General features: G+C 32.2%; 59 protein-coding genes, 1 pseudogene, 1 riboswitch and 1 other annotated feature (2 of these 62 only partly in view). Of the genes and pseudogenes, 49 read left to right on the forward strand and 11 right to left on the reverse strand.

Going from position 1 to position 57,671, the window contains the following annotated elements; translation table 11 throughout:
* Positions 1–122 carry the 5' portion of a hypothetical protein gene (locus tag ABH959_RS11635; protein WP_002142003.1) on the reverse strand. Its footprint begins 82 nt before the window's first position, so the window shows 122 of its 204 coding nt (coding positions 1–122); it begins with the start codon at positions 120–122; its stop codon lies beyond the left edge, outside the window.
* 298 nt (positions 123–420) lie between these two features.
* On the opposite strand from ABH959_RS11635, the gene ABH959_RS11640 reads away from it, so the two are divergent.
* The 6 genes from ABH959_RS11640 to ABH959_RS11665 all read left to right on the forward strand — a co-directional run bounded on the left by ABH959_RS11640 (position 421) and on the right by ABH959_RS11665 (position 5,771).
* Positions 421–1,425, forward strand: a complete 1,005-nt coding sequence (locus tag ABH959_RS11640) for a DUF1835 domain-containing protein (RefSeq protein ID WP_404492617.1) — start codon at positions 421–423, stop codon at positions 1,423–1,425.
* A 146-nt stretch (positions 1,426–1,571) separates the two neighbouring features.
* Positions 1,572–1,976 carry a hypothetical protein gene (locus ABH959_RS11645; protein WP_002032464.1) on the forward strand — a complete coding sequence of 135 codons (405 nt, stop codon included), beginning with the start codon at positions 1,572–1,574 and terminating at the stop codon, positions 1,974–1,976.
* Between the two features lie 160 nt (positions 1,977–2,136).
* Entirely contained in the window at positions 2,137–3,372 is a 1,236-nt protein-coding gene (locus ABH959_RS11650; RefSeq protein WP_113936356.1) for a cytochrome P450 family protein, read from the forward strand.
* A gap of 267 nt (positions 3,373–3,639) precedes the next feature.
* A complete protein-coding gene (locus ABH959_RS11655; RefSeq protein WP_113936357.1) occupies positions 3,640–4,923 on the forward strand; it encodes an MFS transporter in 1,284 nt (427 codons plus the stop codon).
* A complete protein-coding gene (locus ABH959_RS11660) occupies positions 4,913–5,542 on the forward strand; it encodes a Vat family streptogramin A O-acetyltransferase (RefSeq protein WP_113936358.1) in 630 nt (209 codons plus the stop codon). Before ABH959_RS11655 ends, ABH959_RS11660 begins: the two co-directional genes overlap by 11 nt.
* 73 nt (positions 5,543–5,615) lie before the next feature.
* Positions 5,616–5,771 (forward strand): DUF1540 domain-containing protein, encoded by a 156-nt coding sequence (locus ABH959_RS11665; RefSeq protein WP_000046089.1) that lies wholly within the window; start codon positions 5,616–5,618, stop codon positions 5,769–5,771.
* Between the two features lie 102 nt (positions 5,772–5,873).
* Here ABH959_RS11665 and ABH959_RS11670 read toward each other — a convergent pair whose 3' ends face one another.
* The gene (locus tag ABH959_RS11670; protein ID WP_088033681.1) at positions 5,874–6,371 is read right to left on the reverse strand and encodes a PadR family transcriptional regulator; all 498 of its coding nucleotides are present in this window, start codon (positions 6,369–6,371) and stop codon (positions 5,874–5,876) included.
* Between the two features lie 140 nt (positions 6,372–6,511).
* Here ABH959_RS11670 and ABH959_RS11675 point away from each other — a divergent pair, with 140 nt between their 5' ends.
* The 7 genes from ABH959_RS11675 (at position 6,512) to ABH959_RS11705 (ending at position 15,979) form a co-directional block, all read left to right on the forward strand.
* Entirely contained in the window at positions 6,512–7,726 is a 1,215-nt protein-coding gene (locus tag ABH959_RS11675; RefSeq protein WP_113936359.1) for a cytochrome P450, read from the forward strand.
* A gap of 114 nt (positions 7,727–7,840) precedes the next feature.
* The gene (locus tag ABH959_RS11680; protein ID WP_113936360.1) at positions 7,841–8,419 is read left to right on the forward strand and encodes a cysteine dioxygenase family protein; all 579 of its coding nucleotides are present in this window, start codon (positions 7,841–7,843) and stop codon (positions 8,417–8,419) included.
* A 177-nt stretch (positions 8,420–8,596) separates the two neighbouring features.
* Positions 8,597–9,448, forward strand: a complete 852-nt coding sequence (locus ABH959_RS11685) for a Cof-type HAD-IIB family hydrolase (RefSeq protein WP_002085231.1) — start codon at positions 8,597–8,599, stop codon at positions 9,446–9,448.
* Between the two features lie 354 nt (positions 9,449–9,802).
* The gene (locus tag ABH959_RS11690; protein WP_113936361.1) at positions 9,803–11,590 is read left to right on the forward strand and encodes a PAS domain-containing sensor histidine kinase; all 1,788 of its coding nucleotides are present in this window, start codon (positions 9,803–9,805) and stop codon (positions 11,588–11,590) included.
* 219 nt (positions 11,591–11,809) lie between these two features.
* Complete coding sequence (locus ABH959_RS11695) at positions 11,810–13,936, forward strand: peptidoglycan D,D-transpeptidase FtsI family protein (RefSeq protein WP_113936362.1); 2,127 nt, start codon at positions 11,810–11,812, stop codon at positions 13,934–13,936.
* A gap of 77 nt (positions 13,937–14,013) precedes the next feature.
* Positions 14,014–14,544, forward strand: coding sequence for a signal peptidase I (gene lepB, locus ABH959_RS11700; RefSeq protein WP_113936363.1), 531 nt, complete (start codon positions 14,014–14,016; stop codon positions 14,542–14,544).
* Positions 14,545–14,800: 256 nt separating this feature from the next.
* A complete protein-coding gene (locus ABH959_RS11705; RefSeq protein WP_113936364.1) occupies positions 14,801–15,979 on the forward strand; it encodes a macrolide family glycosyltransferase in 1,179 nt (392 codons plus the stop codon).
* A 49-nt stretch (positions 15,980–16,028) separates the two neighbouring features.
* Here ABH959_RS11705 and ABH959_RS11710 read toward each other — a convergent pair whose 3' ends face one another.
* Complete coding sequence (locus tag ABH959_RS11710) at positions 16,029–16,712, reverse strand: aspartate/glutamate racemase family protein (RefSeq protein WP_113936365.1); 684 nt, start codon at positions 16,710–16,712, stop codon at positions 16,029–16,031.
* A gap of 150 nt (positions 16,713–16,862) precedes the next feature.
* Positions 16,863–16,978: riboswitch (SAM riboswitch) on the forward strand.
* Positions 16,979–17,117: 139 nt separating this feature from the next.
* Between ABH959_RS11710 and ABH959_RS11715 the strand changes: the two genes are divergently transcribed.
* From ABH959_RS11715 to ABH959_RS11730, 4 genes are all read left to right on the forward strand, one after another.
* Positions 17,118–17,666, forward strand: coding sequence for an ECF-type riboflavin transporter substrate-binding protein (locus tag ABH959_RS11715; RefSeq protein ID WP_113936366.1), 549 nt, complete (start codon positions 17,118–17,120; stop codon positions 17,664–17,666).
* Between the two features lie 10 nt (positions 17,667–17,676).
* Positions 17,677–19,377: an ABC transporter ATP-binding protein gene (locus ABH959_RS11720; protein ID WP_113936367.1), complete on the forward strand. Its 1,701-nt coding sequence runs from the start codon at positions 17,677–17,679 to the stop codon at positions 19,375–19,377.
* A complete protein-coding gene (locus tag ABH959_RS11725; RefSeq protein ID WP_113936368.1) occupies positions 19,370–20,170 on the forward strand; it encodes an energy-coupling factor transporter transmembrane component T family protein in 801 nt (266 codons plus the stop codon). The genes ABH959_RS11720 and ABH959_RS11725 overlap by 8 nt, the downstream gene beginning before the upstream one ends.
* Positions 20,171–20,305: 135 nt before the next feature.
* Positions 20,306–20,404 (forward strand): YjcZ family sporulation protein, encoded by a 99-nt coding sequence (locus ABH959_RS11730; protein ID WP_000007808.1) that lies wholly within the window; start codon positions 20,306–20,308, stop codon positions 20,402–20,404.
* 99 nt (positions 20,405–20,503) lie between these two features.
* Here ABH959_RS11730 and ABH959_RS11735 read toward each other — a convergent pair whose 3' ends face one another.
* Together ABH959_RS11735 and ABH959_RS11740 are read right to left on the reverse strand one after the other, a co-directional pair.
* Positions 20,504–21,823, reverse strand: coding sequence for a sensor histidine kinase (locus ABH959_RS11735; protein WP_113936369.1), 1,320 nt, complete (start codon positions 21,821–21,823; stop codon positions 20,504–20,506).
* A 46-nt stretch (positions 21,824–21,869) separates the two neighbouring features.
* Positions 21,870–22,751 (reverse strand): protein kinase family protein, encoded by an 882-nt coding sequence (locus ABH959_RS11740; protein ID WP_113936370.1) that lies wholly within the window; start codon positions 22,749–22,751, stop codon positions 21,870–21,872.
* Between the two features lie 126 nt (positions 22,752–22,877).
* Here ABH959_RS11740 and ABH959_RS11745 point away from each other — a divergent pair, with 126 nt between their 5' ends.
* From ABH959_RS11745 to ABH959_RS11815, 15 genes and pseudogenes are all read left to right on the forward strand, one after another.
* On the forward strand, positions 22,878–23,396 hold the full coding sequence (locus ABH959_RS11745) for a GrpB family protein (protein ID WP_404492618.1): 519 nt from the start codon (positions 22,878–22,880) through the stop codon (positions 23,394–23,396).
* A gap of 109 nt (positions 23,397–23,505) precedes the next feature.
* Positions 23,506–24,036, forward strand: a complete 531-nt coding sequence (locus ABH959_RS11750) for a hypothetical protein (RefSeq protein WP_002085249.1) — start codon at positions 23,506–23,508, stop codon at positions 24,034–24,036.
* Between the two features lie 12 nt (positions 24,037–24,048).
* Positions 24,049–24,723: a response regulator transcription factor gene (locus tag ABH959_RS11755; RefSeq protein WP_002032425.1), complete on the forward strand. Its 675-nt coding sequence runs from the start codon at positions 24,049–24,051 to the stop codon at positions 24,721–24,723.
* On the forward strand, positions 24,720–26,138 hold the full coding sequence (locus ABH959_RS11760) for an ATP-binding protein (protein ID WP_404492619.1): 1,419 nt from the start codon (positions 24,720–24,722) through the stop codon (positions 26,136–26,138). The genes ABH959_RS11755 and ABH959_RS11760 overlap by 4 nt, the downstream gene beginning before the upstream one ends.
* A 145-nt stretch (positions 26,139–26,283) precedes the next feature.
* Positions 26,284–27,273 (forward strand): zinc-binding dehydrogenase, encoded by a 990-nt coding sequence (locus ABH959_RS11765; protein ID WP_242311433.1) that lies wholly within the window; start codon positions 26,284–26,286, stop codon positions 27,271–27,273.
* 273 nt (positions 27,274–27,546) lie between these two features.
* Positions 27,547–28,146, forward strand: a complete 600-nt coding sequence (locus tag ABH959_RS11770) for an undecaprenyl-diphosphatase (protein WP_002085252.1) — start codon at positions 27,547–27,549, stop codon at positions 28,144–28,146.
* Positions 28,147–28,370: 224 nt separating this feature from the next.
* Entirely contained in the window at positions 28,371–30,509 is a 2,139-nt protein-coding gene (locus ABH959_RS11775; RefSeq protein WP_404492620.1) for a penicillin-binding protein, read from the forward strand.
* A gap of 191 nt (positions 30,510–30,700) precedes the next feature.
* Positions 30,701–30,958, forward strand: a binding site (T-box leader).
* Between the two features lie 65 nt (positions 30,959–31,023).
* Positions 31,024–32,262 (forward strand): MFS transporter, encoded by a 1,239-nt coding sequence (locus tag ABH959_RS11780; RefSeq protein ID WP_404492621.1) that lies wholly within the window; start codon positions 31,024–31,026, stop codon positions 32,260–32,262.
* Between the two features lie 111 nt (positions 32,263–32,373).
* Complete coding sequence (locus tag ABH959_RS11785; RefSeq protein WP_404492622.1) at positions 32,374–33,399, forward strand: serine hydrolase domain-containing protein; 1,026 nt, start codon at positions 32,374–32,376, stop codon at positions 33,397–33,399.
* 22 nt (positions 33,400–33,421) lie between these two features.
* A pseudogene (locus tag ABH959_RS11790) lies at positions 33,422–33,931 on the forward strand (GNAT family N-acetyltransferase); the annotation flags it as partial.
* Positions 33,932–34,102: 171 nt separating this feature from the next.
* Entirely contained in the window at positions 34,103–34,558 is a 456-nt protein-coding gene (locus tag ABH959_RS11795) for a CcdC protein domain-containing protein (RefSeq protein ID WP_016095464.1), read from the forward strand.
* Positions 34,559–34,638: 80 nt separating this feature from the next.
* Complete coding sequence (locus ABH959_RS11800; RefSeq protein ID WP_002085266.1) at positions 34,639–35,145, forward strand: DUF3189 family protein; 507 nt, start codon at positions 34,639–34,641, stop codon at positions 35,143–35,145.
* A gap of 196 nt (positions 35,146–35,341) precedes the next feature.
* On the forward strand, positions 35,342–36,148 hold the full coding sequence (locus ABH959_RS11805; RefSeq protein ID WP_078176616.1) for a DegV family protein: 807 nt from the start codon (positions 35,342–35,344) through the stop codon (positions 36,146–36,148).
* 146 nt (positions 36,149–36,294) lie between these two features.
* Entirely contained in the window at positions 36,295–37,518 is a 1,224-nt protein-coding gene (locus tag ABH959_RS11810) for a methyltransferase domain-containing protein (protein WP_113936378.1), read from the forward strand.
* 113 nt (positions 37,519–37,631) lie between these two features.
* Entirely contained in the window at positions 37,632–38,936 is a 1,305-nt protein-coding gene (locus tag ABH959_RS11815) for an MFS transporter (protein WP_404492623.1), read from the forward strand.
* A 205-nt stretch (positions 38,937–39,141) separates the two neighbouring features.
* On the opposite strand, the gene ABH959_RS11820 is transcribed toward ABH959_RS11815, so the two are convergent.
* Entirely contained in the window at positions 39,142–40,011 is an 870-nt protein-coding gene (locus ABH959_RS11820; RefSeq protein ID WP_404492624.1) for an SDR family oxidoreductase, read from the reverse strand.
* Positions 40,012–40,154: 143 nt separating this feature from the next.
* Here ABH959_RS11820 and ABH959_RS11825 point away from each other — a divergent pair, with 143 nt between their 5' ends.
* Entirely contained in the window at positions 40,155–40,538 is a 384-nt protein-coding gene (locus ABH959_RS11825) for a winged helix-turn-helix transcriptional regulator (RefSeq protein WP_002085280.1), read from the forward strand.
* A 91-nt stretch (positions 40,539–40,629) separates the two neighbouring features.
* Here ABH959_RS11825 and ABH959_RS11830 read toward each other — a convergent pair whose 3' ends face one another.
* The gene (locus ABH959_RS11830; RefSeq protein ID WP_002085281.1) at positions 40,630–41,328 is read right to left on the reverse strand and encodes a hypothetical protein; all 699 of its coding nucleotides are present in this window, start codon (positions 41,326–41,328) and stop codon (positions 40,630–40,632) included.
* 507 nt (positions 41,329–41,835) lie between these two features.
* On the opposite strand from ABH959_RS11830, the gene ABH959_RS11835 reads away from it, so the two are divergent.
* Together ABH959_RS11835 and ABH959_RS11840 are read left to right on the forward strand one after the other, a co-directional pair.
* The gene (locus ABH959_RS11835) at positions 41,836–42,636 is read left to right on the forward strand and encodes a GNAT family N-acetyltransferase (protein ID WP_113936380.1); all 801 of its coding nucleotides are present in this window, start codon (positions 41,836–41,838) and stop codon (positions 42,634–42,636) included.
* A gap of 46 nt (positions 42,637–42,682) precedes the next feature.
* Positions 42,683–43,558: a glycerophosphodiester phosphodiesterase gene (locus ABH959_RS11840; protein ID WP_113936381.1), complete on the forward strand. Its 876-nt coding sequence runs from the start codon at positions 42,683–42,685 to the stop codon at positions 43,556–43,558.
* A gap of 133 nt (positions 43,559–43,691) precedes the next feature.
* Here the strand turns inward: ABH959_RS11840 and ABH959_RS11845 are convergent, their stop codons facing one another.
* Together ABH959_RS11845 and ABH959_RS11850 are read right to left on the reverse strand one after the other, a co-directional pair.
* On the reverse strand, positions 43,692–44,105 hold the full coding sequence (locus tag ABH959_RS11845) for a magnetosome magnetite crystal formation protein family (RefSeq protein WP_113936382.1): 414 nt from the start codon (positions 44,103–44,105) through the stop codon (positions 43,692–43,694).
* A gap of 102 nt (positions 44,106–44,207) precedes the next feature.
* Complete coding sequence (locus ABH959_RS11850) at positions 44,208–44,675, reverse strand: DUF2306 domain-containing protein (RefSeq protein ID WP_113936383.1); 468 nt, start codon at positions 44,673–44,675, stop codon at positions 44,208–44,210.
* 171 nt (positions 44,676–44,846) lie between these two features.
* Here ABH959_RS11850 and ABH959_RS11855 point away from each other — a divergent pair, with 171 nt between their 5' ends.
* Positions 44,847–45,377 (forward strand): DUF4269 domain-containing protein, encoded by a 531-nt coding sequence (locus tag ABH959_RS11855; RefSeq protein ID WP_113936384.1) that lies wholly within the window; start codon positions 44,847–44,849, stop codon positions 45,375–45,377.
* Between the two features lie 45 nt (positions 45,378–45,422).
* Here ABH959_RS11855 and pdxR read toward each other — a convergent pair whose 3' ends face one another.
* Complete coding sequence (gene pdxR, locus ABH959_RS11860; RefSeq protein WP_113936385.1) at positions 45,423–46,856, reverse strand: MocR-like pyridoxine biosynthesis transcription factor PdxR; 1,434 nt, start codon at positions 46,854–46,856, stop codon at positions 45,423–45,425.
* Between the two features lie 152 nt (positions 46,857–47,008).
* Between pdxR and ABH959_RS11865 the strand changes: the two genes are divergently transcribed.
* From ABH959_RS11865 to ABH959_RS11925, 13 genes are all read left to right on the forward strand, one after another.
* Complete coding sequence (locus tag ABH959_RS11865) at positions 47,009–47,920, forward strand: DMT family transporter (protein ID WP_404492625.1); 912 nt, start codon at positions 47,009–47,011, stop codon at positions 47,918–47,920.
* A gap of 187 nt (positions 47,921–48,107) precedes the next feature.
* Entirely contained in the window at positions 48,108–49,031 is a 924-nt protein-coding gene (locus tag ABH959_RS11870; RefSeq protein WP_404492626.1) for a nucleoside hydrolase, read from the forward strand.
* A 77-nt stretch (positions 49,032–49,108) separates the two neighbouring features.
* Positions 49,109–49,573 (forward strand): GNAT family N-acetyltransferase, encoded by a 465-nt coding sequence (locus ABH959_RS11875; RefSeq protein WP_002032392.1) that lies wholly within the window; start codon positions 49,109–49,111, stop codon positions 49,571–49,573.
* A 261-nt stretch (positions 49,574–49,834) separates the two neighbouring features.
* Positions 49,835–50,404 (forward strand): DUF4256 domain-containing protein, encoded by a 570-nt coding sequence (locus ABH959_RS11880; RefSeq protein ID WP_113936389.1) that lies wholly within the window; start codon positions 49,835–49,837, stop codon positions 50,402–50,404.
* Between the two features lie 372 nt (positions 50,405–50,776).
* The gene (locus ABH959_RS11885; protein WP_002013219.1) at positions 50,777–51,223 is read left to right on the forward strand and encodes an NUDIX domain-containing protein; all 447 of its coding nucleotides are present in this window, start codon (positions 50,777–50,779) and stop codon (positions 51,221–51,223) included.
* Positions 51,224–51,422: 199 nt separating this feature from the next.
* Complete coding sequence (locus ABH959_RS11890; RefSeq protein ID WP_002013220.1) at positions 51,423–51,695, forward strand: heterocycloanthracin/sonorensin family bacteriocin; 273 nt, start codon at positions 51,423–51,425, stop codon at positions 51,693–51,695.
* Positions 51,696–51,808: 113 nt separating this feature from the next.
* Positions 51,809–52,837 (forward strand): serine hydrolase domain-containing protein, encoded by a 1,029-nt coding sequence (locus ABH959_RS11895; protein ID WP_002013222.1) that lies wholly within the window; start codon positions 51,809–51,811, stop codon positions 52,835–52,837.
* A gap of 31 nt (positions 52,838–52,868) precedes the next feature.
* Positions 52,869–53,012, forward strand: a complete 144-nt coding sequence (locus ABH959_RS11900) for a hypothetical protein (RefSeq protein ID WP_002013225.1) — start codon at positions 52,869–52,871, stop codon at positions 53,010–53,012.
* Positions 53,013–53,290: 278 nt separating this feature from the next.
* On the forward strand, positions 53,291–54,499 hold the full coding sequence (locus ABH959_RS11905; RefSeq protein WP_113936390.1) for an L-lactate MFS transporter: 1,209 nt from the start codon (positions 53,291–53,293) through the stop codon (positions 54,497–54,499).
* A 189-nt stretch (positions 54,500–54,688) separates the two neighbouring features.
* Positions 54,689–55,132, forward strand: a complete 444-nt coding sequence (locus tag ABH959_RS11910; protein WP_016101906.1) for an NUDIX hydrolase — start codon at positions 54,689–54,691, stop codon at positions 55,130–55,132.
* A 30-nt stretch (positions 55,133–55,162) separates the two neighbouring features.
* On the forward strand, positions 55,163–56,293 hold the full coding sequence (dnaN, locus tag ABH959_RS11915) for a DNA polymerase III subunit beta (RefSeq protein ID WP_113936391.1): 1,131 nt from the start codon (positions 55,163–55,165) through the stop codon (positions 56,291–56,293).
* Between the two features lie 22 nt (positions 56,294–56,315).
* Positions 56,316–56,825: an NUDIX hydrolase gene (locus tag ABH959_RS11920; RefSeq protein ID WP_113936392.1), complete on the forward strand. Its 510-nt coding sequence runs from the start codon at positions 56,316–56,318 to the stop codon at positions 56,823–56,825.
* A gap of 148 nt (positions 56,826–56,973) precedes the next feature.
* A complete protein-coding gene (locus tag ABH959_RS11925; protein ID WP_113936393.1) occupies positions 56,974–57,219 on the forward strand; it encodes a hypothetical protein in 246 nt (81 codons plus the stop codon).
* 58 nt (positions 57,220–57,277) lie between these two features.
* Here ABH959_RS11925 and ABH959_RS11930 read toward each other — a convergent pair whose 3' ends face one another.
* Positions 57,278–57,671, reverse strand: partial view of an MBL fold metallo-hydrolase gene (locus tag ABH959_RS11930; protein ID WP_113936394.1) — the 3' portion only. 569 nt of this gene lie beyond the right edge of the window; only the last 394 of its 963 coding nucleotides appear in the window; its start codon lies off the right edge, out of view — the gene reads right to left on this strand; its stop codon occupies positions 57,278–57,280.

Consider the following 57,671-nt stretch of genomic DNA (forward strand, 5'->3'; position numbering starts at 1 on the left):
TGACACAGTAGTTCAAAGATGACATCGAATGTATACAATAAAGCGACAGCAGGTAATATACAAATAAATATAAATCTCCAATTTTTTAAATAATGTTTATAATTAGTAAGTACTTTCGCCATTAATATTGCTCCTGTATTTTTTATTTTCTATATAATTATACATTTAAATAAAAAGATTTACAAAGTGTTTAAAAATTATTTAGCAACTAATGTGATTTTGGGAGATAAATAAGGAGGAAGAAAAAAATATTATAGATCTATAGATTGAGAGGAACATAGAGAAAGCTTTTGTTAAAAACTTAGATGGCTGCAGCAATCTGTGTAATAAACGATTTGATTTTAAAAAGACTTTTAAACATCTGGGCTAAAATGATACACTATAATCTACGTTATTTTAGAAATGAATAGAGGGATTTATATGATAGATAAAATTAAAAATGTTGTAGAGGATATGTATGAAGATGAAGCAAAACATTTACTTCAAAGTATTCTAATACAGTTAGATGTATTAGACGGGAATTATAGCGAAGATATGATAAAAAATTTAACGAGTATCCCTAAGCAATTGACGAGTCATACAACGCAGGAAAAAAATTTAGAAGAAAGCACACACATTCATATTGCCTTTGATGATTCAACTGCTGGATGTTTAAAATATATGTTGAAACAAGAAGGATTACACGAGGAGAGTGTTGTTTCATACTCTGAATTCTTTTCAATTGGTCCCATACATCAATTACATACGAATGAAGGTCAATTAGCAAGGGCACAGTGGTTATTAAATAACTTAACTTCTTATGATTGTTATTTTGAAGAAGAGTATTTACCAAGATTTAAGGAGACTTTAGAAGAGCTACATTCAATTCCGAATGAAACACCAATTACCATCTGGAAGGCGGATAATGCCCATGAGCACGTAGGGCTTTGTTTTGCAATTGCGCAATTAAAAGATAAGAAAAATATTCGTCTTATGAATACTTCTGAAGCGAGTAGAGAAATATTAAAACAAGATTATGATATCCGTGGAACTGGAGAAGTATCTCCTGAAAGTTTAGCTCTTTTCCAAAAAAGTTTTGTGGAATTTCCGTATTTAACTGAAGTGAAGCGAATGAAGTTTGCACATGAGTGGGATAGGTTATCGCAAAGCACGGAGTTTTTAAGAGTTTGGAAAGACGATGAAGTGCATTCTGTACAAGAAGATTATTTTGATCAATTCATTATTGAGTGCGCGAAAAATGTAGGAGCAGATAAAGAGTTTCATAAAGCTTCGAGAGTAATAGGTGAAGCACTTGGACTTGCGGATCAATTGGTTGGGGATACGTTTTTGGAATATCGCTTGAAAGAATTAATTAAGCAAGAAGTATTTGAATATGAAGGTTCGTTAGATCAAATGCGTTTTTATAGTGTGAAGTTAATAAAATAAAAAATATATTTTGTTTATAAAAAAGCTCGTATTTTAAAAATACGAGCTTTTTTTAGATGAATTTAGGCTATACATAAGCTTCCTATGAATGGCGTATCACATATGAATGTTAAAAGAAACAAATGAAAAGAAGGTGATGGGTTATTATGTATAACCAACAAAACTATCCATATGATCAAGAGATGTATTATAATCCACAAAACTACGGTTATGAATCTACAAATGAAGTGAGAGATATTGAACAAGAAGACTATAGACCAGATGATGCGGAAGATGCTCCAACATCACCACCACCGTCACAAGCTCCGTCGTTACCGTCCACATTTGCTTCTCCAGCACAAGCAGGCAATATGAAATCTTGGATGTGTAACTGTTTAGGAAGATGGGGCTATTTACGTTTACATCGACCTGGTCCTTTCGGAAGAGATTTATGGTTCTTTCCAACCGAGGTAAGAAGAAGCGGGGTTTCAGGCTACACTTGGCAAGGTGGTCGTCGTCGTAAAGTAAGTTATCGATATCAACAAATTAGTAATTTTATGTGCTTCGCATAATAGGAAGTGAGAGAGTAGAATAATTTTACTCTCTCACTTTTTTATTTTTCAATATACGAAGTAAGATTTTAATTAAAAATTTACAATTTTCTAGTTTTTATTGAAGTATAATTCAAATGTTAGGTTGATTTACACAAATAATTGAGAGTGAGGGAATGTAATGTCAATAAAAAATAAGGTTGGCCGAAAAATAGAGGATGGCATTAATTTAGCTTCTGCTCAGTTTAAAGAAGATGCTTATGAGATTTATAAAGAATCGCGAAAAGTGCAACCTATTTTATTTGTCAATAAAGTCGAGATTGGTACAGAATGGCTCATTACAAGATATGAAGATGCTCTGCCACTTTTAAAAGATAATCGCTTAAAAAAAGATCCAAATAATGTTTTTTCTAAAGATACAATGAACATGTTTCTTTCTGTTGACAATAGTGATCATTTAACAACGCATATGTTAAATTCGGACCCACCTAACCACAGTCGTTTACGATCTTTAGTTCAAAAAGCTTTTACACCAAAGATGATTTCACAATTAGACGGAAGAATTCAGAGAGTAGCGGATGATTTAATAAATGAGATAGAGCAAAAAGGTACATTAAATCTTGTAGATGATTATTCATTCCCATTACCGATTATTGTAATAAGTGAGATGCTTGGAATTCCAAAAGAGGATCAAGCGAAATTTAGAATTTGGTCTCATGCCGTCATTGCATCGCCAGAAACACCTGAAGAAATAAAAGAAACCGAAAAACAACTATCTGAGTTTATTACATATCTTCAATATATAGTTGATGTAAAACGGAAAAATCCAAAAGAAGATTTGGTTAGTGCGTTAATACTTGCAGAAAATGAAGGGCATAAACTTAGTGCTCGAGAGCTATATTCAATGATCATGTTATTAATTGTAGCCGGACACGAGACGACAGTGAATTTAATAACAAATACGGTATTAGCACTTCTTGAAAATCCGAAGCAATTACAGTTATTAAAAGATAATCCGAAATTAATTGATTCAGCTATTGAGGAAGGATTGCGTTATTATTCTCCAGTTGAGGTGACGACTGCAAGATGGGCGGCTGAGCCGTTTCAAATTCACGAACAAACAATCCAAAAAGGAGATATGGTCATTATCGCATTAGCTTCAGCAAACCGTGATGAAACAGTATTTGAAAACCCAGAAGTATTTGATATTACACGAGAAAATAACCGTCACATTGCCTTTGGGCATGGTAGTCATTTCTGCCTAGGAGCACCACTTGCTAGGTTGGAAGCAAAGATTGCTATTACTACTTTGTTTAAACGGATGCCATCGTTACAAATAAAAGGTGAGCGTGAAAAAATTAATTGGCAAGGTAATTATTTAATGCGTTCTTTAGAGGAATTACCATTGTCTTTTTAGAATAGTTATATTGAGACATGCATACACGACAAATGATTAACATAGAGTATGTATGTGTTATTTAAATTCGAAACGGAAGGGTGAAAACATCCCAATGATCAACTAATTCTATTTGTAAGAGATCTTCGTTAAAAAACGAAATATTCTTCTGAATAGGATTAGTATGTGCATATATAGAAAAGGGATGTGTTTCGCACTGCGAATATATAGTCTTTTCATATGATTTGTGCTGCCTCCTGTTCAGAACACGAAATAGGAGGCTTTTTTATGTCGACGACTGCAGAAACGAAACAAAATCATGGGGTATCACAAGTATTAAAAAATCGATTTGTGCAAGGGATTCTAGCATCAGCATTATTTTTACAAGTTGGTATTTGGGTTCGTAACTTTGCGATATTACTTTATGTTATGGAAATGACGAAAGGTGATGCTTTTGCCATTTCGATGATTTCGGTTGCTGAATTTGCTCCCATTTTTATTTTCTCATTCATTGGTGGAACTTTTGCTGATAGGTGGAAGCCAAAGAAGACAATGATATGGTGTGAGACGTTAAGTTCTATTTCCGTATTCGCTGTATTAATTACTCTTATGTTTGGAACGTGGAAAATCGTGTTTTTTGTGACGCTTATTTCTGCAATCCTTTCGCAGTTTTCTCAACCATCTGGTATGAAGTTGTTTAAACAGCATTTATCAACGGAACAAATTCAATTAGCGATGTCTATATATCAAACGATATTTGCAATATTTATGGTGTTAGGACCGATTCTTGGAACATTTATTTTTCATAGTTTTGGAATTTATATTTCAATCATCATAACAGGTATCGCTTTTTTACTTGCAGCAGCTGTGTTGTTATTTCTTCCGAAAGATCTTGAAAATGATAATGAGAAGAAAGAAATTACGCTGTTACAGGAAATGCTGGATGGTATTAAATATGTAAAAAAGAAAAAAGCATTAACTTTGCTAGGGTTTTGTTTTATGGCAGCTGGACTAGGTATAGGTTTAATTCAGCCACTAGGCATCTTTATTGTGACTGAGCAGTTAGGGTTATCAAAAGAGAGTTTACAATGGTTACTAACAGTAAATGGTGCGGGAATGATTGTTGGCGGGGCTTTAGCGATGGTATTTGCGAAAAACGTCGCTCCCCAAAAGATGTTAATTGTAGGGATGCTCGGTCAGGCAATTGGAATTGGTATTATAGGCTACTCCACAAATTTATGGGTGACACTTACGGCACAACTTTTTAGTGGTTTAGCTCTTCCATGTATCCAAATTGGTATTAATACGCTCATTATTCAAAATAGCGATACCGATTTTATTGGTCGCGTGAACGGCATTTTAAGTCCACTATTCACCGGTTCAATGGTAGTAACGATGAGTATAGCTGGTTCCTTAAAGGAGATGTTTTCATTAGGTACGATGTACGAGGGAACGGCTCTACTATTTATAATTGGATTATTGTTTATTTTACCTATATACAATTTAAAGCCAGTAATAACAGTAGAAAGTGAAATGAATGGTAAAGGAAGTGCTGTGCAACATGAATCCTAATCCAAATGTTAAATACCCTATTGAAGGAAATCAAAACGTTCATTTTATAAAAAATACAATAACGAAATCTAATATATTTGTTGGTGACTATTCTTATTATGATGCGAAAGATGGAGAAACATTTGAAGATCGAGTATTATATCATTATGAATTTATTGGAGATCGGCTTACCATTGGAAAGTTTTGTTGTATTGCAAATGGAGTTACCTTTATTATGAACGGAGCGAATCACCGGATGGATGGATTTTCGGCATATCCATTTAATATATTTGGAAATGGGTGGGAGAAGTATACACCTAGTTTGTCTGATTTACCTTACAAAGGTGATACAGTTATAGGAAATGACGTTTGGATTGGTATGGATACAACTATTATGCCCGGAATAAAAATAGGGGATGGTGCAATCATTGCAGCTAAATCTGTTGTGACTAGAGATGTCGCACCATATACAATTGTTGGCGGAAACCCTGCAAATAAAATAAGGGAACGATTCACAAATACAATAATAGAAGAATTATTGCAAATTCAATGGTGGCATTTTGACATTGAAAAAATAACCGAAAATATAGATGCCATTGTACAAGGAGATATTGAACCATTAAGAAAGTTAAAAAGGTAATAAAAAATGCATGACAAAGAGTATCATACCTCCGAATTTTGTTAATGATAATAGAACAAGGAGGTGTGATACTATGGCACAAGACGTTTTATGTGAAGTAAACAACTGTAAATTTTGGGCTAACGGCAATAAATGTAGTGCAGATGCAATTTATGTAGTAAGTCATAAAGGTAAACATGCATCTACAACTGAAGAAACAGATTGCAAAACTTTTGATCCAGAAGTATAAATTTTTGAAGGGTAGCCAAATCGTGGTTGCCCTTTTATTAATTATAGTATTGATAATAAATCTCATTTTCATTCATTGTTTTTAACTTTTCTTTTTATTTTTTCATATTTTCTTCATAAGTGATGCAATCCAGAGCAATTCATGTTCAATACGTGATTTACTAAATTCAATGACTTCTGTAATAAAAGATGAGCTAACATGTAAAGATTGAATAGCAGTAAGTTGTTTATGTAGTACGTCTTGGCGTATTGTCAAAATTTCTTTTCTAGCTTCGTAATCAAGTTTTTCAAATAGTGCGATACGCACAAGGAACTCAGCGTTATTTGTCGCAATCTTTTCGGGAAACTCTCTTAACATTTCAGAAAAAATTTCTTCTCCTGTTTCAGTTATGTCGTACATATTTCGGTTTGGCTTTCCGACTTGTTTATGTATTTTTTTCGTTATAGCGCCCATATTTTCGAAGCGCCGAAGAGCGGGATACAGTGTATTATGATTTAATTCGAAATTCTCACCTAACCGATTTTGAACATTTTTCTTTATTTCATATCCATGTTTTGGTCCAGTCGTTAATTCTGCTAGTAATAAAATGTCAACGTACATAAAAATCCCCCTTATATATTTCTCAAGTTCTCCAATGAAAAATCTCCTTTAACATATGTTAAAATAACATATGTTAGATTATACAACTTTGAACTACCGACCTATCACTTTTATTGTAAAAGAAAAGGGAGGAAAGAACTATGGCTTCGCCTGAAAATGTGATTTTAGTTCATGAAATTTCAAAGCTGAAAACAAAAGAAGAATTGTGGAATCCGTATGAGTGGTATGAATTTATGAGGGATAACCATCCGGTTCATTATGATGAGGAGCAGGATGTATGGAATGTTTTTTTATACGATGATGTAAATCGAGTTTTATCGGATTATCGCTTATTTTCCAGTAGAAGGGAACGAAGACAATTCGCAATCCCACCTTTAGAAACTAGAATAAATATAAATTCTACTGATCCACCAGAACATCGCAATGTACGTTCTATTGTTTCTAGAGCATTTACTCCAAGAAGTTTAGAACAATGGAAACCTCGAATACAGGCTATCGCAAATGAACTTGTACAACATATCAGAAAATATAGTGAGGTTAATATCGTTGAAGAGTTTGCTGTAGCTTTACCTGTTACCGTCATATCCGATTTATTAGGAGTACCAACAACGGATCGTAAAAAAATTAAAGAATGGTCTGATATTTTATTTATGCCGTATAGTAAAGAAAAATTTAACGATTTGGATGTAGAAAAAGGAATTGCGTTAAATGAATTTAAAACATACCTTCTTCCAATTGTCCAAGAGAAAAGATATCATTTAACCGACGATATTATTTCAGATTTAATACGAGCTGAATATGAAGGCGAAAGATTAACCGATGAAGAAATAGTTACTTTTTCTTTAGGTTTATTAGCGGCAGGTAATGAAACAACTACAAATTTAATTATTAACAGCTTTTATTGCTTTTTAGTAGATTCACCTGGAATATATAAAGAGTTAAGAAAAGAACCTACGTTAATTTCAAAAGCGATTGAGGAAGTTTTACGCTATCGTTTTCCCATTACATTAGCTAGGAGGATTACTGCGGACACAAATATATTTGGACCTTTTATGAAAAAGGATCAAATGATTGTTGCGTGGGTTAGTGCAGCAAATTTAGATGAAAAAAAGTTCTTACAAGCTTCTAAATTTAATTTACACAGAATAGGAAATGAAAAGCATTTAACCTTTGGTAAAGGTCCTCATTTTTGCTTAGGGGCGCCACTTGCACGTTTAGAAGCTGAGATTGCATTAACTACCTTTATAAATGCCTTTGAAAAAATAGAGTTATCTCCATCGTTCAATTTAGAAAAATGTATATTAGAAAATGAACAAACATTAAAATACTTACCTATTCTTTTGAAAACTAGGTAAAACGTTCAGCAAGGTACAAAATTACTGTACCTTGTTTTTTTATTTCTCAATTGTAAATTTTTAGTGGTCTATTTAGTATGGAAGTGTGTGAAAGAAGAGTGGAGGAGGATGCTTATGTTAACGTGCGATGGGAGTAAAACGTTTCAAATATTTATTAAAGCTGTAACTGATTTAATAGATGGTGATTTATTGGAAGAACAAATCGTGTGTGAAATTGAAACATTACTAGAAGAACTTTTAGAAAAGAAAACATGGCTTCCGTTAGATAAACAGAAGGTGAATTCGGCTCAATATGCACGACACTTACTGTATGAAGATCCGTTAAAACGTTTTGAAGTATTAGCTCTCGTATGGAAAGATGGACAATCTACACCATTACATGATCATGATGGCACATGGGGAGTAGAAGGCGTTTTTTCAGGGAGGATAATGGTGCAGAACTTTGTTCAAACGAAGCAGCTTGGAAATTCACTTTCTTATTTAACACATACAGGAAATCTTTATTTGGGAGAAGGCGAAACAGATAAAGTAATGCCACCAGCTGATTGTCATATTCTAGAGATATCCGGAAATGAAAGCGTAATCACTATTCATATATACGGAAAACGTTTAGAAAAGTTTAAAGTATATATACCAACAGAAGAAAAAAACGTATACATGTGTGAGACAAAATATATTAGTTATAGTTCATAGTTTAAAATCAAAAGCTTTTCTTTAAAGAGAAAAGCTTTTGATTTTATTTTTAATTATTTCTTGACCTGAAACGCTTTTCATAAATTATAAATAAGAAGTACTTAACGAGCTCAATATGAAAACGATACCTTTTTGTTAAATAGATCTCGTGTATTTATAGAAAGTGGTGAAGAAATAATGAAATTAATCGCAATTGATCTAGATGGAACTCTTCTTTCAGGGAATAAAATGATTAGTAAAGAGAATGCAGAAGCAATTCGGAAATGTCAAGAAGCTGGCCATGTTGTAGCAATTTGTACTGGACGTTCTATTGTGGATATTGAACGACTATTGTTAGAAGTTGATTTGGAGTGTCCGATTATCGCGGAGAATGGTGCACTTATATATAAAGATAAAAAAATGATGAAGAGATACCCAATTCAAAATATGCAGGCACTTGAGATTGTAGAATATCTTGAAGAGAATGGCTTGTATTATCAGCTTTATACTAATAAAGGTGTGTATGTACCGGATTATGGAGTAGAGAGTGTACGTAATGAAATCGAGTATGTGAGGAATGCAAAAGAGAATTTCGATTTGAAAGAGTTAGAAACGATTGCTGCATTATACCTTGAGCATACAGCATTTCATAGTACAGAAAGTTGTAAACCAATTGTAGAAATGGATATACATGTGCATAAACTTTTACCGTTTTCTTATGACATAGAGAAATTAAAAAAATTAAAAGAAACGTTTCTGCATAATACGGATTTAGCTATTACATCTTCCTACTGGCATAATTTAGAGATTAATCATCGAGATGCTCAAAAAGGAAATGGATTATATACTTTAGCAGAACATCTTAATATTCCGGTTGAAAACACTGTAGCAATAGGCGATGGCTTAAACGATGTTTCTATGATGGAGAAAGCAAATATATCAATTGCAATGGGAAATGCAGTTGAAGAAATAAAAGCGATGTGTCAATACGAAACGTTAACAAATGAAGAACATGGTGTCGCACATGCTTTATATAAATATGTAATGTAATAAAAAAAGAAAAAAAGAATCCAAATAGATTCTTTTTTTCTTTTTATTAGGGGTAAGGTATTCTATGAGATTCATAGAATACCTTATTACAACTCATTATATAGAATATATTGGAATAAATGTTTATATTTTTCATGAAAGTTGTGAAACTTTTGTGAATTTTACAGTTATTGTATTTTTATACTGCCACTAGCAGCGCGTAACAATCCCATATTATTTTCTGTTTTTAATTGAAAAATAGAATTTGTTTGAATAATTATTCTACAGCTATATACCTAGGGGCACTTTCTTCGTATAATGAAGAAGTATGAATTTTGAATTTGTATAAATTTTACATATCGAGGTGAAAAAGGAATGAATGCGCGGCTAATGGAACTTATTGATGTGAGTACAATAGAAACCATGGCAGAACAATTTTATAAATTAACCAACATATCACATCAACTTCTTGATGCTGAAAACGAATGTATATTTTCATTTGGAATTAATGAAATGAAAGTATGTAAACTTCCAAAAATTGAAATCCCCCTTTTCTTATACAATCAATATTTAGGATCTTTTGTTGTATGGTCCAAAAGAAGTGAAATCTTAAATTGCCAGAAATATTTTGAAATGCTTTCTAACCTCATTATAGATGGGGTGAAAAAAGTAGTTCAAAGTAAAAATACATCGTTACTTTCTCGAAAAGAGGAAGAACTGCATACAATCTTACAAAACATGCCTGTTATGGTTGATGCGCTTGACTATAATGGAGATTTTGTTTTGTGGAATCGAGAATGCGAGATTGTAACAGGTTATACTGCTGAAGAAATAATTGGGAATCCAAACGCACTTCGATTACTGTATCCTGACCATAATTATCGCTATCAAATACAAAATAAATTTTTGACTCATGGAAAAAATTTTAGAGATTGGGAAATGCGTTTAACATGTAAAAATGGTGAAATTAAAACGATAATGTGGTCCAATATATCAGAGCAGTTTCCTGTAACAGGATTTAGTTACTGGGCTGTTGGTGTAGATATTACACATTTAAAAGCGATAGAAGAGCAATTGAAACAACAAACCTCTGAATTAGAATTAATTTTTAAAGCTTTACCAGATTTATGTTTTTTAACAGAAGATGACGGGACAATTATAGATTATAAAGCAGGGTCCCCTACAAAATTTTACGTACCCGCAGAAGCTTTTATGGGGAAAAAGTTTTACGAAATATTACCGTCTCCAGTAGCACAGCAATTTCAAGAAGCAATTCGCCAATTGAAAGAAGAAGGAAAGAATGTAATTGTAGAATATCCTCTAACAATTAATGGAAGTATTGATTTCTTTGAAGCTAGATGTTTACCATTATTACAAGATAAAATTATGATCATTGTCCGCGATATTACAGAGCGGAAAAAGGCAGAAGAATTGCTAAATAAATCAGATACACTTGCGGCAATTGGTCAATTAGCAGCCGGTGTAGCTCATGAAGTGAGAAACCCATTAACTGTAATTAAAGGATTTATACAGTTATTCCAAATTAATAGAGAAGATCAAGAAAAATATTTTGACCTTATGCTTTCCGAAATAGAAAGAATAGAAGCAATCCTCCAAGAGTTTTTGTCGATTGCTAAAACTGATGAAATAAATACAGAAAAGAAAAATATTTATCAAATTTTTAAAAATGTCGTATCGTTAATTAATACAAAAGCAATCATGACAAATATTCAAGTTGAACTATTTACAGATTCCAAAGAGATAATCATTGAATGCTCAGAAAATCAATTGAAACAAGTATTTATTAATATTTTGCAAAATTCAATCGAAGCAATGCTAGATGGCGGGAAAATTTCAATCCATATAAAAGAAATACATAAAAAAGGTGTCATTATTAGTGTAATAGATGAAGGAATAGGAATACCTGAAGAAAGAATTAAAAGATTAGGTGAACCTTTCTATAGTACGAAAGAAAAAGGTACCGGTATTGGATTGATGTTAAGTTATAAAATAATTGAAGGTCATCAAGGAACAATAAGTATAATGAGTGAGGTTGGCGTCGGGACAACTGTAACTATTTACTTGCCGAAAATTCAGAGTAAACAATCTCTATCAAATTGTGATGATAGATGTATTTCAATACGTTCTAATATTAACTCCTAAAATACTTAATACCCAATAACAAAGCTAAGCTTTTGTTATTGGGTATTTTTATATTTAATTTAGTAAACTTTACCTTTTCTTTATGTTTGTTTTAATTTCTATTAAGTTTTAAACGTTATATTAATATGCGTACAAAGTAATGTATGGAAATTGTACATTATTTTTAATATAGAAAGCTTAAAATTATTAGAAATGTTGTAAGGAGGAGATTATGACAAGGTGAAAAAGAAAGAGAAAAAGAGTGGTAGAGCACTACCTATACGATTAAATATTTTATTCTTTTGTGTGTTTTTATTATTTTCTGGAATTATAATCCAGTTAGGCAAAGTACAAATTTTCGATGGAGAAACATATAAAAACGAAGTAGAAAAAAGAGAGAATGCAACTGTTAATCTTACAGTACCACGTGGCAAAATTTATGACCGTGAAGGTAATCCAGTTGTTGACAATAAGTCTTTACGTACGATTACATATACAAAGGTGAAAGGTGTAAAAGCGGAAGAAATGTTAAAAACCGCAAGACAACTTGCAGCAATAATTGAAATGCCGCAAGAAGATATTGATAAGTTAACAGAGACTGATAAGAAAGATTTTTGGATGCAATTAAATCCAAAACTTACTCAAAACTTAGTATCTAAAAAAGAAATAGATACGTTTAGGGAAAAGGATATTAATGGGAAAGATCTAGACAAAAAAATAGAAGAGTTAAAAAGAAAGCGCATCACAGATAAAAATCTTCAAGAATTAACAGCCATAGATATAGAAGTGTTAGCTATTAAAAGTAAAATGACTTCAGGTTATCAAATGGCACCTCAAATTATTAAAAAAGATGTTAGTGAAAAGGAATATACTGTGATTAGTGAAAATTTAGCAAATCTCCCAGGTGTAGACGCATCAGTTGATTGGGAAAGGCTCTATGTAAATGATGGCTTATTCCGTTCAGTTCTTGGAAATGTTTCGAATGCTGATGAAGGATTACCACGTGAACGATTAGATTATTATTTAGTGCGTGAGTATAGCCGGAATGATCGTGTTGGGAAAAGTTACATCGAACAGCAATACGAAGATGTGCTTCATGGTACGAAAAAAGAAGTAAGAAGTATTGCTGATAAACAAGGTAATACAATTAGAACTGAAACAGTTTCTGAAGGAAAAAGCGGCAAGAATTTAACTTTAACAATAGATATGGAATTACAGAAAAAAGTAGAAGAGAGCATAGAAAAAATATTAAAGGCCTATAAAGGTTCAGAATCGATGTTGGACCGTGCTTTCGTTGTAATGATAAATCCGAAAAATGGTCAAGTATTATCAATGGCAGGGAAAAAATTAGTAGAAAAAGATGGGAAAACAGAAGTTGAAGATTATGCTTTAGGTACGATGACAAGTTCATATGAGCTTGGATCAACTGTTAAAGGTGCGACAATATTGACTGGTTTTGAAACGAAAGCTATAACACCAGGTACTTATTTTTATGATGCGCCTATGAAGTTTAAAGGAACTAAGGAGAAGAAGTCTTGGAAAGAGTTTGGAAATATAGACGATTTAAGAGCGTTACAAGTTTCTTCAAACGTTTATATGTTTAATACAGCATTAAAAATTGCAGGTGTGGATTATGTGAAAAATAGCTCATTAAATATTAAACAGGAATACTTTGATAAAATGAGGTATTATTTCAGGCAATTTGGATTAGGTGTTCCAACAGGTATCGATTTACCGAATGAAACAGCTGGACAAATTGGTAAAAAAGATAACCAGCCAGGTTTCTTATTAGACTACTCAATTGGCCAGTATGACACGTATACACCGCTTCAGCTTGTACAGTATATTTCAACAATCGCAAACGGTGGATATCGAATGAAGCCACAAATTGTTCAAGAGGTTAGAGAGCAAACCGCGCAAAAAGATGAGATTGGTAAAGTGGTGCATTCAGTAGAACCAATCGTTTTAAATAAAATAGATATGAAAGAGGATTATATAAATCAAGTAAAGGAAGGATTTAGGAGAGTATTCCAAGAAGGTGATGGAACTGGAGTAAGGGCATTCCAAAAAGCACCGTATAAACCAGCGGGAAAAACAGGGACAGCACAGACAGTATACGGTGGAGAAAGTGATATTGGAAGAAATGAAAAAGGCGAGCGAAGAGAATGTTATAATTTAACGTTAGCAGGATATGCGCCATATGACGATCCAGAAGTAGCATTTTCTGTTGTTGTGCCCTGGGTTATAAATGATAAATCAGGTATTAACTCTGATATTGGAAAAGAAGTTTTAGATGCTTATTTTGATTTAAAAAATAAGCGATTAACTGGCGAAGCACCAAAAATAGATGACTCTAAAGAGAATTAAAATATACGAAACGTCTCTAGCAATTATATGAACTAGAGACGTTTTTTACATACGAATAGTTTAGAAATGAGGTATATATGAAGCAATTGATTCTAAAAGATTGGAGAAAAATATGTAGCTATATTTTAATTATAATAGGAATTATTTTTATTAATAAGTTATTTTTATTTTGTATGGTAGAAGGAATTTCGATGCAACCTACTTTGAATGAGAATAATCGCATACTAGTTAATAAGGCTAGCATCTATTTTTCTTCTTTTCATCATGGTGATGTTGTAATAATAAAAAAAGAAGACTCGCCTACATACTACGTGAAGCGAATTATTGGATTACCAGGGGATAACGTACAATTAAGAAACGATGTGTTATATATTAACGGTAAAAAGCGAGATGAGTTGTATATACAGTTAGATATGTCACAAGTATCAAATCGTTTTTCAAACTTTAGAGAAATGAAAGTTCCCTCGCATAAATTATTTGTACTAGGTGATAATCGTAATCATAGTATGGATAGTAGGAATACACTTGGACTGATCAATGAGTCACATGTAATAGGTAAAGTAAAAATGGTATATTATCCATTTGATCAAATAAAATGGTTAAAATAATTCTATTAGATATGCACGTTTTACAAAATAAATCATATATTGATAGCATAGGACAAGCAGAAAAGCTTATCCTAACCTCACAGAACACTCCTTATCACAGTTAGGCATCTACATTTTATGTAGATGCCTTTTTCAATGTCTGATAATTATTTATCAACCTAAAGTAGTAAGTATATTGGGACTATTAAGGGGAGATTGCTTGTAATAATAACAGTACGATTAATAAGAACATTGAATTGTAAGGAGTGAGAAATAAGTGATGAACATTTTAATAGTTAATTTCCCTGCAGAGGGACATGTAAATCCTACATTAAGTTTAGTAAAGGCCTTTACTGAAAGAGGTGATAACGTACACTATATTACAACGGAAAGCTTTAAGGAAAGGCTTGAAGTTTTGGGAGCCATTGTACATACTCATCCGGATTTATTAAAGGAGATTTCTATTGATAATGAAACTTCATATGGATTAAAATCTTTCTTTCATGTACATGTTCAAACTTCTTTATACATATTAGAAATTACGAAACGATTATGTAAAAGCATTAATTTTGATTTCGTAGTTTATGATATATTTGGTGCTGGAGAGTTAGTAAAGGAATATTTACAAGTTCCAGGCATAGTTTCCTCTCCTATATTTTTAATTCCACCAGTATTATTGGAAACCTTGCCTTTTCATCCAAATGCAGAAATACAATTCCAACCCGATGAACTCTCTGAAAAGTTACTGCATCAAATGGAACATGAATTTGGAGTAAAGCCCAAAAATAATCTTCAATTTATGCATAATAAGGGAGATATTAGTCTCGTGTATACAAGTCGTTATTTTCAACCTAATAGCGATTCGTTCGGAGAAAACAATGTTTTTATTGGACCGAGTATTATAAAGCGCAAAACAAATGTAAAGTTTCCACTTGAATTGCTTTCAAAAAAGAAAGTTATTTATATTTCAATGGGAACACTTCTCGAAGGGCTCGAACCATTTTTTAATACTTGTATTGATGCTTTTTCAAATTTCGAAGGGATTGTAGTAATGGCGATTGGTGATAGAAATGATATTTCAAAAATTAAGCAAGCGCCAGACAACTTTATTATAACCCCTTACGTACCTCAATCAGAAATATTAAGTGAAGCAGATGTTTTTATTACACATGGTGGAATGAATAGTGTGCACGATGCAATCCATTATAATGTCCCATTTGTGATAATACCGCATGATAAAGATCAACCTATGATAGCGCAAAGATTAACTGAGCTTGAGGCAGCACATAGATTATTGAAAGAGCATGTTAATGTGCAAACTTTAAAAAAGGCGGTAACAGACGTTCTTTCAAATGAAAAGTATAAACATGGCATTCGAAAACTGAATGAAAGTTTTTTAGGGTGTGGTGGTTCCAAAAGAGCCATTGCAGTTATTGATGCTCTTTTAAATAAATAGTTCGGACAATATAAAAGCATAGAGGCTCTACCTGTATGCTTTTATATTATTATCCAGCAAATTGTACAGCAGTATTTGCATGTAAATAAGCAGTATCAAAAACAGGAACAGTAAGGTCATTTTGGGAAATAAGCAATGGTATTTCAGTACAGCCTAGTAATATTCCTTCCGCACCATTTTGAATTAATGAATTGGTAATTTGTATTAGTTTTTCTTTTGATGTTTCTGAAATAATTCCTCTACTTAATTCATTTAATATGACGTGATGGATAAAAGTTCTTTCTTCGTCATTTGGGATAATTGTCTCAATGTTATATTTTGCTAGTCGTGATGTATAAAAATCTTGTTCCATCGTTTGTTTCGTTCCTAATAATCCGATCCGTTTTATATTCTGTTCTACCATTTCTTTAGCACTTACATCACCGATATGAAGAAGTGGGATTGATATTGCTTGTTCTACTTCCTCAGCAAATAGATGTACAGTATTAGAACACATTAGTAAACATTCAGCTCCTGAGTTTTCTACCTTTTTTGCTACTGCGACTAATTCATTTTTCACTTCTTCATATTGATGATTTTGTAATAATGTAGTTACTTCACCAAAGTCCATACTATATAAAACAAGCTTCGCATTTTGATCATATTGAGAGAGAGTTAGTGTATTAATATGTTTATAATATAACGATGTTGATTCCCAACTTAGTCCGCCAATTAAGCCAATTACTTTCATCATGCATTCCTCCTGTAACAATTTTGAATTTATTATTTCATAATTCCGATAAGAATACAATGATTTAATTGAACTATTTATCGAAAAATAAAAATAGTAAGAAAAGTATTGAAATTATTTATTGTTAGTGCCATAATACAGATTACAAATACATACTTATCCAGAGAGGTAGAGGGAACGGCCCTTTGAAGCCTCAGCAACCCCTATGTAATTACATAGGAAGGTGCTAATTCCGCAGAGGACACGATGTGTCTTTTGAAAGATAAGGGGATTCTTGTACGTGAAAGAAAATGACCTCTTATTTAAGAGGTCATTTTTTGTTGTATAGAAAGGAAGTGTCGATGCATAATTCATTTTCAAAATAAATATAGAGTATTAAAAGTTGAATAATACGAGAGGGGAATTGTAATGAACAAATTAACGACAAAGCTAGTAGTAGCTATTGGAATTGGAGCAGCTTTATACGGGGTATTAGGGCTTTGGGGATTTTCTATCGCACCGAATACATTTATTAAACCCGCATTGGCTATTTTAACAGTTTTTGGAGCGTTATTTGGCCCAGTAGCAGGACTTTTAATAGGATTCATCGGTCATACCGTTACAGATACGATCGCTGGATGGGGTATTTGGTGGGGATGGGTTATTAGTTCAGGTATTATTGGTTTAGCAATGGGACTCATACAAAAAAGAGTTGGTTTTAGTGTAAAACATGGAACGTATAATAACCGTGATATTTCTTATTTTGCAATTGCAGGGTTAATCGGTATTGTCATAGCTATTATATTTGCTGGAGCATTCGATATTATTGTGATGGGAGAACCGTTTGACAAAATAGTTATACAAGTACTAGGCGCAACAATTGCAGACGTTATCGTATTTTTAGTTCTTGGCTTACCAATCACGATCGGTCTAGCGAAATCAAATAAGAAACATACACATTTAAAAATTGAAAAGTAGGGATGAATACATGCAACCAATTATTTCTTTTGAACAATTTACCTTTCAATATAGGCATACCACGCAGCCTACTTTAAAAGATATTACATTTCAAATATATCCTGGGGAAAAGGTACTTATCGCTGGACGAAGTGGTTCAGGTAAGTCAACATTAGCTCATTGTATAAATGGGCTAATCCCATTTTCTTACGAAGGGATAAGTACCGGTAACATTTTAATAGCTGGAAAGGATCCGAGAAAAGGTAGTGTTTTTGAACAGAGTAAACACGTAGGGACAATATTACAAGATCAAGATGCACAATTTATAGGCCTTACTGTCGAAGAGGATGTAGCATTTGCATTAGAAAACGATTGTGTAAATCAAATAGAAATGAGAAAGATTGTTACGGATTCTTTAAAAAAGGTAAGCATGCAGGACTTTCATACACAAAGTCCACATGAATTATCAGGAGGTCAAAAACAGACAGTCTCTCTTGCAGGTCTGCTAACGACAAATGCAGATATATTATTATTTGATGAACCGTTAGCTAATTTGGATCCTGCATGTAGTTTGAATACAATAGAACTCATTAAAAATATACATGAGAAATATAATAAAACAATTGTAATTATTGAACATCGAATAGAAGAAATATTAAACCTTGATTTAGATAAAATTATTTTAATTGATGAGGGAGAAGTTATTGCCGTTGGTTCACCGGATAGTATTTTAAATTCTGATATATTACCAAATATCGGACTAAGAGAACCTATTTATATAGAGGCGCTAAAGAAATTAAATTTTGATAGTAATAATGTGAGGGTATTTCCAATTGAAAATCTTCGTAATGCAGGCGTTCATAGCCTATTAAAGAACTGGATGCATAAGCAAGTTTCATCAAAAAACAAATATATTAAAAAAGCTTTATGCAAGATAGAAAATTTATCATTTACGTACAATAACAAACATACAGCCTTAGAAGATATCAACCTTTCAATAGGAGAGGGAGAAATAGTAGCGTTATTGGGTCATAATGGAGCAGGAAAATCGACATTAGCTCATACTCTTATAGGAATAAATAAAACAGAGAATGGGAGAATAACATTCGATGGAGAAAATATAAATTGTTGGTCTATTCGTAAACGCGGGGAAGTTATTTCTTACGTTATGCAAAACCCAAATCAAATGATTACACAGCCTACTGTTTTAGAAGAGGTTTCATATTCATTAAAATTAAAAAAGGTTTCTAAAGATGAGATTGAGACAAGAGTCGAAAAATCTTTAAAAATTTGTGGATTATATCCATTTCGTAACTGGCCAATTCAGGCATTAAGCTATGGACAAAAAAAGAGGCTTACTATTGCATCTGTACTTATAACAAACCCAAAACTTATTGTATTAGATGAGCCAACAGCTGGACAAGATTATTACCATTACAAACAGTTTATGTCGTTTATTAGAAAACTGGCTAAAAGGGGCATATCCTTTATTATTATCACACACGATATGAATCTTGCTTTAGAATATGCAGATCGAGCGGTAGTTCTGCATGAAGGGAAAATTATTGCGGACAATACTGTATCTGCTGTTTTAGGGGATCAAGGAACGTTACAAAGAGCTAATCTACGGGAGATTTCATTAATAAAACTAGCTAAATTAAGCGAAATTCCAACTCCAGAAACATTTGTGAAACTTTATATTGAGGCTAATAGGAGGGAGGAATATGCATAATACGTATTTTTATCGTATGGATGGTGCAATTAAATTATCTTTATTTATATTTTGTATGACACTTACTTTTTTATTTTTTGATTTTCGTATATTGCTAATTTTATTTATTGTTGGATGTATCAGCCTCTTAATTGCAAAAATTCAATTGCGTAAAATTATAGTTATTTTCAGCGTTATATTTACATTTAGTTTATTAAATTCCGTTATGATTCTTTTCATTACGCCCACCCATGGATCGGAATTAACGGGATCGTATACCTCTTTTTTTTATATAGGTTATGCAACAATTACATATGAAACTTTATTTTATGCAGCTACACTTTCATTGAAATATTTTACGTTATTACCATTTACACTTCTTTTTATTTATACAACTCATCCAAGTGAATTTGTGAGCAGCTTAAATAAATTTGCTGTTCCTTATAAAATTACATATGCAATAAATATTGCACTGCGTTATATACCAAGCATTCAATCTGAATATATAATCATTAGACACGCGCAGGAAGCAAGAGGCGTACCTTTTGAAAAAGGAGAAGCGAGCTTGTGGATTCGTATGAAAAACCGTGTTTTAATTTTTTGGCCACTTATTATTCATTCATTAGAAAGGATTGATACTGTTTCAAATGCAATGGATTTAAGAGGTTTTGGAAAAAAGGATAAACGAACGTGGTACTATGCAAAAGACGCACAAAAGGAGGATTACATCACACTTTTTGTTGGTATTATCATTTTGATTATTGCAGTTTACTTAAAGCTGAATGTATTCCAAAGCTTCTGGTACCCATTTTAAAGCACTCTCAATAGAGTGCTTTTACTAATTTTTATGAAGACATGCTCAAAAAAGGGAGATATACATACTGTATAATACGAACCAGTTAAAATGATCAACTACCTATTAGTTTTCAAACCAAAAGGAGGAGAAAATATGAGTTTCGGCGGTTCTTGTGGTTTTGGTGGAGGTTTCGCTTTATTAGTTGTGTTATTTATTTTATTAATTATTGTTGGATGTAGTTGTTGGAGCTAAGGGTACTAATTTCTAATTAGTCTCTTCTAAATGTAAATTAAAAAAACATAGCAGATACTTTTTGTATCGAAATAAAAAAGGAGCCATTATGCTCCTTTTTTATTTATTATGCAACGTGCTCTCATTATTATATTTTGGGAATGTAATAGTTAAAGTAGTTCCTTTATTAACGATACTTCGGATTTTTAAATTGCCTCGCATCGTTTCAATAATTTTAACAGCAACCATCGTACCTAAACCAGTACCTTTCGTTTTTGTACTAAAATACGGTTCGCCAAATCGATTAATTTGCTCTTGCGACATTCCAACTCCACTATCTTGAATCCTTATTATGACCTTATTATTGCTGACAGTTGCAGAAATAATTAGATTACCGCCACATGGCATTGCTTCTATACTGTTTTTTATTAAATTTAAAAAACATTGATGGAAGTGCTGTGTATTACCAATAATTGTTCCCTCTGAGAACTCTTTTGTAATATTAATATTATTCATGTTACAAAAAGGCAACATCATATTAATAACTCGATTTAACTCGTGCTCCACTGAAATATGATCTAGTTTTTCTGAAGCTGGTTTGGCAAAAGTTAAGTAATCATCAATAATTGCTTGTGCACGATTTAACTCTTCAAGAATATGTTCAATATACTCATCTTTGGATTGTTGAGTTATATTGGGTGTTTTTAAAAGTTGTGTAAATCCTTTTACAACAGTCAATGGATTCCTTACTTCATGTGAAATACTTGCAGCGAGTTGGCTGACAATCTCCATTTTTTCAACTTTTATTAATTTTGATCGCATAAATATTGCATCTTTTAAAACCTCATTAAAATAGACCATAAATAATATTAAAATAGTTGGTAATAGAATGAAATAAATAATGTACAAATTATTCACTTCAAAATCTGATAGAGTTAAAACAATTACTGTTGTAAATATTGCAAGGAAAAAAGTTAAAAACATAGATGAAGTTACTTTTATTTTCCTATTGTATGTATTAAATTTTGATGATGCGAATGCTGTAATGATTAACATCGTTCCATAAACAATGATTGTTAACAGGCTAAAACCATAAAACATAAAACGTATTATTAATAAAATCATGAGTAATGCAATACCGACTGGAAATCCACCATAAAGTGTACCAATTAAAAAGGGGATTTGTCTTAAATCATGAATATAATTTTCATCCATATAGATGGGATACCGCATACATAAAATTAGTGGGATACTCGTACAAAGAATGATAAGTAGTTTCTTATATTTCTTCCCGAAGTACCCACTATCATAAATAAAATAAAAAACAAATATACTGCTTAAAATATAAAGAAGATTATTTAAAACATTTTGATTAATGTAAACAAAGTTCATAATACATGCCCCGTTATCCTGAATTTCAATCCCATATGTATTATACATTATAAAAGTGCAAGTTTTACATGTACTTTTATAATGTATGTAGTTTTTATAGATTTTCAGTGTTATAGGCTTTTAACCATGCATTATTAAACTCTTCCATTGACGCATAGCGCTCACTACGATTTTCATTTACAGCACGGTATGCTACTTCATATAAGCCTTCACTAGCTTCCCATTTCATAAAGGAACGATCTTGCCCGCCACCTAGTAGTGCAAAAGCTATAGCCCCCATATTAAATACGTTTGTTTGTCCGTCTATTATAGAGTTAAGTTGAAACTCTTCAGGTGACATAAAACGAGATGACCCCCACATTCGTCCCATCTTATTTACATACGGTTTGTTACTGTATAAATCAATATCACAAATTTTTGTTTCATTAGTTTTAAAGTTGTACAAAATACTACCGTCATAAAAATCAATAGCTACATAGTTTTTGTGTTCAACGTAAGTATGGAAATTAAAAATAGAATTTAATGAAATTAGCCTATTTTTAACGGATAATTTCTTATATTTATAAAATGGTGAGTTAGGATCATTGTATTTTGCTGGGGGTGGGAAACTCCAGTGCGGGTGAAGACATTCACCGTCAAACCAATCGAAAATTAAAACATATCCATGTTGTACAGGATAGTGATCAATTAAACTTATAAGAGAAACGTGTTTTAATTCATTGTATATAGTAACTGAGCTTTTTAATCTTTGTATAGCTTCATTTGTAGAAGCATTATATGCGAGTGTTTGTGCCCCTGCATATTTTATAAAGTGCTTTTTCCCATTCTTTTCAACACCAAAACTTATATTACCGGAATCTTGTTGGTCAAAAACCGCAAATACTGTACCTAGTTTTGTAAGCCAATCAAAATTATGATGTTTTTTTAGTTGGAATGTTATAGTATCTAACTGAATTTTAACTGGAATATCTTTCATAATTCACCTCAAATTTAATATAATTAAGTTGTCCATTACAGTATTCGACATATTTTGTGAAATCCCTATATTTATAAACTTAAATTTTATAAATATAATAATATATAGTTATAAGGAGGAAAGCAAATGGATGGAAAAATCATAATTAAACCGTACCAACAATATTGGCATACAGAGTTTTTAAATAAAAAAAATAAAATTGTGCCGTTACTCCATGAAGAAATTATTGCCATTGAACATATCGGAAGCACAGCCGTAGAAGGGTTAGGGGCTAAACCTCTTATTGATATGATGATCGGCGTAACAAATTTACAAATTACCGGAAATTGGAGGGAAGCCCTAGAAGAAATTGGCTATGAATATGTTCCTAAAAAAACACCTAATTGGCGTTTTTTTAGAAAAGGTAAATGGAGAGCTGGTACCCACCATTTACATGTTTATATTTATAATAGCGAGGAATGGAGGAACAACCTTTTATTTCGAGACTTTCTAATAAATCATGAGTGGGCACGTGAAGAATATAGAGTATTAAAAGAGATGCTTGCTGCTGCATATCCTTTTGATCGTGTTTCATATACAAATGCAAAAGCACCGTTTATTTGCAACATATTAGAATTGGCCAAAAAGGATATAAATAAAATATAAGTAGTTTTCAGATTCTCATTTTATTTTAATCTTTCTCTCATGTTATTCTCTCTTTTACTTGATACACTGCTGATTATAGAGCTTTTGAGTCAAAAGGAGATTATATAAAATGGAGAAAATACTTAGAAATAAATATTTCCATATATATGTTAAAATAATTGGTATTACTATTATTGTTTGTAGTGTAGAATTGCTATTTATTAATGTTTTGTACGGGAATGTATTAAATGTACAATGGCTAAATAAGAAATTAGGTTCTTTAGGTGAATACGGGGTAATTATAGCTGCATCATTATGGTTCTTACGTCATATATGGTTATTTTTAAAGAAGAAACATATTCACGGATTTAAAATAATTAAAGAGCTATATCTTTTTATAAAACATTTTCACGTATTAATTGGATACGCTGTAATAGCTGTTGCGACTACTCACGGTGTTTACTTTTTAATAAAAGGAAGTCGTCATATAATACTAATATACAGTGGTATATTTTCTCTTTTAACCTTAATAACATTAGGGGTTGCGGGATTTGTTTTACAGAAATCTAATCAGAAAACAAAATTGAAGATGTATCGAAAAGCACATCAAATTATTGCAGTCATATTCGGAATAGGATTACTTATTCATTTAATCGTATAGGAGGAAGTATCGTTGCAACATATACTAATTATTGAGGATGAGGAAAGCTTAGCAGATTTTTTAGAATTAGAATTAAAGTATGAAGGATATATAGTAGATATACAACTTGATGGAAGAAAGGGATTAGAAGCAGCACTTGAAAAGAATTACGATCTCATATTACTTGATTTAATGTTACCAGGATTAAACGGACTGGAAGTATGTCGTCGACTAAGAGCAACTAAAAGTACACCTATTATTATGTTGACTGCTCGTGATAGTATTATGGACCGTGTGACAGGGTTAGATAGTGGAGCTGATGATTATCTTCCAAAACCGTTTGCAATTGAAGAACTTTTAGCACGTATGAGAGTGATTTTTAGGAGAGAAGAAAATACAGAGCAAAAGCACGCATCATTTCTTTCGTTTAAAGATCTACAGCTTCAGATTGAATCTCGAACTATAACTAAAGGAAATGAAGAAATTGAACTTACAAATAAAGAATTCGAGCTACTGCTTATGTTTATGAAAAATATTAATCGAGTTCTTACCCGTGATATTTTACTGGACCAAGTATGGGGTTATGATGCAATGGTTGAGACGAATATAGTCGATGTATATGTTCGTTATTTACGTAATAAGTTACATAGTGTGGATAAGGAGGAGTATATCCAAACAGTCCGCGGTGCTGGATATATAATGAAATGATAAAAAACATTGTGCACCGAATTCGAAATTTACCTATAAAGTGGAAATTAACACTTTGGTCCACTACACTAGTATTCATTTTGTTTATTTTGTATAGCACGTTACAATTCATTGTAATTAATAAGTGGACTATAGATTATGAACAGAAACAAATAAACAGACAATTGACAGAAATAACGGCATATTTTCAAGATAAAAACGAAACGCTCTCGAGCAAAACATTTGAAAATAGTAAAGAATTTCTAAATAATATGATTGATAAACATCAAATGATTCGTATTATCGGAAATGATGGAAAGCCCATTGTTACTGTTTCTCGAGATTTTAATGAAGCTTGGATAAAACCAAAACAGGTTACCCAAGATGAATCCTTAATAAAAAGACATATAGAAGATCGAATATTAGTTGAGCGCATACCAATTCAAACAAAAAAATTCACGGGAACTATTGAACTTACGAAAAACTTAGAGACATTTGATCATTTATTAAAAATTATCTTAGTGGTAATGGTCTTTGCAGGGATATGTGGATTAGTGTTTAGTTTTTTAGGCGGAATACTTATAACGAAAAAGCTTTTATCAAGTGTTCAAAACATAACGGATACGATGAAGCGTATTAAGAAAAACGGACTAAATGAAAGAGTTCCAGTACGAGAAAATAATGATGAACTCGCAAAATTATCGATTCTTTTTAATGAAATGATGGATGAAGTGGAAACTTCTTTTACACAGCAAAAACAGTTTGTAGAAGACGCATCGCATGAATTAAGAACACCATTAACAATTATTCAAGGGCACTTATCAATGCTGAATCGATGGGGGAAAAATGATCCAGCTATATTGGATAAATCTCTTCAATCCAGTTTAAAAGAAGTAGATCGATTAAATAAATTAGTTTCAGAATTGCTAGAGCTATCAAGGGCTGAATCAGAACAGATACATCCAATAGCAGCTGAACGAGTCCATGTTAATAGCGTATTAAAACAAGTTACACAAAACTTTGCAATACTGCAAACTGACTTTCAATTTGATATGAAATTGGATGCAGATGAAGCGTATGTTTCAATACCATCATCTTACTTAGAACAAATAATTATTATTGTAATGGATAATGCAGTGAAATATACAAAAGAAGCTAATAAGTATATTTGCATTGAATCAAGTATGCGGTCAGGCAAAATTAAAATCCGAATAATAGATCATGGGGCAGGAATACCTGAAGCAGATTTACCATTTGTTCTTAACCGTTTTTATAGAGTTGATAAAGCGAGAAGCCGAAAACAAGGTGGAAATGGGCTAGGTTTATCAATTGCAAAAAGGCTTGTAGAAAAATATAACGGAGCTATTCAATTAGAGAGTAAAGAAAACGAAGGAACAATTGTTACAATTACATTTCCTGATACTACACATGAATAGTTAAAGGTAAAAAATTCTTTTTGAAAATACTCTTTAAAAGGAGGAATACATTTTGTATTTCCTCCTTTTTTGATGCTTAGTAATCAAATTATTTTATTTATTTCGATATTTAAAGTACATTGAAAGGATTAAGGGGGAATAATTAATGAAAGCTATTGTACATCAACATAAAAAAGGGTTAGAAGGTTTAGAATATAAATTATCACCGGAGATAACTCCTAATGTGGGGGAAGTTAAAGTGAAATTAAGAGCAGCAGGTTTAAATCATCGTGATTTATTTATAATGAATAATAGAAAAGAAATGGAACTACCATTAGTTTTAGGGTCAGATGGTGCAGGTATTGTTATAGAACTAGGAGAAGGAGTTTCAAATATTTCACTACATACCGAGGTTATTATTAACCCTAGTATTGGATGGAATAATACTCATGAAATACCAGAGTTACCTGAAGTACTAGGTGGACCAGCCGATGGAACGTTTGCTGAATATGTTATTGTACCAGCAGAAAATGTAGTGGAAAAGCCATCATATCTTACGTGGGAAGAATCTGGCGTTTTATCTTTATCGGCATTAACTGCATATAGAGCGCTTTTTACAAAAGGTAGATTAAAACCTGAAGAACATGTCCTAATTCCGGGAATCGGCGGTGGTGTAGCTACTTATGCTATGTTATTTGCTAAAGCAATTGGAGCAAAGGTGAGTGTTACTTCAAGGATAGAGGACAAAAGAAAGGCTGCTGAAAAATATGGAGCAGACTTTTCTTTTAATAGTTCTGGTAATTGGGACGAGTGCCTACATGGAGAAAAAGTGGATTTAATTATAGATAGTATAGGTCCGGCGACTTTCTTAAAATATTTTGATATATTAAAACCAAATGGAAGAATCGTTAACTTTGGTGCAAGTTCAGGAGATAAAATCGAATTACCGTTACGAGCATTATTTTATAATCAAATCGATATTATGGGAACATCAATGGGGAGCAGTGAAGAGTTTAATGCGATGATTCATTTTATAGAGGAACATAATATTAAACCAATCATTGATAAAGTATATCCATTAGAAGAAGCAATTCAAGCTTTAAATCGAATGCAGCAAGGAGAACAATTCGGTAATATTGCCCTTCGTATGGAATGAAAATATGATTTCAGAGAAATTATATTTAAATGAACATGTTAAGTATTATATTCATGCATAAAGTGTTTATCATACTATTTAAAATGTTTTACAAGCTTTATACATACTTAGCTCTTGTAAATAGTTACACGATTGTCATATGAATAGTAATAAAATGAGAATTAGATGAGAAAAGTTTAAGCCCATTTTCATATTGATGTTGTATACTGTGTAAATCAAGAACACTTGTATCTTTATTTAAAGTACAATGAGTAATAATAAGGGGAGAGTAATATGAATTACACAGTATTTCAATGGATTAATAACTTTGCTGGATCATCCAAGCTATTAGATACGCTAATGATCGCTATTACAAATAGTGTTCCATATGTAGCTATTCTATTCATGCTTATCCTATGGTTCAATAATGGAAAGAAAGAGAATGCAATTAGAAAACAATATACAGTGTTATATACGACACTTTCAGTTAGTATTGCATTATTAGTAAATGTTCTTATACATGCGGTATATTACCATCCGCGTCCTTTTATAACACATCATGTAAATCAATTAGTACCGCATGCAGCAGATTCATCATTTGTAAGTGATCATTCTGTACTCGTATTTTCGATTGCTTTCGTATTTATTCTAAGAGGAGAAAAACTTAAATATATCGCGTTAATATGGGCAATATTAGTCGGTGTATCACGCATGTACGTAGGCGTTCATTATCCTCTAGATATACTTGGTGCTGCGTTCTTAACATTTATTACAAGTGGATTAGTGATGCAAAGCGCACGTATATTTGAACCGTTAGCAAGTTTTATTTTCAAAATGTATGCACTAGTAGCAAAACGAGTTCCTTTTTTAGCGAAATATAACCACATAGCGTAAACTTAAGAACCTACCAAAAAGTAGGTTCTTTTCATTTGAAGATTCGAAAAATTTCACTCACCGTATTTTATATTTAAATACATAAACGATCAGAAACAAATAGCAACTTAGATTGTTTTCTTATCGTTTTAGAGGAATTCACTGAAAAAACTACGAAAAATATAGTATCTAAAATAAAAAAGTGCATATTTGCATTAATAAATTGTAAAGGAAAGGAGATCAGTATGCATAAACTTCAAACGAATAAAGGCGCTCGATATATGATGATTGCTTTTATTGTTTTGTTTCTTACGATGCTTTTACGTATATTTTATATTCAAGCAGTAGGAGTCGTGCATAATGTTAATGTAAAGGATCTTGCGAATGAACAACAGAATAAAAATGGAGTTTTGGAAGCAAATCGTGGCACAATTTATGATCAAAGCGGGAAAGTATTAGTCCAAGACTCAACAACATATCGCATCGTTGTAAATTTAAAAGGAAAAGATAAATTAAAAGATAAAGAAGATACTGCACAACGTTTAGCAGGTGCGCTTGAAGTTGATAAAGAGGAGATCATGAAAAATTTTCATGAAGGACGTACGCAAGTTGAAATTGGTAAAATTGGTCGGAATTTACCTAGAGAAGTGAAGGAACAAATAGCAAAATTAAAAATACCAGGGGTGTCATTTACGACAGAAAAAGCTAGAGTATATCCAAACGAAGACTTTGCATCATATATCCTAGGTTTTGCTAGGCCAGATGAAAAAGGAAATGCAGAAGGTAAGTTTGGACTCGAACAAAGTCTTGATAAATATTTGCGCTCTACAAACGGAAATGTAAAATATGTAGGTTCACGAAATGGTATCCCACTTACAAATGATATAGGAAAAATAGAACCTGCTAAAAATGGAAATAACGTATACCTTACGCTTGATAAACAAATTAATAGTTTTTTAGAAGATGCAATGAACAAAGCGGAGCAACACTATGACCCTTCTATGTTAGTAGGTATTATTGCGGATCCAAAAACAGGTAAGATTTTAGCAATGTCTAGTAAGCCTAGTTATAATCCTAACAAAGGAGACATTGAATATTTTTTAAACGATCCAATTGCGAATGCATTCGAACCAGGGTCTACAATGAAAGTTTTTACATTAGCTGCTGCAATTAATGAAGGTGTATATAACGGGAAAGAATATTTCCAATCAGGAAAATACGCAGTTGGTTCAGCAGAGATTAAAGATCATAATGGCGGCTATGGATGGGGTTCAATTACATTTGATGAAGGGTTTGAACGGTCATCGAACGTTGCTTTTTCTATTTTAGAAGATCAGTTACTGAAACCAAATAAATTCAAGCAATATATGAATAAATTTGGTTTCAATCAAAAAACAGGTATAGATTTGCCTGGAGAAAGTAAAAATACATTATTGCTAAATACTCAAATCCAACAAGTTACTACTTCTTTCGGTCAAGGCTCTACTGTAACCCCTATTCAAATAGTACAAGCAGCCACAGCTATAGCAAATGACGGGAAAATGATGCAACCTTATATTGTTGATAAGGTTGTAAATCCAACAAATAAACAAGTTATTATGGAAAATCAACCTAAAGAAATAGGGAATCCGATTAAAAAAGAAACCGCAGATAAGGTAAGGAACTTAATGGAGCGTGTTATAACATCATCTAAAGGAACGGGAACGATGTATAAAATTGATGGTTATCCGATTGGTGGTAAAACAGGGACAGCGCAAATTCCGAATCCTGAAAATGGACGATATATGGAAGGGAAAGATAATTATATTTTTTCATTCTTAGGAATGGCTCCAATTGATGATCCGCAATTAGTCGTATATTTAGCCATTAAGCAACCTAAATTAAAAGGGAATGAATACGGTGCTCAGCCTCTTGCTGAAATTTTTAAACCAGTTATGAAAAATAGTCTAGAATATTTAAAAGTGAAACCATATACAGAAAAGCAAATGGCAGATGCAACAAAGCAATCTGAAATAAAAGTACAAAATTATGTAAATCAAACAATGGATACCGTAAAAAATATTGCAGAAAAAGAGAAACTTCAGCCGGTATTATTAGGAGAAGGAAAGATAATAAAACAATATCCACAGACTGGCGAGGTAATGAGTGAAGGAGATCGCATATTTCTAGTAGGAAGTAATGTGAAAATGCCTAACCTAAAAGGTTGGTCAATGCGTGATGTTATGTATTTCTCTAAGTTGTTGAAATTAGATTTAAAAACAACAGGTACAGGGTATGTAACGAGTCAAAGCATTGAAAAGGAACAATATATACAAGAAGGTGATACTTTAAAACTAGATTTGGAACCGCCTCTAGAACCATTAGCAGAAGCGAGTACAAATTAATATCGAATTTTGTAAGAGTCTATAGTAGAATAGGCTCTTTTTGTTAGAGTTACAAGCAATTTCACGCACCGTATTTTTTAATAAATAAAAAATCAAGTTACAAAATTATAAAGAATGCTCACTTTTTAAAAAAACTGATTATTCTTTTTAATTATTTACAATATAAAACCTATGTGATAATATGGAAAAAACCAAATGCAGTGAAGAGAAGAGTAAATAAAATGAATTTTTCACAGAGAGCTCCATTTAGCTGAAAAGGAGCAAAAATTCTTTATTGAATCAAGTCTCTGAGCAGCACATCGGAACCTTTTAAAAGTGGATGGTGTGACGGGAGCTCCCGTTATAGAGCTAAGGTATAAGCATGGAAATAGTGCAGTACCTGATAAGGTTAATATGGCGACATATTAACAAACTAGGGTGGCACCGCGATGATAAATCTCGTCCCTAAGACTTTAAGTCTTGGGGGTGGGATTTTTTTATTGTTTTAAAACAATTTAGAAAGCGGGTGCCTAAAGTGAAAAAATTACTTAAAGATTTGAAATATCCTTTATTACTATTGTCCGGAGTTGGTATTGCGAATTTAGGTGCATGGATTTATTTAATCGCACTGAATGTACTTGTCTATAATATGGGTGGCTCAGCCTTAGCTGTCGCTACTTTATATGTGATAAAACCATTAGCCATTTTATTTACAAACGCTTGGTCAGGAAGTATGATAGATCGTTTAAATAAACGAAAGTTAATGATTCACCTCGATATATATCGAGTAGTATTTATCGCTATTTTACCCTTGGTTCCATCCCTTTGGATTGTCTATCTCTTAGTATTTTTTATAAGCATGGCCAGTGCGATTTATGAACCAACTGCTATGACATATATGACGAAATTAATTCCAGTAGAGCAAAGACAACGTTTCAACTCACTACGTAGTTTAATAGGATCAGGTGCATTTTTAATTGGTCCAGCAGTGGCGGGGATATTATTAATAACTGGTACACCAGAGTTTGCTATATATATGAATGCTATAGCATTTTTGCTATCAGGGTTCATTACATTACTTTTACCTAATCTTGATAAAAAAGACGATTTTAATACATCCAATGATAAATTGTCACTAACTGTATTAAAGAAAGATTGGAACATAGTTTTAAATTTCAGCAAAAAATCTGTGTATATAGTATGTGTTTATTTCCTATTCCAAGGAATGATGGTTTTAGCTACCGCTATAGATTCACTTGAACTATCGTTTGCGAAAGAAGTTTTATTGTTAACAGATAGTGAGTATGGCTTTTTAGTTAGTACCGCTGGTGCGGGTTTTATTTTAGGAGCAATAACAAATACAATTTTATCAAAAAAATTAGCACCTTCATTTCTAATTGGGATAGGATCATTATTCATTGCAATCGGATATTTGATTTATGCTTTTTCAAATGAGTTTTTAATGGCTGCTATTGGATTCTTTATTCTATCTTTCTCTATGGCATATGCAAATACAGGATTTTACACATTTTATCAAAATAACGTTCCGGTTCATATGATGGGACGAATCGGGAGTATATACGGGCTCGTTATAGCTGTTTTTACAATTTTTATAACGATTCTGTTCGGCGTTGCAACTCAATTCACTTCTATACAACTTGTAGTCATTGTAGGAGTATTGGTAATGCTACTTATTACTATCATATTGTGCGTGTTTACTTTATTACCATCGCAGTCTAAGGTATATTCCGCTGAATCAATAAATTCGAAATAGTTCCCTTGGTTTTTATTTGAAACTTAGGGGGGTGAATAGGAGGTTTCTTTCCCCTATATATGGAAAAATAATAAGGGGAAAGAACAATACCAATAAACAAGGGTGGTTATTATGATAAAAACAAAAGATCAAATAGAGAAAATTGTAAAAGAAATACATCAGAATATAGATTTTTCTGGGCTAGTCTTAATAAAAAAAGATGATGATATTATTTATGAAAATTCATTTGGATATGCTAACCGAAGTGAATGTATAAACAATACACTACAAACAAGATTTGGAATTGCCTCAGGATGCAAATTATTCACTGCTATCAGTATCTGTCAACTTGTTGAAAGAGGTGTAATTACTTTTCATACAAAGTTAAAAGATTGTCTACATATTAAATTTCCAAACTTTAATGAAGATATTACAGTACATCAACTTTTAACGCATAGTTCAGGTATTCCAGATTATTTTGATGAAAGTATCATGGATAACTTTGAAGACCTTTGGAAACAAACTCCTATGTATCTATTAAAAAGTTTAAAAGACTTTTTACCATTATTCCAAAACAGTAATATGATGTTTACACCAGGAAGTAAGTTTTACTATAACAATGCAGGTTTTATTATACTTGGATTAATTATAGAACAGCAGACAGGACTTGAATTTACGGAATATATAGAAAGAAACATATTTGTTCCAGTTGGTATGAATGATTCAGGCTATTTCTCTTTAGATAATTTACCAAAACATACAGCTCTCGGATATATAAAGGATGGAAATAGTCAAAAATGGAGAACAAATGCATACTCTATACCCATAAAAGGAGGTTCTGATGGTGGTGCTTATATTACTGCACCAGACATGGTGAAATTTTGGGAAGCTCTATTTAACAACGAAATATTAAGCCACGAATATACGAAGTTACTTTTAACTCCTCATATTTTAGTGAATAATAGCCAGTCTTACGGCTATGGAATATGGATTGAAAAAAGACAAGGAAATATTTTTAAATATCATGTAATGGGATATGATCCAGGCGTGAGTTTTCGCTCGGCCGTATACCCGGAATTAGGAATTACATTAGTTATTCCATCAAATAAAGGGGCAGGACCTGAAAAACTAATGGTAGAAATAGAAGGAGCGTTTTAATTACATGGATATAAAAATTAGAGCATATTATGACAATGTACTTAGAGGGAAAGAAAAATATGAAAATCCTGCTATTGAATTAGTAGCTGTACACGAAGATCAAATAGTGGGTTTAATAGATATTGAATACGAATTAGAAGAACGTACTGTTTGTTCAAGAGGAACTGGTCTTGGCGGTATGATTTGGCATATTGCAGTTCATCCCGATTTTCGCAGAAGGAGAATTGGTAATCAACTATTAAATGAAGCAGAAAAGATGGCTAAAGAACTTAAGCTAAATCGATTGGAAGCATGGACTAGAGACAATCTGTGGGTACATGGATGGTATGAAAAAAATGCTTTTGTAAACGTAGATTCATATTTACACGTATATTCTGATCATACAGATGAAATAAAAGATGTAATAAAAAGTAATATAGAACAGTTAAATCCGGTTCAAACATTTACTCATTACACAGGTGAAAATAAAGAAGAGATAAGAAAACAATTTAAACGGGTTCATGAATGTACTCGTTTTGAATACAGGTACTAAAAGACGTACGAGTAAAAAGTACGTCTTTTTATTTTTATAAATAATGCTTAAGACTGATGTAAAAGAACACTCCATATTTTACAATTTAATGTAGATATTGTATTTCAAGTATCGAATAAAGAAAGAAGAATATAATTTTTAAAGGGAAACGTGTAAATAGGGGGGATTTAATTGGATATTATCGTTGTTATTCTTATTATCGTTTTAATGCAAGGGAAAGAACGTAAAGTGAAAATTAATCGTATTTGGCTTGTTCCAGCTTTATTGTGCTATGTAACAATTCAGTCCATTGTTCACATGGAGCAAGTAACTTTATTGCAAGGACTTCTCTTCGTTGCAATGTTTGGAATTGGATTGGCACTTGGGATTATTAGGGGGAAAGCTTTAACATTTCGGTTAGATAGTGAAACGGGTCATGTATTACGAAAAGGAAATTGGTTAAGTACAATTATTCTCCTTGTTATTTTAGGTGCGAAAATCGTGATTAAGCAAAGTATGTTTTCTGGCAGTACGCACTCCACATTAATGGTTGTAACGAATGCCTTCCTCTGTATCACATTAGGTACAGTAATTAGTAGACGATATTATATTTGGAAAAAATATAATGAATTAACACAAAGAGTATAAAAAAATTCATCCCTTGTTTAACAATCTTTTGAATGGTGATACTAATTAACATTGAACTTTTTACAATAAGGGATGATATTATGATTTTTATCTACACAGATTTCGGTGGAACGCATACAACCTCGCTAGCTGCAGCTTATCATTTGAATAAATTACCAACTGATCGGAAGTTAACGAAAGAAGAAATTTTAAATGTGGAGTACTTTAATAAATTGAAAACAGAAGATATGGGGAAAATTATTTTTCATGGACAAGATGAATATGGGAATCCCGTATATACAATTGGCTGCGGGGCATCAAAGGTCGTTGTACCTGCAATGAAGCATTTAGGAGAGATTCTGCAAAAACATTATCAAAACCATGATAAGATTATTTTTTCTAATACATCACCAACAGTTCCATTGCCAATGACTTTAGGCGGTTTGTTTTCTAGAAGATTTCATATTGATTTTATTGGTGTACCGTTACTCGTATGGGGAGCAAAGATTTGCTGTGATAACATCCAGCGACTTGTCAGTTATACGAAAGAAGCGGGGCGAATGACGAATGATTATGTTGTCATTTTAGATAACGAAACATTTAAGTAATTTAATGTTAAAAGAAAGCCGGAAAATTTTGTGGTTTTCTTTTTTTTGATAAATAGACAAAAAACATTCACATTTATTATACATCTACTATAGCCAAAATAATAAAGTCCTGTTACTATTACAGGGGATATTCTCTTTTCGTAAGATAAATATATAGAAAAGTCAGAAAAGAGGAACAGAATAAGGGAGGAACAACATGAAGCGTGTTGCTTGGTTTACTGATAGTACAACTGCGAGTTTTACAACAGATGGTGATAACTTTGTTATCCCAATTGAAGTTATTATTGATGGAGTGTCTTATAAGGATTGTGAAGAAGGAGTTCATAAACGTCTTTATGAAGCGTTAAATGATGGAAGAACAGTTACTACTTCGCAACCTAATATAGGGGAAATGGTAGAATTATTTACTAAATGCAAAGAAGAATATGAAGAAGGCTTTGCAGTTGCTATTAGCGGAAAAGTAAGTGGGACCTATCAAAATATGAAGTTAGCTGCTGATATGGCAGGTTTCCCTTTAACTGTATTAGATAGTGAAACGACAAGTTATCCAATGGATGAACTTTTGAGAAAAGCTAAAACGTTATACAATGATGGTATGACTTTACAAGATATACATAAAACATTAGTAGATGAAAAAAGAAGGCCTTTTTATGTATTTCCAAAAAGCTTAAAAGGTTTATATGCAAGTGGTCGAGTAAAGGGAGTTCAATTTTTACTTGGAAGTTTATTAAGTGTCAACTTAATCTTAGAAGTAAAAGGCGGCGAACTTTTACTTGAAAAGAAAGTGCGTAAAATCCAAAAATGTAGAGAATACATTAAAAATGAACTTGAAAAAGAATTACCAAAAGTACTTCATATGTTCTATGCTAACGATAAAGATGGAGCTGAAGAATGGATTTCAGATATTAAACAATCATTTCCTGAAATGGATTTCAAACTGTATCCATTGCCGATTTCATTTGCTGTACATGCAGGTGAAGGTACAATAGCAATTAGTTATTAAGAGGAAAACCCGTGAATGATTCGCGGGTTTTTTTATTTTTTTCTACAATTACCCTATACTAGATAATTATATATAGATGGATAAAAGGATTTCCTACTATTAGAAAAGAAGTATTTATAAACAAATACTAAAATGGTAGTGATATTATGAAAATCGGAAAGTTTGGAGAAAAAAACAATATAAGTATAGATACAATTAGACATTATATGGATCTCGGACTAATTATTCCTGAAAAAAAGGGTGGCCATTATTTTTTTGATGAGTATTGTCAAAAAGATGTAGAGCTTATATTAGAGTACAAATGGCTAGGATTTAGTTTGAATGAAATTAAAAAACTTTTTCTTTATAAAAGTTTAGCAAAATCTATAAATTATGAAAAAGATACTTTTTACCAATCTTTATTTAAATTGAAATATGAAAAGATTGAACAAGAAATACAAATTTTAGAGGAAAGAAGAGATAAATTAAAGGTAGCGTTAAATGATTTATCTATAACAACTGAGATTTCTAATTCAATTTTAGGGGTAGATTTAAGGGTGCTTAATTTTCTTACATGTTTTAAGTGTAGTGGAAATTTAATTCTTCAAGATGGAATTATTAATAGTAATCAAATTACGGAGGGGAAATTAACTTGTAATTGCGGCGAAGAATATGTTATTAATTCAGGGATTTTAACAGCAGATAAATCGTTTGAAACGTCTGACAGGGCTTCTTTTGAAGATCCTATTTCAGATTATATCCATGCAACTGATTCTTCTTATTTGGAGAATATACATAGAATAGGAGAATGGGCGAAAAAGAAACTAAAACAACTAGATTTAAATGACAAGGTAATACTTGATATAGGATCGGGTCTTGGATTCTTTTTACGAAATATTTATGAAGAGCTGCCAGAGGATTGCTTATATATTGCTGTTGATCGAGATTTGAATAAACTTCTATTTTTAAAAGATGTAATTGAAAAAAAAAATTCCAAAAGAAACATTCTTTTTATTTGCGCTGATTTTTTAAGTATACCTATTCAGAACCATTCTGTTGATATTGTAATTGATCAGTCTGGTACAAGTAATTACAGTTTTGAGCATGAAAAATTTTTATTGCACGAATTAAACTATCTATTCAAACCTGATTGTTATTTATTAAGTTCATTTATTGTATTTAAAAATTTTAGCATAAATAGCCAAATTACAACTAGATTAAGAGATAATTTTACGTCTTCAAAAGTCAAGGAAGAAATCCAAAAGCTACAGTTTAATTCCATAGATGAAAGAACTTCAGAATATATAGAAAGAGGAGGAAAATACGAGGATTTCTTTGTTCAAGGAGAAGAAATTTATACATATGCATTTTTCGGAAAAAGATGGGGTTAACCCCATCTTTTTTAATTTTTCTTTTAAAAGTTTTTAATACTAGCATATTGATATTGGGTTGACCCGAGAACTTACACTGTACGTAATACAAAGTTAAGCGGGAGGGAAAAGTTATGGGGAGTTTACGATTACATTTACAAAATGAAAAAAGAAAACAAGAACTAAGAAATATTTGTCTCTATGTAATTGGGAAAACAGTATCAATATTTGGTAGCTCTATTTATAGTTTCGCATTAGGATTATATGTTTTACAAATAACCGGATCAGCATTAAATTTCGCAATTACACTCATTTTAGGAACGATTCCAATGATTGTTATGAATCCATTTGCCGGCGTAATCGCAGATAAGGTTGATAAAAAGAAGTTGGTTGTTTGTATGGATCTATTAAATGGAAGCTTATTAATCGCCGTTTATATAGTAAGCAGCAACTATAATTTAAACTTATTCATCATTTATACTACTACCTTTCTTATGTCGGTATTTACAACATTCTTTGGAATAGGGTTAGAAGCCGCAAAACCAAATATCGTCTCTGAAAAGAGGTTAATGAGTATTAACTCTATAAGTAAAATTATCGATTCTGTATCTTTAATTCTCGGTCCTATGTTAGGGGGCATCGTTTTTGCTGTCTTAGATATAAAAACTTTTATAATTATAAATGGTATTTCATTTATTCTTTCGGGCATATCCATATTGTTTATTCACTTTAACTTGTTCAAGTACAACATAAATGATGGATGTTCAAAAAGAGAAATTAATTTTATTAAAGATATAAAAGAGGGGTTTTCTTACTTAATTGAAAAGGAAAGCTTAAAGAATACGCTTAGTATTTTAACTTCACTTAATTTCTTCCTAGGTTTTGCTGTAACTGTTCCATTGCCATATATTATAAATACGGTTCTCAATCTAAGTTCTAAGCAATTTGGTATGATTCAAGGGACTTTTCCTGTAGGGATGATAATTGGTGCAATTTTAGTAAAAAAGATAACTGATCGTTTTTCTTACTCCTATCTTTTAAAAAAGTTAAGTTCAATGTTGGCAGTTTTTATGATTATTTCAGGAATTCCAGTTCTATTCAAAAGTTTTGAAGTAAATGATTTTGTATACGTTATTACGTATTGTGTTGTTATGTTCTTTTTAGGGCTAATAATAGCATTAATTGATATTCCTTTAATTTATTTCATGCAAAAAGAGATTCCTGATGAATATAGGGGGAGGGTACTCAGTATTGGATTAAGTATAGGTAAAATGATGCAGCCAATAGCATTGGCATTATCAGGATTATTATTAAATTATATCCCTGCTTACACGCTTCCAATTACAGGAGGGATAGTATTTCTTATTTTGAATAAGGCTTATTCAAATAAGTTGAACTTAGAAATTCATTCAAAAGATTATAGTGTTTTGCGTAGCTAAGTAAATTTGTTAAGTAACAAAAAGATGTTTATTTTGCAATAGAGTCCTTTAAAAAATAATAATGTTGTTTAAAAATCCTTCTTTAACTAAAGTGATAGATGGTCGAAGTAAAGGCAGTAATAAAGAAGTGCCATTCCTAATGTGGACTGGCACTTTGTAAGATACAAAATTTATTATTTGATCTCGGCTGTAGAATTTGATTTATCTATTTTGTATTTACTAATAAATGTGTTAATGCTTGCTTTAATGGTGTAGCCTGACGTTCTAATAAGAAATTTAAATGGGTATGTGTTGATTCTAATCCTCCTTCACGAATCCCTTTTTGAGTCATTACTAACATTGGAAGGTAGGCTTCAGGTACTCCAGCACCTTTTAACATTTCTTCATAAGAAGAGTCATCTACTTCTAATAAAGGAATTTCTTTACCTAATACTTCACTTAATGTATCAACAAATTGCTGTTGTTTTAAATTTTCACCAGAAAGTTCATAAATCTTATTTTTGTGACCATCAGCTACCAAAACATTCGCTGCCGCTTCAGCTAAATCCGGACGATATACCCAACCGATTTTCCCTTCTCCTGCAGAAGTCACCCAAGGGGCACCAGCCATACAGCTTTGAATTGTACCAAGTTCATTTTCTACATACCAGTTGTTACGCAGAATCACATAAGGAATACCTGATTCAATAATTGCTACTTCACGTGCTCTATGCATGCCTGCTAGGAAGAAGTCATTTCCTTCTGCTCTTGTAACACTTGGATAAATAATTTGTTTTACACCTGTTGCTTGGGCAGCTTCTACTGCATTTGTATGCTGACGTATAACTGTATCAAAGTCACCAAATGTTGACATGATGAATAAACGATCAACATCTTTGAATGCTGAAAACAAGGTTTCTTGATTTTCAAAATCCGTTACACGTACTTCTAAGCCTTGTTCTTTATAGCTTAGTGCTTTTTCAGACTTGTCATCACGTACACCAACAATTATTTCTTCAATTGATAATCTGGTAAGTAAATACTCAACAATTTTAGAACCTAAATTTCCGTTTGCACCTGTTACAAAAACTTTCATACAATCTCCTCCGTTACATACAGCGTTATTTTTGATTTTTGTATACATTACATATACTATTTCTTAAGAAGGATTTATGTAAGTAGGCACAATTTAATAACATAGTCATAAAAATAGTACTTAGCGAAAAAGGAGATTTTATTATGGCACGTTTTAGTTATCAAGATGAATCGGTTTCTGAAGAAACACAGCAAGAAATTTGTCCATTAACAGTTACCCAAAATGCAATTGCAGGAAGATGGAAAATCGTGATTTTGTGGCATTTAAGCAAAAATGAAATTATTAGGTTTAATGAATTATTGAGGATGTTACCTGGCATCTCAAAAGGAATCTTAACTAGACAATTAAGAGAGCTTGAAGAGGACGAGCTAGTACACAGAGAAGTTTATAAAGTTGTTCCACCAAAGGTAGAATATTCTTTAACAGAGCAGGGGGAAAAGTTTATACCTGTATTAGAAGCAATGCAAGCTTGGGGTAAAGATTTACTAAATAAAAAAATAGAGATGTATGAAAAGCGTCAGGACTAATAAATTATTAATACCTTCCTATTACCAATAGGAAGGTATTAAGTTCAAATTAAATACTGAACAATTTATTAATGTAAGTTGTACTGGAAAACTATCGTAATTCGGCTGTCTTTCTAATAACTATTTTATCAATATCATCTTCTTCATCACCAATAAATAATCCGCGCTCTTTTAAATATGTTTCGAAGTATAAATCTGCTTCTGCACGTTCATCATATGGCTTTACAGATAGAACGAAACCTAATTTATTTTGCTCCTCTAAATGAGAAGTGGAGATGTAAGCCGGTACATTGTGGCGTAAAAAGAGCTCTTTAACCGGAATAATCATATCTTTCATTAATTTCGTTAGCATACCCATTTCAAACTCAAAATTAAAGCGATCTATACTAGATAAATCCGCGAATACTACACCAATAAAACCTGTATTAAATACTTCTTGATATTCAATGTCTTCGTCACCATAAAAATTCTTTTCGATCAAATAATTTATAAAATAAGAAACACCATCACTTTGTTCAAACGGTTTTGTTGAAAGAACGAAGCCAATTTTCTGTTGTTTATGTAAATACACACATGACATGTATGCAGCGATATTATGTTCTTTAAATAATGCACTCGTTGCTCCAGATAGACCATCTAGTACGTGATGAACAATTTGAAGTTTTTTACGAGCGAAATAATAGGATTTCTTTTGTAACTCCAATGTATCAATAAAGACAGAGCCGATAAAGCCTGTATTTGAAATAATAGGTGTTTGCTTTTTTCTTCCTCTGCGCTTTGCTTGAGTCATTGTTAAAATCATCCCTTCATGTACAATTAAAATAAAAAGAACGTTTGTTCGTATATTTATATTTTACTATTAAAACGCTCTAAAGTAAAGGGTTTTTGATGAAAAAACAACAAAAAAGACACCTGTAAAAGGTGTCTTAAACGCTGTAGGGAAGAGGGTTCATCCCAACTATTTATATTAAGATACAGAAACAATCTCTTCTGTATCTTCTACATCTAAATGACAGTCCATAGTACGGACATCTTGATCCTCATGACTTCCGAAATAAATAGTAATTTTCATATGTATCGCTCCTTTATTCTAGGAATACCTAAAATAATTACTAGTAATGTTAATATTTATTATATACCACTTTTTTCATTCCGACAACGTTATATCATTTTTAATTCTTTTAGGGCGCAAAGAGTGATTTATAGAGATATTTTTATAGAAATAGGTACATTTCTTATATGTTATATTTAATACTGAAAGATTCGAATACGAATTTTTATGAAAGGAGCAAAATTAATGAATTATAAACAGTTACTAATAGATAATTTCACATATAAAACCTCATATATTGCGCGGCAGGTAAATGGAATGGATGTAAAAGAAACGAAGGATTACATTACTATCGACTCCGGATTACCTGCAGATACATTTAATATTATTACACTACTAAATAGTAATGTAACGGAAGGGATTGAGAAATTATATAAGGAGGTAGAATGCTATAATCAAAAGAAATTTCCAATGAGTGTTTGGTTTTGGGATGATAAACAAGAACAGACTATAAAAAGCGAATTAATCAAACTTGGTTTAAAAGAAGCAGAACAGAATATCGCGATGGTAGCAGACTTAAGAAAAATTCATCCAATAATAGACATTCCAGTAGGTTTTACAATACAAAAAGCAACATCGCCAGAACAAATACAACAATTTGGCGAAACGTTAGCGGCTTTATTCGGTACATCAGCAGAAGGTACTCACGTTCAAGCATACTATAATCAAATTTCTTCTTTAGATGTATGGAATAGCGATGACATGAAACTATACTTAGGTCTTTATAAAAGTGAGGTAGTATCTGTTGGCTCTTTAGTATGTACGAAAGATAGTGTCGGTATTTATGATATAGCGACTAAAGAAGAAATGAGAGGAAAAGGTTTTGGCTCTACTATGTTTAATTTCCTGCTGCAAGAAGCAAAACAATTAAAAAATATGTACTGCGTACTACAAGCTTCACCTGATGGAATTAACATTTATGAAAAATCTGGATTTAAAGCTGTAGGACAAATGACTGTTTTTGAAAACCAGCATTTATTTGGATAATTCATCCAAATAAAATTACTTTAAATATAGGAGTTAACATACCGTTATGAAAAAAATATCTCTAATTACACTCATATGCTTCTTTATGGTAATAAGCATCTTTGTTTTTCAGCAAATAAATGAACATAAATACATTAAAGCTACTAATACATTAAATCATATAAAAAACATTGCACATAGAGGTGCATCTGCATATGCACCAGAACATACAATAGAAGCTTACAAATTAGGACAACAATTAAAGGGAGACTATATAGAAATAGATCTTCAAATGACAAAAGACGGACGTTTAATAGCTATGCACGATGAAACATTGGATCGTACAACGAACGGTACTGGATTAGTAAGAAATCATACATTAACAGAAATAAAACAACTTGATGCAGGCAGCTTTTTCAATGAAAAATACCCCGATTTAGCAAAAGAAGAATTTAAAAATGCTAAAGTTCCAACACTAGAAGAAATTATTGAAACGTTTGGACATAATGCTAATTATTATATTGAAACAAAATCACCAGATGAATATCCTGGAATGGAAGAAAAACTATTAGAAATTATAAATCGCTACCAAATAAATGATAAAGCTATTATTCAATCATTTAGTGAAGAAAGTCTGCGAAAGATTCATAATTTAAATGCCAATATACCGTTAGTACAATTATTATCATATAAAAAAGCAGTTCAATTAACAGAATCAGAAATAGAAAAGTATAAAACATACTGCATGGGTCTTGGCATGAACTACAAATATATTGATGCAGCTTATGTTAAAAAAATAAAGAAATATGAATTAGAAGTTCACCCATTTACAGTAGATAATGAAAAAGATATGAAAAAATTACTTTCTTGGGGCGTCGATGGGATGTTTACTAATTATCCAGATCGTTTGCAGTCAATATTGGATTTAAAAAATCATAAGTAAAAAGAAGCCCCCGCTAGGAAATGATGTACAGCTGTTTTCCTGACGGTAACATAATTAAATACCTTGAGCCGAAGTTTAAATAACTATGCAAAAGAGAGACCAAAAAGAATCCAATAAAAATATTGGATTCTTTTTATTTAGTTCTATGCACCCATCGTGAAACAATAGGATAATGAAACTCTTTATTTTGTAATTCATATAAAATCCCTTTAAGTGGTCCTAAAATTACAGCAGCTAAAAATATTATATATAGTGGAATTGTTCCAAAAATAACAAATAAGGAATTTGTACTCAAGTCAATGTGTAATAAGGAAAGCATGAGTGTACGGACTACTACGAAGTTCCAAAGAAATACAGCGAGCCATACTCCAAATTGGAAAAGGGCTGATTCTAGATTCATTTCTTTTATACTTTGTGATTTGAAAACGAAATAAAGTATGAGCGGTATAAAGAAAAGTGTATTACCAAAGAGGAAAAAGGCCAAGAAAGATAATAAAGTAATTCCATGTATCGCTAGTTTAATGTTTTTATCTTGTGATAGTATCATTAAAATCCTCCTATATTTAATTTAGATGGTAAAAAACAATACAACCCATTATATCATAGGAAACATGGAATAAAAATGAAATAGAAAGTAATCAAAATGTAACTAATTTTTCCTCTGTTTTTTATATTTTTTTGATACACTGGCTACGAGAGGAATGCCAATTAAGGTAGGTAAAAACCAAAACCATATAGGCGGCAGTAAATTAATAATTGGAATATGAATGCCGACGTTTACTAAAAGCGCAGTTACGGCACCGATATAAGAGCCTAACATACCTCTAATATGGTGGCGAATCCAATTTTTCCAACGCTTTTTTCTTGCAAGGTAGCCATAAATCGCAAATGAATAAGAGAAAATTGCTACATAAAATAAATATGCGATTTTATCCCAGTTTATAATGGATAATAGTATTGCAGTAAGGGTGATGACAACATACGATGCATGATATATTTCGCCCCATTCCGTATGTTTTCCTTTCTTTTTTTGAGCAACCATCGCTACAATACCAGTAATTAAACATATGGTTCCAAATAATATGTGTATGGTCAAAAGAATGTTGAAAATGCTCATGAAAGTTCCTCCTTTTTTTTATAGTATTGCAGTATAGGAGAAAAGTTGAAAAATATAGTTAGTTCGGCTTAATATATTGAAATATAGGTACTCCTAGAACAAAATGGAATGATTAAATTTTTTCTCAAATTTAGTGAGACTAGTATTACGTTAAATGAAGGAGAGACTTCTATGTTTACATCTATTACATATTTACAATCTGGGAATGATAAGCAACAAAAAGTTTACGACGTTATGAATAAACTAAACATAATGGAGGATTTAGCTTTATATAGCCCTGTACTTTGCGGGACAATCCCTATTAGAATTGATACCCTTCATTCTGACTTAGACATTGTAATGGAAGTACATAATTATGATTTTTTTGAACAGGAAATTAGATCATTGTATGGCTCATACGAAGGATTTGAAATGAAAAAGAAAAACTTTAAAAATATCTTAACAATAAAGGTGAATTTTCAATTTGAAGGTTTTGAATTTGAATTATTTGGTCAACCGCGGCCAGTGCGTAACCAAAATGCATATAAACATATGATAGTGGAGCACATGCTATTAATGCAGCATCCCCATATTAGAAAAAAAATCATCCAATTAAAAGAACAAGGCATAAAAACAGAACCGGCTTTTGCACAAGTATTAAAAATTGACGGAGATCCTTATGAAGAACTTATTCTATTAGGACAGGAAATGAGATTGTGGTAAATAGGGTACACATAAAAATCCTCTTTATATAAAAGAGGATTTTTATTATGCCATTAACTTACGAATTAAATTACTTAATATATAAATACCTTGAGTAATTTGTTCAGAGGAAGCATATCCATACGATAAGCGTATGCACTGATCCGATTCTTCTTCATAAATACGTCCTGGGTTTAAAAGAACTCCCTTTGATAGTGCTTCTGAAAACAGTTTTTTCATTGGAATGTTAGGTACAACCGTTAGCCATATAAAAAATCCACCACTTGGAATATCCCATGTAGCAATATCTGCACAATACTTGTCTAAAGCTTGTAACATCATTCGTCTCCGCTCTTTCAGGTGGATCCTTACGTTCGCAACGTGTTCTTCATAAAATCCTTTACTCAACCATTCTGCAGCAACTCTTTGTGATAAAGAACTTGATCCATAGTCAGTTTGCATTTTTATGTCTGACAATCTCTCAATAACAGGCTCTGGCCCGATAATCCAGCCAATTCTAAGTCCTGGGCTAAGTGTTTTAGATAGACTGCCGATATATAAAACATGTCCATGTTTATCCATCGACTTTAAAGGTAGTGGCGGTATTTCATCAATCCATAATTCACGGTAAATATCATCTTCAATGATAGGCAATTGTTCTTTTTCGCATATTTTTAGTATTTCTTTTCTTCGATCCTTGGACATTAATACACCCGTCGGATTTTGAAAACAAGGAATCGAATATAAAATATTTTTCTTTTGACTATAATTAATTCTTCTTAACAAGTCATTAGGGATAATTCCATGTTGATCCATCTGTATTCCTGAAAGGTGAATATTAGCCGATTGAAATACGTGAAGAGAATATAAGTAAGAAGGTCGTTCAAGTAAAACAGTTGACTCTCTATGTAAAAGACCGATTGATATTAATTGTAATGCCTGTAATGCACCAGAGACTATTAATATAGAGCTTGGTGATGTATTTATTCCAAATGATTTTACATAATTACTTATTGCTTCACGTAAAGGGAAATATCCTTTTTGTTCTTCATATCCGAAATAATCTAGTTCCTCACATACGTTACGCATAATGAATTGCATAGTTTCTAACGGGAAAAGATGAGGTGCAAGTTCTCCTTTACTAAGATGAATCAATTTTTTATTTGCTTCTGCTTTATTTATTTCTCGTACCATTAACTTGTTTGGTTTATGAATACCAGCCTTTACATATTCACTCCAATCGGGCGGGGGATTGGTGGCTAATAATGACCATGTATTATTCGTTACAATTGTTCCTGACCCGATTTGCCCTTGAATTAAGCCATCTGCCATAAGTTCTTCTAGTGCGGTTATTACAGTACTACGATTTACATGAAATAATTTCGCTAACTGCCGCTGGCTAGGAACCTTACTTCCAATCGGCCATTCTCCGTATTCAATTTTTTCTTTCATATAGTCTATTATCTGCCGATATTTAGGCAGTTTTTTATCAGTAGACATATTAAAAACTCCCTCATTCATTTTAAAAATGCAAAGTGGTTGGTTTTTTCGAGGATTAACTGGTTGAAGACATTGTATCAACTATTAAATATGATGAAAAGAAATAATTGGTAATTAGAAAATGGCTGGTTTATTGGAGAGGGAGAGAAAATATGCATAATAAAAAATGGGATTTTCGTATTGTATGTGCTCACGCTTTTACGATTCTTATATGGGGAACAGCTTTTCCAGGAATTCGGATGGGGCTTGAAGCTTACACCCCTGAACACCTTACTTTGCTACGATTACTAATTGCTTCTTTGATTCTTCTTCTGTTTTCACTTATATACAAATTACGGTTACCTGATTTAAAAGATATTCCAGTAATTTTTATATTTGGCGCTCTAGGATTTACTATTTATCATATTGCACTAAACTACGGTGAACAGAGTGTAAATGCTGGACCTGCTAGTTTAATTATTTCAGTAACACCTATATTAACGGCAATTCTTGCTTCTGTTTTTATGAATGAAAAGATGAAATTAAATGGTTGGATTGGTGGTGTAATTAGTTTAGTAGGAATTGCTTTTTTATCATTAAGTCAAGGAGATTCCATTCAATTGAATAGTGGGGTATTACTAATATTATTAGCGGCATTTTCAGAAAGTCTATTTTTCGTTTTTCAAAAGTCTTATTTAAAAAAGTACGGCTTCTTACCATTTACAATATATACAATTTGGTCTGGTACTGTATGTATGCTTATTTTTTTACCAGGGATTTATCAAGAAATTGTAGCAGCTCCTATAGAAATTACTTTGAGCGTTATATATTTAGGTGTGTTTCCGACAGTCCTTCCATATATTGCATTAGCGTATATTACATCTCATGCTGGGGCTTCTGAAGCAACGAATTCTCTATATTTAACACCAGTTACTGCATGTTTTATTGCGTGGATATGGTTAGATGAGGTGCCAACCTTTGTTTCGATAATTGGAGGGATAATTACTATACTTGGAGTTGTGATTGCTCATTTAACAGTTAAAAAAGATAATTATAAGCAAATCGAGAGCGAAAAAGTACGGTAAGACATCCCTGCGAGTATTTGCAATTTGAATGCAAAATTTCGGATTAATAACAGGCTTTCAATTCTATAAATATAGTGGGGATAATCTATATTAAAATCAGTTAGTCCAAATATTTGCTTAGAACTGTATAGATTTAAATTATTTCCACATATACATAATTATCTTACCTATGAAAGGAGTGCATTTCTTGGAGAAGGTTTTATTTTTTGGAGACCCAGGTATTGATGATTCGTTTGCAATTATGTATGGCTTACTGCATCCTGAAATTGAAATTGTTGGTATCGTAACTGGATATGGAAATGTTGAACATATACATGCCGCTCATAATGCCGCATATATTTTACAGTTAGCAAACAGACAAGATATTCCTGTAATTAGCGGGGCAACAAAGCCACTTACAAATGAAATTACAACGTATTATCCTGAAATTCATGGACCAGAAGGATTAGGACCCATACATGTACCGGAAAGTGTGTTATCTATTCCGATATACAATTTTGGTAGTATTGCTGCGATTCTTGTAAAGTATGGAGAAGGTTTAACAATTGTCGATGTAGGAAGATCTACCTCGTTAGCGATTGCTTTTAATTTATGGAACGACTTGATGTTAAATGTAAAAGGAGTTTATTTTATGGGTGGTGTCTTTTTAGAAGCAGGGAATGTTACTCCATTAGCAGAGGCAAACGTGTACGGAGATCCTATAGCAAGTCAAATTGTATTTCAGCAAGCGAAAAATTTAACGTTATTCCCTTTAAATGTAACAAATAAAACAGTTTTAACCCCAAATGTATTTACTTATATTTTAGCTAATACAAAAAATCCATTTAAGCCGATTATGAAACCCATGTACGATTATTATTTATCAGCATACCAAAAACTCAATCCATCTATTGAAGGGCCATTATTACATGATGTACTTGCTATAAGCGGTTTAGTGAATCCTACATTTTTAAATTATACATCTCGAAAAGTGACTGTAGACATATGTGGCGAAACGAAGGGACAAACTTTTGCTGATTTTCGCCCACACTCTAAATCTGAAGGGGCGCGTATAGCGTTACAATTAGATGAGGAAAAATTTATTCAGGATTTTATGAAAATCATGTTATAAGTTGATGTCGAAAAAGGGAATCATTTCACTCCGTTGAATATAAAAGATAAATTCTCTTTTTAAAGGAGCTTAAAATAGTGAACGTCCAATTAAAAATTGTTACGAGAGAAAATTGGGAAGACGCATTAAAGTTACAAGTTAAAGAAAACCAAATACACTTTGTTCCGGCAGTGGCAGTATCACTTGCTAAAGTATACATAAAACCAGATGGTGAAAATGTCGAATATATTCCATTCGCTATATATGATGGTGATCTTATAGTTGGTTTTATTATGCATGCTTTTGTACGAGAGTCAACAGATATGTATTGGATTAACGGATTTATCATTGATGAAAAAGAGCAAGGAAAAGGATATGGAAAAGCAGCATTACAGGAAATCATTAACTTAATAAAAAATAACTTTAAAGAGTGTGAGGAAATTAGATTAACTGTCCATAAAGATAATATTTCTGCAAAGAAACTATATGAATGTTATGATTTTAAACCATTAGGAAATGTATATGACGGTGAGGAAGTATATCGCTTATTGTTGTTGAAATAAAGATGTACTGTTTTGAATAAAGTTATATCGTGTATTTATAGTGAAAAGGAAAAGAACATCTAGAATTGAAAGATCGATTAAGAAACTGTTTTGAAACAATAAGTTGTTCCGTTAAAGGGCCATATTGCGGAGAATTGGTTGTACTAATTCATATAAATTATCGCAAACTCAATTCACGCAATTATTTAAACATTTTATTATAAAACAGTATTTATATATACTTAAACTATCATTAATAAAAACATCAATGGAGGAACTAATATGAAAGAAAGCAATAAAAAAAAGTTGTCACTAGAGCAACGTGAAGAATTACTACAAACATTGAAAGATCGTTTTGAGAATAATATGAACCGTCATAAAGGTTTAGAATGGGCTAATGTTCAAGAAAGGTTGGATGCTAATACTGAAAAGTTGTGGTCGCTCAACGAAATGGAACGAACTGGTGGCGAACCTGATGTTGTTGATTTTGATAAAGAAAAAGGCGAATATATTTTTTATGATTGTTCAGCAGAAAGTCCTAAAGGTCGTAGAAGTGTTTGTTACGATCTTGAAGCGCTAGAATCAAGAAAGAAACATAAACCAGAAAATAACGCTATTGATATGGCAACTACCATGGGTATTGAACTATTAACGGAAGAAGAATATCGTACATTACATAATCTTGAAAATTTCGATATGAAGACGTCGAGTTGGGTGCAAACACCTTCTGATATTAGAGAACTTGGCGGTGCCCTTTTTTGCGATTATCGCTTTGGACACGTCTTTGTGTATCACAATGGGGCAGAATCTTACTATGCCGCAAGAGGCTTTCGTGGTTCGTTAAGAGTCTAAAATTTGTACAGGCAGGTAAATTTGAAGTAGAGAATAGATTTGCTTAGGGAATAGTAGTGATTGCATACTTTAGCTACGGCTTCGATTTTGAGGCCGCAAAGAATAGGGCTAATCAAACCTTATTGTAAAAGAATGAATCAACTAAAAATATTAAGAGTATGTTTTGATAATTTTCTTCATAAACATACTCTTTTTTAGAATCGTTTATCAAAATTATTAGTTTTAATTAACGTATAAACGAGAACTTGTAAAAGGTACTCTTGCAATTATCAATGAAATTCACCCATATGAAACACCTATGATTTATATTATCCCGCTTTTAAATGAAAATTTTCGAGCAAGTATAAAGTGAATGATTAGGAGGAATACAAAATGAAAAGTAAATTCCATCATATTGTACGAGCTATCATGATACAAGATGAAAAACTACTAGTTGCTGAATACATAGGCCATCACTATTTTTTACCCGGTGGTCATGTGGAAATTGGGGAATCAGCAGAGAATGCACTAATAAGAGAGTTACGAGAAGAACTTGGAGTAACTTGCAGTATAAAACAATTTTTAGGCGTCATAGAGAATCAATGGCAAGCCAAAGAAACCCTCCACCATGAAATTAACCACATTTTTGAAATAGATTCAAATGAGTTAAAATCCGATTTCACTCCAATATCTAAAGAGTCCCATTTAGCATTTCACTGGATTGATTTTAATAAAGAAAATATAAATTCCTATACAATAATGCCGACACCTTCAGTAAAAGAATTACTAGAAAGAAAATTAAGTGATGAACTATTAACTTGCTGGATTAGTAACTTTTAATTGTCTCTATTTATATTAATTCCGTCCACTAAAAGAATATAAAGAAAATAGGCTCATAAACAAGGTACATCACCTAGTGTAAAGTCATATTTTGTTGATGTACGCATTTAGTCTATAGCCTTATTTCTACTTTATTTTTAAAAGTAAATAAACTCGAAAATTTGGACGGAATTTACATTTGTAAATGGAGGGTTTCATAATGAATGAGTTTCAACAAGAACTACAAGCGTTAAACCTTAATGCTTATCAACCTGGTAATGTTGTGTATTGGGATCAGCAACAAAATCAATATCCATATTACTACATTCAAGACGATGCACGTCGTTGTGGCGGATGCGGTGGCGGCGGACGTTGTGGCGGTGGCGGTTGTGGTGGTCGCTGTGGTGGTTGTGGCGGCGGACGTTGTGGCGGTTGCGTAGGTTGTGTTGGTTGTTTCAGCTGTTCTAATTGCTGGAACTGGTGGTTTATTTAAGTATTATAGATCTATAATATTTCACATGAAAGAAAAGTGCAGATGCAAAGTTATAATGTATTGAAACTTTTCTTTCATGCTGTTATTTTTATATGTTTTAGGGGGATATTTATTTGTACAAATATGAAAAATTAATTTCATGGGTAGAAAGCATTAAAGAGACCAATCAAAGTTCTGCGGCAGCACTTTGTATTATGAAAGATAATAAGATTGTACTAGAGCATTATAGTGGAACGCATTCAAATACTCCTACTAGTAAAAAAGTAACCATATCTTCACAGTTCAATGTCGCTTCCGCAAGAAAAAGCTATTTAGGATTAATGGTAGCTTATGCAGTTTATGAGGGGGAAATAAAATCACTTGATGACGAGGCAGTAAATTATTTTGAAAAACATGATCCTTCATTACTCGGTAAGACAACGATAAGACATTTAGTAACTCATTCACACGGTTTAAATGAAACCGATGAGGGGACAGTTTTTCGTGAATTTGAACCGGGACAAGCTTGGGCGTACAGAGATATTAATGTAAGAATGGTGACGCAGCTTATTTATCAGCTGTATAATAAGAGTTTTCCTGAATTACTAAAGGAGCGTGTATTCCTACCTGCCAACTTCAATGAAACTGGATGGAGAATAGAACATGATGAAAATTTAGTTAAGGTTATTGTAAATCCAAATGAAGATGCAATAAGTAGTGTTGGTGCAGTAGATGACGGCTCCGAGAAAAATCTTTTTGTCTCCGCGAGAGAATTTGCCTACTGGGGGAACCTGCATTTAAATAAAGGGTTTTTAAATGGTAAACAAATTGTGCCAAAAGAAGTTATAGCACTTGCTACGAGCTTACAAAGTCCAGAGTATACAAATAAAGAACTACCTCAAAACGGGTTGTTTTGGTTCGTTCAAAATGAACCTGCTTTATTTAGCGAACTTGGTGAGCGAGTTCCTAAAGGTTCCTATCAAATATTAGGAATTACAGGACCAACGATATTAGTCATTCCAGAATATAATGTCGTCGTTGCTAAAATGTACAATAAAAGATACAACTATGGTGGGGATAATTATTTATATTATTTACGTGAATTTAGCAATTTAGTCGCTGATACATTTAGTAGCAGTAAAAATAATATGGTTAGGGTATAACTACTCCTATAATAAAAAGGAGTGAACTTTAATGAAAAATGAAGTGAATAAAAATAAAAAGCAAAATATAAAGGATGTAAACACAGAACAAAACGCGATTTATAGCGATCCGAAAGATGCAGCTAATATGCAAACTGTACCGCAGCCGAAAGACTTTGAGGAAATTGAATATTAATTTTCTCTCCGACTTATTTATGAAAGAAAAATACGTCTTAAGTCTCATCACTTTCAGCAAATTATTTGATAACATATATACATAAGCATTCGAAAATGTCTTATCTTAACAAAGCTTTCTTTAAATGCTGTATATAACCTACAAAAAGGCACTTCTTGATGAAGTGTCTTTTTGTGTAAGCTAACTCAATTTCCATTTTCCGTACAGTATCTTGCAATTTATCATGGATATACTAACTGTGAAAATTCATGTCATGATAAAAGAAGGGGACAGTTAGCATGAAACAAACATCTATAAATCCATTGCTAATTGTTCTAGGTACAATCATTGTTCAAATTGGCCTAGGAACAATTTACACATGGAGTTTATTTAATCAACCCCTTGTAAGTAAGTTTGGATGGAATCTCAATTCAGTCGCGATCACGTTCTCAATTACGAGTTTTTCTTTATCATTCTCAACTCTATTTGCAGGAAAGCTACAACAAAAATTTGGACTTCGTAAACTTATCGCTACTGCAGGAATTGTTTTAGGACTCGGTTTAATACTTAGTTCACAAGTTTCCTCATTACCATTACTTTATTTATTAGCCGGTGTTGTCGTTGGATACGCTGATGGAACAGCATATATTACATCACTATCTAATTTAATTAAATGGTTTCCAAACCGTAAAGGGCTTATTTCTGGTATATCTGTTTCAGCATATGGAATGGGAAGCTTAATTTTTAGATATGTAAACGGAAATCTTATCGATAGTCTTGGTGTATCACAAGCATTTTTATATTGGGGTATTATCGTCTTACTTTTAGTATTAATCGGATCGTTCTTCTTACGTGAAGCAATTGTAAGTAACACTACGGCTGAAACATTACACAATGACTATACTCCGCGTGAAATGATGCGCACTAAACAAGTATATTTCTTGTTTTTTATGCTATTCACTTCCTGTATGGGTGGTTTATATTTAATCGGTATGGTAAAAGACATTGGGGTGCAGCTCGTTGGTCTTAGTACAGCGACGGCCGCTAATGCCGTCGCAATGATTGCAATCTTTAATACAATAGGTAGAATTATTCTTGGAACGTTATCAGATAAAATAGGTCGATTAAAAATCGTCTCGGCTACATTTATTATTATTGGATTATCCGTCTTCACTTTAAGTTTTATTCCACTAAATTACGGGATTTATTTTGCTTGTGTAGCAAGTGTCGCCTTTTGCTTTGGTGGTAATATCACTATATTCCCAGCCATTGTCGGGGATTTCTTCGGATTAAAAAACCATAGTACAAACTACGGGATTGTTTACCAAGGTTTCGGATTTGGTGCACTTGCAGGATCATTCATTGGAGCACTACTTGGAGGGTTTCAACCAACCTTCATTACAATCGGTGTTTTAAGTATTATATCATTCGTTATCTCTATATTAATTCGCCCTCCAAATGCAGAAAAGAAGAAGGAAATAAAACAGTTAAATCGAAAAATAGCTTAATGCTAAGAAAGAGTCCTTATGCTAGGGCTCTTTTTCATTACAGCATAATGTATAAACAATGGATGCCATTCAAAAAATCTAATTCGTTTCGTATTAGTTATTTACTCAAATTACTTTTTATGAATCCAAGCAATTTAATGATAGAATAAAATAAAGACAGAAAATTCTCACCATTCAAGGGGGTTACATATGAAAAAAGTAAATGTTACATACGCACTTCTATATGATGAAACTCATGAAAAGCTATTAATGGTTAAAAACAAAGGGGAAAATGGTTCTTATTACACTTTACCAGGTGGAGCAGTTAAATTCGGGGAAACGTTAGAAGAGGCAGCAATTCGTGAAGTGAAAGAAGAAACAGGGCTAGATATATCCGTAAAAGGGGTTTGTTCCATTAGTGAAGCCTTTTTTGAGGAGAGAGGACATCATGCAATCTTCTTTAATTTTTTAGGAGAAATAATCGGAGGGGAAATCTGTATATCACGGCCAAAAGAGATTGAGGAGATTACCTGGATGGAATTAGATTCAGCAGAACCTTATTTACGTATACCAGAACACTTAAAAAGCCTTTTACAAAAGAAAGAAACAGTTCCTTATATTTTTAATGGAACTATTATTCATCAATCTTCATAAAGATAGTATTTCATTTAAGGCGGGGGAAAAATGGAGTTTATCGTTAATCACAAACAATTTACACAAGCTCTTTCAGAAGTAAGTAAAGCTATCTCAACAAAAACTTTAATTCCTATATTATCCGGAATAAAGATAACAGCAGATCAATCTGGAATTACTTTAATCGCAAGTAATTCGAATATTTTCATTGAAAAATTTATACCTATTTCAATTGAAGACGAACAAATTACAACTATTTTAAAAGCAGGGAGTATTGTTGTACCAGCAAAGTATTTCATTGAAATTATTAAGAAAATGCCAAGTGAGATTTTAATAAAAAGTATGAATGAGCAGTTGATTACAATTCAATCAGATGAAATTACTTTAAACTTAAATGGACTCTCGGCAAATGAATTTCCTAATGTACCATTTTTAGACGCACATACAGAAATACAAGTAGAAACGGAACAGCTGATTGAGGTATTCAAACAAACTGTCTTTGCAACTGCTAAAAATGAATCTAGACCAGTTCTTACTGGCGTACATTTCGTTATTGATCATAACAAATTAATTTGTGCTGCTACTGATTCGCACAGACTGGCTTTACGTGAAATACCCATTTCTTCACATGCGAAATTAAATTGCATTGTACCAAATTCGACTATTAGTGAACTACTAAAATTAATGAACAGTAATTCAAATTTAGTATACATATATCTTTCAGAGAGTCACATTATTTTTAAATTCAGTACAATTACGTTGTATTCAAGGCTTATTGAAGGAAAATATCCTAATATATCCGTCCTAATTCCAAATGAATCCCAAACGGTTATTAATATAGATAGAAAAAAGATTTTACAAGGTGTAGATCGGTCAAGTTTATTGGCTAGTGAATGGGCAAACAACAACGTTAACTTAGAAATCATCGACGAATGCACGATACAAATCTCTTCTAACGCTTCTCAGATTGGTAAAATATCTGAGACACAACAAATAGATGCTATTCACGGCGAAAAGCAATTAAATATATCTTTCGATGGACGATATATGGTCGATACTTTAAAAGCAATAAAAGAAGATAGAGTTACTTTAAGTTTTGGCGGTTCCATGAGACCGATATTAATTGAAGCAGGTGAACAATCTGCAGCAGTATATTTAATATCGCCTGTTAGAACTTATTAAGAACAAAGGAAGGAATTAAATTATGTACAAGCACACTTTATGTTTTATAAAAAGAAATGAAGAAATACTTATGCTAAATAGAGAATATGATCCTGTAAAAGGATTATGGAACGGTGTAGGAGGGAAGATAGAAAAAGGAGAAACACCGTTAGAAAATGCAATTCGTGAAATAAAAGAAGAAACAAATATAGATGTTGAACAAAATCAAATTCAATTTAAAGGCATTATTAAATGGGAGGATTCCTCATATTCTGGTGGCATGTATGTCTATTTAGTAGAGCTACTTAATGAATTTACATATCACACTCCAAAAAAAGTCTCAGAAGGAATTCTAGATTGGAAAGAGGTATCTTGGATTCTAAGTGACTATAATTACGGCGTAGGAGAGGTGATACCTAAATTTTTAACTGAAGTACTTTATAATGAATTAATATTAGAGCACTCTTTCGTTTTATCAAATCATAAATTAGTAGAATATAAGAATAAAGAATTAGCTCAGCAGAACAGCCCAATAGATTCAATACATAAATGAGTGTAAGCAGTAACAGAAAATAGCTAATGTAGTCGAAGTGAAACTAAAGATAAAATTTAACGTGAGGGAGAGTATTTTAAATAGCGGGAAAGCAAATATAGTAAAGTAGTAATTAGGGGAGATTAGTATGTAATAGAAGGAGGAGCTCATGAAAAAAGGAAATCACTTATTTTGGATATATATAACTAGTGTTACTATTATAATACCCTTAATTATTTACTTAGCATTGGCAACCTCTAGCAAAAAAGATACTCTTACTCAAGTGAAAAAATCCCCCAATATCCCATCTGCTATTCAAGATTCAAACGATATAGAAGACCCTACAGGATATTGGACAACAGAAAAGATGAAAAATGCAATTCCAGTAGATAAAACAAAAAATTTTAATAGATGAGTCATAAATGAATAAAAAGCGAACCATCAATATTAAATCGGTTCGCTTTTTATTATAATTATACTTCTCGCCACCAAGCTGACGTAGGATATTCTCTAGATTTTAACGTAATAGCTTCACCAATTTGTGGCGTTGCAATATTAACCCCTAAACGATTTGCTTCTTTCGTAACACGTTCAATAGGATCACTCCATTCATGTAATGCTAGCGTAAAAGCACCCCAATGAATAGGAACAAGCAATTCTCCTTTAACGTCAATATGAGCTTGTACTGTTTCTTCTGGCAACATATGAATAGCAGACCATCTCGTATCGTACTGCCCGCATTCCATTAAAGTAAGATCGAATGGACCATATTTCTCACCAATTTCCTTAAAGTGAGGCGCATAACCGCTATCACCGCTAAAGAAAACTTTAGTTTCTTGACCAAGAATAAGCCATGAACACCATAAA

The sequence above is a fragment of the Bacillus sp. RC51 genome, assembly GCF_044908115.1.
GTDB classification, from domain to species: Bacteria; Bacillota; Bacilli; order Bacillales; family Bacillaceae_G; genus Bacillus_A; species Bacillus_A mycoides.

Bases quoted from the DNA above. Each gene is read 5' to 3' on its own strand.
- ABH959_RS11675 (WP_113936359.1), top strand. From the start codon at position 6,512: ATGGCTTCGCCTGAAAATGTGATTTTAGTTCATGAAATTTCAAAGCTG.
- ABH959_RS11720 (WP_113936367.1), top strand. From the start codon at position 17,677: ATGCAACCAATTATTTCTTTTGAACAATTTACCTTTCAATATAGGCAT.
- ABH959_RS11670 (WP_088033681.1), bottom strand. From the start codon at position 6,371: ATGTACGTTGACATTTTATTACTAGCAGAATTAACGACTGGACCAAAA.
- ABH959_RS11690 (WP_113936361.1), top strand. From the start codon at position 9,803: ATGAATGCGCGGCTAATGGAACTTATTGATGTGAGTACAATAGAAACC.
- ABH959_RS11845 (WP_113936382.1), bottom strand. From the start codon at position 44,105: ATGATACTATCACAAGATAAAAACATTAAACTAGCGATACATGGAATT.
- ABH959_RS11810 (WP_113936378.1), top strand. From the start codon at position 36,295: ATGAAAATCGGAAAGTTTGGAGAAAAAAACAATATAAGTATAGATACA.
- ABH959_RS11710 (WP_113936365.1), bottom strand. From the start codon at position 16,712: ATGATGAAAGTAATTGGCTTAATTGGCGGACTAAGTTGGGAATCAACA.
- ABH959_RS11775 (WP_404492620.1), top strand. From the start codon at position 28,371: ATGCATAAACTTCAAACGAATAAAGGCGCTCGATATATGATGATTGCT.
- ABH959_RS11685 (WP_002085231.1), top strand. From the start codon at position 8,597: ATGAAATTAATCGCAATTGATCTAGATGGAACTCTTCTTTCAGGGAAT.
- ABH959_RS11815 (WP_404492623.1), top strand. From the start codon at position 37,632: ATGGGGAGTTTACGATTACATTTACAAAATGAAAAAAGAAAACAAGAA.
- ABH959_RS11890 (WP_002013220.1), top strand. From the start codon at position 51,423: ATGAATGAGTTTCAACAAGAACTACAAGCGTTAAACCTTAATGCTTAT.
- ABH959_RS11650 (WP_113936356.1), top strand. From the start codon at position 2,137: ATGTCAATAAAAAATAAGGTTGGCCGAAAAATAGAGGATGGCATTAAT.
- ABH959_RS11835 (WP_113936380.1), top strand. From the start codon at position 41,836: ATGAATTATAAACAGTTACTAATAGATAATTTCACATATAAAACCTCA.
- ABH959_RS11910 (WP_016101906.1), top strand. From the start codon at position 54,689: ATGAAAAAAGTAAATGTTACATACGCACTTCTATATGATGAAACTCAT.
- ABH959_RS11750 (WP_002085249.1), top strand. From the start codon at position 23,506: ATGGAGAAAATACTTAGAAATAAATATTTCCATATATATGTTAAAATA.
- ABH959_RS11645 (WP_002032464.1), top strand. From the start codon at position 1,572: ATGTATAACCAACAAAACTATCCATATGATCAAGAGATGTATTATAAT.
- ABH959_RS11820 (WP_404492624.1), bottom strand. From the start codon at position 40,011: ATGAAAGTTTTTGTAACAGGTGCAAACGGAAATTTAGGTTCTAAAATT.
- ABH959_RS11785 (WP_404492622.1), top strand. From the start codon at position 32,374: ATGATAAAAACAAAAGATCAAATAGAGAAAATTGTAAAAGAAATACAT.
- ABH959_RS11800 (WP_002085266.1), top strand. From the start codon at position 34,639: ATGATTTTTATCTACACAGATTTCGGTGGAACGCATACAACCTCGCTA.
- ABH959_RS11715 (WP_113936366.1), top strand. From the start codon at position 17,118: ATGAACAAATTAACGACAAAGCTAGTAGTAGCTATTGGAATTGGAGCA.
- ABH959_RS11925 (WP_113936393.1), top strand. From the start codon at position 56,974: ATGAAAAAAGGAAATCACTTATTTTGGATATATATAACTAGTGTTACT.
- ABH959_RS11725 (WP_113936368.1), top strand. From the start codon at position 19,370: ATGCATAATACGTATTTTTATCGTATGGATGGTGCAATTAAATTATCT.
- dnaN (WP_113936391.1), top strand. From the start codon at position 55,163: ATGGAGTTTATCGTTAATCACAAACAATTTACACAAGCTCTTTCAGAA.
- ABH959_RS11805 (WP_078176616.1), top strand. From the start codon at position 35,342: ATGAAGCGTGTTGCTTGGTTTACTGATAGTACAACTGCGAGTTTTACA.
- ABH959_RS11735 (WP_113936369.1), bottom strand. From the start codon at position 21,823: ATGTATAATACATATGGGATTGAAATTCAGGATAACGGGGCATGTATT.
- ABH959_RS11880 (WP_113936389.1), top strand. From the start codon at position 49,835: ATGAAAGAAAGCAATAAAAAAAAGTTGTCACTAGAGCAACGTGAAGAA.
- ABH959_RS11900 (WP_002013225.1), top strand. From the start codon at position 52,869: ATGAAAAATGAAGTGAATAAAAATAAAAAGCAAAATATAAAGGATGTA.
- ABH959_RS11850 (WP_113936383.1), bottom strand. From the start codon at position 44,675: ATGAGCATTTTCAACATTCTTTTGACCATACACATATTATTTGGAACC.
- ABH959_RS11655 (WP_113936357.1), top strand. From the start codon at position 3,640: ATGTCGACGACTGCAGAAACGAAACAAAATCATGGGGTATCACAAGTA.
- ABH959_RS11770 (WP_002085252.1), top strand. From the start codon at position 27,547: ATGAATTACACAGTATTTCAATGGATTAATAACTTTGCTGGATCATCC.
- ABH959_RS11745 (WP_404492618.1), top strand. From the start codon at position 22,878: ATGGATGGAAAAATCATAATTAAACCGTACCAACAATATTGGCATACA.
- lepB (WP_113936363.1), top strand. From the start codon at position 14,014: ATGAAGCAATTGATTCTAAAAGATTGGAGAAAAATATGTAGCTATATT.
- ABH959_RS11730 (WP_000007808.1), top strand. From the start codon at position 20,306: ATGAGTTTCGGCGGTTCTTGTGGTTTTGGTGGAGGTTTCGCTTTATTA.
- pdxR (WP_113936385.1), bottom strand. From the start codon at position 46,856: ATGTCTACTGATAAAAAACTGCCTAAATATCGGCAGATAATAGACTAT.
- ABH959_RS11920 (WP_113936392.1), top strand. From the start codon at position 56,316: ATGTACAAGCACACTTTATGTTTTATAAAAAGAAATGAAGAAATACTT.
- ABH959_RS11760 (WP_404492619.1), top strand. From the start codon at position 24,720: ATGATAAAAAACATTGTGCACCGAATTCGAAATTTACCTATAAAGTGG.
- ABH959_RS11825 (WP_002085280.1), top strand. From the start codon at position 40,155: ATGGCACGTTTTAGTTATCAAGATGAATCGGTTTCTGAAGAAACACAG.
- ABH959_RS11905 (WP_113936390.1), top strand. From the start codon at position 53,291: ATGAAACAAACATCTATAAATCCATTGCTAATTGTTCTAGGTACAATC.
- ABH959_RS11665 (WP_000046089.1), top strand. From the start codon at position 5,616: ATGGCACAAGACGTTTTATGTGAAGTAAACAACTGTAAATTTTGGGCT.
- ABH959_RS11740 (WP_113936370.1), bottom strand. From the start codon at position 22,751: ATGAAAGATATTCCAGTTAAAATTCAGTTAGATACTATAACATTCCAA.
- ABH959_RS11855 (WP_113936384.1), top strand. From the start codon at position 44,847: ATGTTTACATCTATTACATATTTACAATCTGGGAATGATAAGCAACAA.
- ABH959_RS11660 (WP_113936358.1), top strand. From the start codon at position 4,913: ATGAATCCTAATCCAAATGTTAAATACCCTATTGAAGGAAATCAAAAC.
- ABH959_RS11830 (WP_002085281.1), bottom strand. From the start codon at position 41,328: ATGACTCAAGCAAAGCGCAGAGGAAGAAAAAAGCAAACACCTATTATT.
- ABH959_RS11865 (WP_404492625.1), top strand. From the start codon at position 47,009: ATGCATAATAAAAAATGGGATTTTCGTATTGTATGTGCTCACGCTTTT.
- ABH959_RS11840 (WP_113936381.1), top strand. From the start codon at position 42,683: ATGAAAAAAATATCTCTAATTACACTCATATGCTTCTTTATGGTAATA.
- ABH959_RS11640 (WP_404492617.1), top strand. From the start codon at position 421: ATGATAGATAAAATTAAAAATGTTGTAGAGGATATGTATGAAGATGAA.
- ABH959_RS11765 (WP_242311433.1), top strand. From the start codon at position 26,284: ATGAAAGCTATTGTACATCAACATAAAAAAGGGTTAGAAGGTTTAGAA.
- ABH959_RS11885 (WP_002013219.1), top strand. From the start codon at position 50,777: ATGAAAAGTAAATTCCATCATATTGTACGAGCTATCATGATACAAGAT.
- ABH959_RS11680 (WP_113936360.1), top strand. From the start codon at position 7,841: ATGTTAACGTGCGATGGGAGTAAAACGTTTCAAATATTTATTAAAGCT.